Source organism: Novosphingobium percolationis (assembly GCF_020179425.1).
Classification (GTDB): Bacteria; Pseudomonadota; Alphaproteobacteria; order Sphingomonadales; family Sphingomonadaceae; genus Novosphingobium; species Novosphingobium percolationis.
Map to the genome: position 1 here is coordinate 1 of NZ_JAILYM010000008.1, position 56,650 is coordinate 56,650.

The window sequence follows — 56,650 nt, forward strand, 5'->3', positions numbered from 1 at the left end:
AGAGAGAGGAGCCCACTCTGAGCTGCGCGCAGCCCAATGATGCGCCCTCTTACCTCAAGCGAGGAATCTCAATGCTTAATCAATCTATTACTTCAAATAATACACACCCCAGCAGGACAGAACAGCGCTTCTTCGCGCAATTGCTCCTTTCCCTCAAACTGCCCAGCCTGCTTCCCGCGATCGAGGCGGCGCTCGCCGCGGACCATGCCGTCGTCGTTCAGCTCGTCTCGACCTCCGAAGCCATGCTCGATCGGCGGCTCGCCGACTTGTCCGATGCCGAGCGGGAGGCGCTCGAGATCGACCTGTCACCGCGCGAGGCGGTTGTGCTGTACCTTGAGAAGAGCTTCCCGGTCCGGCTGATGGCGGTGTTCACCGACGAGAACGGCAATCCCCGATCCGAGCCGATGATCGACGAACAGGGCAACCCCGTGCTTTGCCGGGCAGCGGTCGCGGCGCGCGACCGGATGATCGAGCAACTTTGCGCCCTTCCGCCGATCGCGCCGGCGCTCGATGCCATCATCGAGCGATTCGGCGTCGATGCTATCGCCGAAGTGACCGGGCGCAGCAGGCGGCTGATTGTCGGCGCTGATGGGCGGCAAAAGCTCCAGTCGCGCAGTCCGCGCGCCAACCTTGTCGAGACGAAGGCTTTCATGGACGGTGACAAGCGTATCCTGGTCTTTTCCGACGCCGGCGGCACGGGCCGAAGCTACCACGCCGACCTTTCCGCGAAGAACCAGGCTCGGCGCGTGCACTTCCTGCTCGAACCTGGCTGGCGTGCCGACGCGGCGATCCAGGGGCTGGGACGAACCAATCGCACCAATCAGGCCTCGGCCCCCTTGTTCCGCCCGGTCACGACCGATGTCCGCGGCGAGCGGCGTTTCATCTCGACCATCGCCCGGCGCCTCGACAGCCTTGGCGCGCTGACGCGCGGCCAACGTCAGACCGGCGGACAGAATCTGTTCGATCCGGCAGACAACCTCGAGAGTTCCTACGCAAAGGAGGCGCTGCATCGCTGGTTCGGCCTGCTGTTCCAGGGCAAGCTCGATGCCGTGTCACTGAGGCGGTTCCAGGAGCTGACCGGTCTTTCCATCGAGAACCCGGATGGATCGCTGGCCGACGATCTCCCCCCGATCCAGCGCTGGCTCAACCGCATTCTGGCGCTGCCGATAGCCTTGCAGAACGCGATCTTTGATGAATTCCTGGGACTGGTCGAAGCGCGGGTCGATGCCGCACGGGCAGCCGGAACGCTGGACCTCGGTGTCGAAACGATCGCGGTCGAACGCTACGAGATCGTCTCGGACACACTCTTGCGCACCGATACGATTTCCGGGGCGACAACCCATCTCCTCGAGCTTGAAATCGCGCGCGCCCTCAAACCACTGACGTTCGAACGTCTGGAGGGGCTCCATGCACTCGCTGATCCGCAGCACCGCCCGGTGCGCAATGTGCGGTCGGGCCGTATCGCACTTGTCGTGCCAGCACGCAGCCTGCTGACCGACGAAGGTGCGCGCATCGCCCGGTTCGAACTGATCCGGCCGCTCAAGCGCACCTGGATGAGCGCCGACGATCTTGCCGAGAGCAACTGGGAACCGGTCGATCATGAGATCTTCCGCGAATGCTGGCGCGGCGAAATCGATGAGGCTGCGGCATCGCTCAGCGTTGAGCGGCTGCATCTCGCCACCGGCTTGCTGCTTCCGGTCTGGGACAAGTTGCCCGTAGACCATGTCCGCGTCTCGCGCATCGCGGCGCGTGACGGGCGCTCGCTGCTCGGCCGCGAGGTTCCGGCAGCGCATGTGCCCGCGCTGTACCGTGCGCTTGGGCTGGGGGAGGGGGCACCGCTAGCGCCACACGTCGTCGTTGAAGCCGTGCTTGCTACAGGTCGCGCGATGGAGGTCGCGAGTGTCGATCCGCTCACGCTCAAGCGCAGCCTCGTCAATGGTGCCCAGCGGCTTGAACTTACCGGATGGTTGGCCGCTCGGCTCGACTGGTACAAGGCGCAAGGCTGCTTTACCGAGATCATCCGTTTCCAGACCCGCCTTTTTGTACCGCTTGAAACCGCTTTGGACGTGGTTTCGGCGATCACACGCGGTTGAGCGGCTTGTCACGGTCATTTTTCTGACATAGATTTCAATTGCGTAGTCGAAACGGGCTGCGCCGAGGCCTGAGAACCTCGCTTGGAGTTCCTCTCAAGTTTCTGCCGCGAGTTCGTGGCCGGATTGCCGGTTCGTATGTCCAAGTCCTTCGGGACCAAAGGGGCCGGCGCATGCACTCCAAGCATGTTCTCAGCTTCCGGCCATTTCGCCGGAGCGCCTCGCAATGAGGGCATAGGTTTTCCTATGGTGCGGCATTCGAAGGGGCGAGAGGTCGCAAGACCCGGCTGGCGTGCGGGCCGATGAGCGAGCCGGGCTTTCCCGCGCTCGTGCCGCTCGATGCCTTGTCGGCGAGCCTGCTCGACGAGATGTACCGGGCCGAGCGTCCTTCGCTGCTGCGCAGACTGGCGCGAAAGACCGGGCTCGACCAGGCCGAGGACGTCGTTCACCAGGTCTTCGTTCGTCTGGCGGGACGGGGACAGGCGCTTGCCGAGATCGAGACGCCGTCGAGCTTCATTGCCGAGGCAGCCCGCAATGCCGAGCGCGACAACGCGCGCGCGGCGTACAGGCGCGCCGAAGAACGGCACGTGCCCTTTGAAGAGGTGGATCTTGCCGGGGCCGATCCGATTGCCTGTTTGGAAGCGCGGGACCGGCTCGTTCGGCTCGAACGTGCGCTTGACCGACTCAAACCGTTGGCCCGGAATGTGTTTCTCGCGCGCCGTCTCGACGGCTATAGCTATGCCGAGATCGCAAGGCAGACGGGGTTGAGCGTGCGCGGCGTTGAAAAGCAGATGAGCCGGGCTCTCCAGCAACTCGCCAGGCATTTGCGCGAACCATGAGCGACATCGTTGGCGATTCGATCCCGGAGACGATCCGCGCAGAAGCGGCGCATTGGCTGGCGCGCCGTGAAGGCAATGACGGCAACACCGCAATCGAGGCCGAATTTGCGGTCTGGCTCGAGCGGGATCTGCGCCATCGCCTTGCCTATGCCGAGGTCGAGCGGACCTGGCGGGAAAGCCGGCTGCTGGCGAACACCGATATCGGACGTTCGCGCAGCCTTGTGCGCGCACCGTTCCATATGCGGCGCAGCACCCATGTCGTGGCGGTGACGCTGGCCGTGATGGTCACGGTGGGTTTGCTGTCGGTTCGCTTCGTCGGGGTGGGGCCCATGCTCGAAATCGGCGGCGCGGTCGAAGCACGATCCTATCAGACCGTGTCCGGCGAGATGCGCACCTGGCAGCTTGAGGACGGCAGCGCTTTGACGTTGGACGGCGCGAGCCGAGCGCAGGTGCAGATCGGTTCGGCCTTGCGCCGCATCGAACTGCAGGCCGGGCATGCGAGCATCCACGCAGGCCGCAACGATGTCCGGCCACTGGAAATCCATGTGCGGGACGTGTCGGTCCGAACGGACGATGCCGTGCTCGACGTGACCGTTGCCGGCGACGACGGCAGGATCGAGGTCGTGTCCGGTGCCGCCGAAGCGACCTTGCCTGGCGGAGAGACACGTCATCTATCCGCGGGGCGGACCGTAACCACGCAAGCTGCAGTGGTACGGACGACGGCCGTGGCGGAGCCTGTCCGATCGACGCTGTTGCCCGCCAGCGATCTGACTGTGGGTCAGGCGGTCGCGCAGCTCAATCGCCAGAACGCCATGCAAATTCGCCTGGCGACACGCGACATCGCGGACATGCGGCTGTCGGGCGGTTTCAGGGGTGATGATCCTGAAGCCTTTGCGCGAACGGTTGCAGCGGTGAACGGACTTGCGGTCGTGCGGGTCGGGCAAGCGATTGACCTGCGTCCGCATTCCTGAATTCCGTGGGTGTCACGCATACGCCTTCCAATCTTGTCGTAGCAAATTTGGTGGCATATATTGGGGCAAGGAGTGCACCCATGCTTGCAGCGTTTCTTGATGATATCCGTGACGGCGACCTGATCGCCCCCAAGCGCATGGCGGACCGGCTGCGTCTTCCGCTGACGCGGCTTTCGAAGCTGGCGCATCTCAATCGCAATGTGATGACGAGCCGCCCGGAAAGCCCGGCTGTTCAGGAAAAGTTGGGGCAGATTGCCCGCATCATCGCCCGGGCAGCAGACTTGTCGGGTGAAGAAGGTCGCGCAATCATCTGGTTCAAGTACCAGCCGATTCCTGGATGGGGTAAGACTGCCGAGGAGCTGGTTGAGGAAGGTCATGCTGATGCGGTGCTCGAAGACCTCGAGCGCATGGCCGAAGGCGTCTATTCATGAAATTGTGGCTGCCTGTCTCACAACGAGGGACCATTCTTGCTGAGGAAAGCTGCGGCTAACTTTCCTTCATGAGCTATCCGATCTGCCATCTTTCTGTTCCGCTATGGCGCATGCTGCCGATACCCCACCAACGCACGCCGTTATCGGGTGAGGGCGCAAGGCTCTATGGTGGGCGTTGGAATCCGCGCGGAACTCCTGCGCTCTATCTGGCGACCGATCACGCAACGGCCGTGGCCGAATTCTATCAGGGCCTGCCCAAACCTGGTACTCTTGCACCTTACCACGTCAACGCATCGCGCATCGCCGATCTTACTGACGGCCGGGGTGGCCCCTTCGATTCAGAGGTTGCTCAAGCGCTGGAAACGTCATGGAAGGCGCTGGCACAAACATCTCGTAATCCTCCGCCAAGTTGGCAGCTTGCTGTTGAACTCATCGCCGACGGTATGGAAGGAGCGCTCGTGCCATCTGTGCAGAACCGTGGCGGGTGCAGTCTGGTACTTTGGCGTTGGCACGATGCTGCTCTCGGCTCCGGCGAAGGGGCCGCGCTTATCCTTCTAGATCCCGAGCGCTCGCTGAGTTGAGCCTGTTCTTCGAGCGGATTGCACAGTCTCGGCAAGACATTCTCTGGGCCAGAACTTCGGATATTTCCCGCTATGACCTACCAGAAGAGGGGAGGGGGCGAGGGAAGAGGTGCGAGGTGAACGGACCCGGTTGTTCAGCATAGAGCTCCGGCTCGGCTGACGGGGTCAGCACCCCGCGCTCCGCTACGGCGAGCGTGATCGCGCCCATCAAAAATTTCTGTCGGGTGATTGCGACCGCCGGCGTCTCCACCGCCATGAGCGCTCATTCGGGCGCCAGGGAGGCAAGACCATGACGTCCATGACCCATACCCGTTCGATCGTCGCCACGCTGATGGCGGCTACTGTGCTCGTTGCACCGCATGGTGCGCAGGCGCGCGATACCCGACGACTGCTCCTCGATCTGCCTGCGCAGCCGCTGGCCGATGCCCTGCGCAGCCTTGCGCAAGCATCCGGGCGGACCGTGCTGGCAGATGCCGATGTCGTGGGCAGGCGCAGTGCCCCGGCGGTGCGCGGCACCTTCACGGTCGGCGAGGCCCTGTCGCTTCTGCTGGTAGGGTCTGGACTGCAGAGCGTCGAGGTCGGCGATTCTTACGCGGTCAGGCTCGCAACTGCGCGTCTGCCGGGGGAGGGGGTGATTGCCGACACCCCCGAAATCCTGGTCACAGGCACCCGCATTCGCGGGTCTGCGCCGGCCGGCGCGCAGGTGATCGCGATCGACCGCAAGGACATTGAGCAAAGTGGCCTTGCCACGACCCAGGAGGTCATGGCCGCGATCCCGCAGAACTTCGGCGGCGGCGCCAATGAGGGCACGGTCGGCTTCACCACGCGCAACAATGCCGGCGGCAACATCGGCTACGGCGCGAGCGTCAACCTCCGCGGCCTCGGGACGACTTCGACGCTGACGCTCGTGGAAGGCAACCGGCTCGCGCTGGGCGGGGGAGGGGGCACCTTCGTCGATCTCTCGCTGATCCCGACGAGCGCGATCGAGCGGATCGAAGTGCTCGCTGACGGGGCCTCTGCAATTTACGGCTCGGACGCGGTTGCCGGCGTGGTCAATGTCAGGCTCCGCCGTAATTTCGAGGGCGCTGAAACCAGCCTGCGCACAGGGATCGCGGATGGCTTTACCGAATTCCAGGCGAGCCAGATCGTCGGCAAGAAGTGGTCCACAGGCCGGATCATGGGGTCTTACGAATACTACGATCGCACGCGCCTCGGTTCGGAGGACCGCGCCTATGCGACCGAAGACCTGCGCCGCTATCTTGGGCCCGACTATCGCCAGGCTTATGCCAACCCTGGCACGATCACGGCGGCTGACGGCAGCGTCTATGGTATTCCGAAGGGGCAGGATGGCACGCATCTGTCAGGGTCCGACCTGATCCCCGGCGTCACCAACCTTGGCGATGGCCGTAGCCAAACCGATCTCCTGCCCGCAACCCGCCGCCATGCCGGCGTCATTGCCTTCGAGCAGGAAATCACTCCCGCGGTCACGTTGCGCGTCCAGGGCTTTGCCGCCGATCGCCGGTCGTCTCAGCGCTACTTCGCGCTCAATTCGCCGGTCACGGTCACGTCTGCCAACCCATTCTACGTCGATCCGATCGGCACCGGTCAGCCGGTCAGCGTCACCTACGATTTCCGGAAGGATCTCGGCGCGCCGCTCAACAGGGCGCACGTCACCAACTGGGCGACCTCGGCCTCGCTCGAGGCACGGTTCGGTCAGTGGCATGGCGAAGTCTATGGCAGCTACGGCCAGCAACATGAACAGCTGGAATCACTGAACGAGGTCAACAGTGCCCGCCTGGCGGCCGCGCTTGCGGACAGCAATCCGGCAACAGCTTTCAACGTGTTCGGCGATGGCTCGCACACCAGCGTGGCGACGATCGACAAGGTGCGCGGCTCTGCGACGCAACGCGATCGCTCGCGCCAGACCACGGCAGGGTTGAAGTTCGACGGGCCACTGTTCGCGCTGCCGGGTGGTGCTCTGCGGCTTGCCGTCGGCGCCGAATACCGGGCCGAAGCCTTCGGTTCCGCCTATGTCTATGATGATTTCAGCCTCAGCCCGATCTCGGGTGGCGACACCGGCTACCCGCTCTCGCGACATGTCGTTGCGGGCTATGCCGAACTCATGGCGCCGCTGGTCGGACCGGGGCAGGGCATTTCCGGGATCCACCGGCTCGAATTCTCGGTGGCGGGCCGCATTGAGCACTATTCCGATTTCGGGACGACGACGAATCCGAAAGTTGGCGTGACGTGGGAACCCGTCGAGGGGCTGGCCCTGCGCGGCGCGTACGGCACCTCGTTCCACGCGCCGGGCTTCTTCGATGTGCGTCAGGGACCAGGACTCAGCCAGGTCGTACCTCTGCCGGTATCCGATCCGACATCGCCTGGCGGATCGAGCAATGTCGTCGCGCTGTTCGGCAACAATCCGGCGATCGGACCGGAACGAGCGCGTACGTTGACGGCCGGTATCGATCTCCGGCCGAAGGCCGTGCCCGGTCTTGCATTGAGCATGACCTGGTTCGACGTCTCGTATCGCGACCGCATCTTCAACCCGGCGGTCGATGCCTTCACGTTCCTCACCCAGCGCGACCGCTACGCCTCGCTGATCACCGCCAACCCATCGGCGGCAACGCTGGCCACTCTCTATGCCGATCCGAACTTTGCGAACCCGTTCGGCATTCCCGGCTCGGCGATTGCCTATGTGATCGATGCGCGCAACGCGAACCTTGCGCGCAACCACCTCGACGGGATCGATTTCGATCTCGGCTATCGCAAGGCTCTGACGGGCGGGTCCTTTGAAGTTGGCGCTTCGGGTACCTGGTTGTTCCACCTGACGCAGCAGTTCACCGCGACATCGCCCGTGGTCGAAGCCCTTGGCACGATCGGCAACCCGGTGCGCTATCGCGTCCGTGGTCGCGCATCGCTTCAGCTTGGTAGCGTCGGGTTTGCAGGTTTCGTCAACCACACCGCCGGCTACGCCAACACTGCGGTCAGTCCGGTCGAACATGTTGCCAGCTGGACGACCGTTGATGTCCAGTTGAGCAAGACCTTTGGCGAGGTCGATGGCCCGATGCGCGGGACACGGTTGTCGCTCAGCGTGACGAACCTGTTTGACCGCAATCCGCCCTACGTCAACAATCGCACGCCCTATTCGGCATCGGGTTTCGATCCCGAACAGGCAAGCGCGGCCGGTCGGGTCATTGCTCTCCAGCTGGTAAAGGCATGGTGATGCGCAAGGCTTCAGCTCCCCTTGCGCTCGCCCTGCTGGTTCTGGCCCCGGTTGCGGCTCATGCCGCTGCCGGGGCCGGGATTCGGGCAGAAATCGAAATGACGCGGATCGATAGCCCGTCGATTTCCCCGGATGGGCGCCTTGTCGTCTGGCGCGAAGCGCGTGCCTCGATCGACCGCAACGCATATGACATTGCCTGGTTCGTCGCGCCCGCAGACGGTTCCAAACCGCCACGGCGGTTTGCTGACGCGGGTGAACCAACCTTGCTCAATGGTACGATGCTGGCGCGCGCGCCGATCTGGACCTCGGACTCGCGCGCGATCCTGTTCCGCAAGCTTGCGAAGGGTGAAGCGCAGGTCTGGCGCGCAGAGGTCGATGGCAACGACGTGCGCCAACTGACCCACGAGGACGGGAACGTCACGGACGTGGCGGCGCTCGAGAACGGGCACAAGATTGCCGTTGCAGTCGGCCGATCACGTGCGGCCATTGCTCTTGCCGAGGAGGAAGAGAAGGACAGGGGGACCCTGATCGATGCGAGCGTTGATCCGCAGCGACCGCTTTATCGGGGCGACTGGATCGACGGGCGCTGGGCGACAGGTCGTTTGCGCGGGGCTTGGTTCGAGCAAGGGGGTATTTTGCCCAAGCAGGCGCCACACCTTGAGATCCTCGATCCCCAATCCGGCATACTGCGCGGTGCCAGCGGGCAAGAGCAGCAGCTCTACGCGCCACCGATCAAGGGCTTCGATAAGCTGGGCGGCGAATTTGTTATGGTTCGCGCAGAGTCCGGCGATGATCGCGGCAATGTCCTTCTGCTTGGCAAAGGGGAGGACTATCGCCTTGTCCTCGCCGCGCCCGAAGGGAAGGAAGTCGCGCGGTGTACCGATGCGTTGTGCAATCCGTCGAAGGTGAGATCGATCAGCTGGATCGGGCACCGCAATGAAGTGATGCTCGAGGTTCGCCAGACACCCAACAATTCCTCGCTGATCGTCTGGAATCTTGCCGACGGATCCATGCGCCAACTGGTGGCTGGCGAAGGTCTGCTTGAAGGGGGCGCAGATCTTGGTGATCCCTGCGCTGCGCACGAAGTCGTGATCGCCTGCGTTGCGGCCAGTGCGAATGTTCCGCCGCACCTCGTACTGGTCGATCCGCAAAGCGGTGCCCTGCGAACCCTTGCTTCCCCCAATCCTGAATTGCCATCGAGTGAGCCCCATTTTGCGCCGCTGAATTGGGTCGATGCCGAGGGGCGACCCTTTGCAGGGTTCATTGCTCTGCCGCCTGGGCACACCGGGCCTGTGCCCTTGTTCATCACCTACTATTCCTGCGCGGGCTATCTGCGCGGCGGGCTTGGCGACGAATTCCCGTTGAGAGCGCTCGCGGCACATGGGATCGCGGCGATGTGCATCAATCGCGCTGCTGGCTTTGTCGGTGGGGGCCGCAACACCGAGGCTTATGCGGTAGCTGAAGCCGGCATCGGAACGATCATTGACAAGCTGACCTCCGAGGGCACCATCGATCCTGCGCGCGTGGGCGTCGGCGGGGTCAGCTTCGGCGGTGAGGTGGCCGCTTGGCTTGCGATCCATACCCATCGATTGCGCGCTCTGTCCGTCGCCAACGTCATGCTGACCCCGGCCTATTATTGGTACAATGCAGTCGCTGGGCGCGATGTCGCTGGTGTGTTGCGCAGTTCATGGGGGATCGGCGATCCCGATCATGACCGCAAAGGATGGCGGCGGATATCGCCGGCGTTCAACGCGGACCGGATCTCGGCGCCATTTCTCATGCAGGTGCCCGAGCAGGAATATCGGTCCAATGTCGAGCTGCTGTCCCGACTGCAGCGCGCCGGCAAGCCCGCCGAACTCTGGGCATTCCCCCAGGAAATGCACATCAAATGGCAGCCTCGCCACCAGCTTGCTGTCAATGAACGCAACCTCGACTGGTTCCGATTCTGGCTGGCCGGCGAGGTGGATCCCGATCCGGCTAAAGCGGACCAATATGCTCGCTGGCGCGGGATGTCCGGGGTGGCGGGATCCCGGGAACGCTGAGGCATGCGGGGATGAAGGTTTCACCAGTGCGGACGATCGGGCTGCAGCCGCTGGAAGAGCCGACAGCTTGCCTGGTCACCTCCAGCGGCTAAACGGGGGAGTATGACTGCCTCAGACCTTGAACAACTGCTCATCGCCCACCTCGTTCGCGTGAGAGGCGGCAGTTCGCAGACATGGCGGCGGGCGATTGGAAAGGTCATCGTGCGCGACCCGGCAACGCACGCGCACTGCAACTGGGACATTAAGCCGAGCGGCACTGCTGCGCAGCGTGTCGCGATCGAGGGACTACTGGACGAAATGCGACTGAAGTACTCGATCGTGACCGTGGACTGAGGCGCCAAAGCCCAAATTCCAGTCATTCCGGCCCTTGAATCAGCGGATCGAAACCTGCCCTACCCTCATACAGAAGGCGTGGCTGGGAGTGACGAGGGTTGGGACAAAGCGGTCATCTCCGGATGAATATGTGAACTCCGGCTGTCGGCAAGAGCGGACGCTCCAGCCTCCGACGGATTGCGCTCGTCAAGCGACTGACGTTTGGCTAGGAGCGGACTGGTAGCTTCTGTCGGCCTACGCGATAGTGAGCGGCAGGGGGCGACTGGTACGCCCATCCCGATGGCGAATTTGCCAGGGTATATGCTCTGCGGAAGTGGCGGCGCAACCGACACCTCAATCATAATCAGGATCCGCAGAATCGAACGCGGCAACGAGGGCATGCGCGCGCACCGCCAGCGAGCCTCCGCGAGCGCCCAGCGCCGCAGTCCGCTCGCGAGCCTTGTCGAAGTCCACGAAACTTTCAAGGTGGTTACGCTTCAGGACCGAGTACCTTCCCCGATCGCTGCTCGTGACATAGGTGGTCAGCTTTTCCAGCGTATCGATCAGCCCTTCATCATCTGCAATGCAGCCTGCGATGAGTTTTTTCGGGCCGTCTGCGTCACCGCCCTGTGACCATGCAAACAGGACGTCGAGCGGATCAATCAACGCAAACAGGTCATTCTTCTTGAGAGTTTGATAACGGCGGAGCATAATGGCCGTGACCAGATCCAATTCCGCGTCACTCAAAATCCAATCTTGTTCCGGTTTCCTGCGGTCGCCAAAGCGCCCGTGTCTGAACGTCTCCCTGCGGAACAGCTTGGACAGCCAACTGATGGCCTTTCCTTGCTCGAACATCCCGGCGATCGTCGCCTGGCGTTGCTCGGGACTGAGCTTTCCGAAAAGTGTCGGAACTAAACGCTCTGCTCGATCCCATAGTGTACTCATCCACACAATGTCGAACGGTCGGGCGCGGTAGGCATCATCGAGAACGTTGGAAAATGCCAGTAGCAAATGCTGGCTCTGGTTGGACGACAGCCCTTCATGTGCGGTTTTAAAGCGCTCAAGCAGAACGTCGGCCTGTCCCATGGCGCTCGTGCCGATGCGCTGCTTGTGCAGCTCGACAAGAATACGACCGATCTCGGCGCTACTCGCTTCAGCCGCCGCAGCAATTTCATCTGCACTGAAGCCGGTTACGGTATGGGCTGGGGCCGACAAAGCAAAATAGAGTCGGTAATGATCGGGGCTGGCAAGACGGCGGTGCCGGATGGCCGCTGCCCGGACGTCCTCGCCGTCCCGCTGAAAAAGTTCAAACGTGCCATTCTCGTCAATGTCAGCCTCCATTCCCGGGAGATGCTCCGAGAAGTAGAAACGATAGGTGGAATCCGCGAAGAAACCGTCGTCAACCGAACCCAGCAACTTGGTGAGTTGCTGGGTCTTCTCACCATCGCTTATGGTCCCCGTACCAAGCGCAAGAATGGTCGCCTCAGCCGAATAGTTTTCGATCCAACGATAAAGCGCAGGCTTTCCGTCTTTGATGAGTTGCAGCCAAACCAGATCAGCAAGGTCGCCGCCCGCTTCGCGTAGGGACGGCCAAAAGAAACGAATGGAATCAAGTGCACGCACCACGGCGCGGGGCGTCTTGAGCAGACGACCGCCTTCGCAGTCGATCACGGACCTCAGCCGTGAGAGCTCATCCTCGCTCTTGGGTGTTGCAATCGCATGCAAGTCATCCGTGAACCACTGGCGCAACTCGAACGCTTCGGGTGTCGGCACCATGACGGTGAGCTGGACGATCTTCTCCAGATAGGCCTGTCCGCTCTTAACTTTGGCCGCCTTCTTGATGCTATGAGCGAGAATCTCGCTGTCATAGCAGAGCAGATAGATGACGTTCGGGAAGTCTGCGACCGAGCGGACGAGGCGCAACACCTCGATCACTTCGGACGGCTCAAGGCGATCCACGTCGTCGATCGTGATGATGAAGCGGTGACCGAGATCCTCTAGCGCCCGAACGAGTTTGTCCTTCAATTCCGACAACGGTCGAGCTTCGGATTTTTTGCCTATTCCTTTGATGGCTTTTAGCCCTTTGCCAGCCCACGTTGCCCAAACAAACCCACTTGCGTCACCGGCAAACTCGACAAAGGAGCCGACCCTGCTCAGTCCCTCAGTGAACATACGCAGGGCGTCGGCAGCGGCCTTTGCCTTCTCCAACGATACGCCTGTCGCATTTCCAGCTTCGGCGGCGACTTTGTTGATCTGAGTGGAGAGTGTGCTGAACAAACTTGCCAGCAGGGTGTTGCGCTGACCCACAAGCCACGGACGGAAATTGATGACCGTAGGGCGCTGATTAGCGTCGAGCTTGCTCAGCTCATCCTCAATGAGGAAGAGAAGGCTCGATTTCCCCGTGCCCCATGCACCGTCGATGCCGATGACGAGGCCGCCATCCGATGCGTGGTCAACCAGCGATGTGGCGATACGCGCCGCAATCTGCCTGAAACCCAGACGATCTTCGTCGCCCGCCTGTAGCGCGCGATCCCCTTTGATTCCACTGTGCTGGCTCTGACTCATATTAGAGTTGCCGAATGGATGGGCCGCCTTCGACATGACCCGGCACGTCGAAGGCCAGTACCGTCAGCTTGAGCTTGCGGCTCACGTCATCGGCGCGCGCAAACGTGAACGCAAACTCGCTTTCGCCGCGCTTCCCGTCGAAGCTGGTACACTGCGGATGCTTCTCCATGGTCGGGCGGATCTTCGCCAGCACATCCGAGAAGGAACGGTTGCGGTTGAATAGCAGGATCGCCGCCTTGGTATCCCGCCAGCTGAGATAGCCAAGCACCTGATCGATGGCTTCGGACAAGGCTTTCTCGCCTTTCCAGATTTTGCATTCGCCGATGAAGATATTGCGCCCCTGCGAGGTAATCAGGATGTCGGTTTTGCCGCCATAATTGAAGGCCTCGCCGCGTGCCTCGCCATCGAATTTCGCATTGAGAGGCACAAGGAACTGAAACCGCAGCGTTTCCTCATCCATGTCGGCATAGGCATGGGGACTACGTTCCATGACTTCCGCCATCTGCTGCAGGGTATCGAGGATATCGCGATAGATGGCATCGCTCAGTGCAGGCTCAGGGGGCGCGGCCGGTTTTGCCGGCGGCAGTTGCGGGGCGATTTTCTTGCGGGCCGCAACCGGTGCTGCGAAGGTGGCAGCGCGATCATTACGCTGCTTGAGGGCGAATTTGAGTCCGGACGCAACGGCCCCGGCCTGGTCGGCGCGCGCGCGCCGAGCCTGTACATGACTACCGACGACCGCAGCGATGGACTCGTTCCAGCGCACCACGTCGGGATGCAACCAGCCCAGATGCTCGTCGAGGTCCTTCAGAAACCGCTCAAACGTGGCGTTGATCTGGTCAGCGGTGGGCTGTCGCTCCACCATTGTTGTTGCGATGACGCTGTCTCTGACAGTCCCACGCGGTGGGTTCATGTTGAAGGTGGAACCCCGGCAGAAGAACAAGTCCTTGTCGCCGGTGAAAGGTACTTCGAGCGTGTAGCGCTGAGCGTCCACCGACACAGAGCCGCCGTCATCGTAGCCACTGTGGAAACCACCATACCGTCCGACTTGCATTTTCGTGCGGCCTTCATCGACGCTCGGCTCGCCTAGCTCGATCATTTCCAGCTGATATTTCTGCTGCGTGTAACTCTGAAGTGCTGCCAGATCGGTATTGAGCAAACGGCTGTCCGCCATGGCATCGAGCTCTTTCAGCAGCTCCGCCCGCTGGTTCTCGATCACTCGCGACAAGTCGTACTTATGAAACAGCAGTTCGTCGGCCATCACCTATTACCCCCTACTTGGGCAATATCAGAACATATGGAAAACACAAAATGCATGGACGGAGCTGGCGCCTATCCCAATGTAAGGGGCCGCATGCAACCGAACGGCGGGTTTTGGTTCAAGCGGAAGATAGGCCAGATCCGCTGAATGGCGGGGGTTAGTCGTCCGCTGCCGTTGCGGCGTGGTGGCGGAAGCCGCCAACAACCCGGACGTTCGCGGCTCGATCTAGCGTGATCGATTCCCGCCTTTCGTTCAGCCCGCTTCAGCAACGGCGGAAAGACTTGGTCTGGGACATAACTGCCATTCATAGATAGTTTGCCGAACGGCAGTGCTGGTCCAGAGCCGATCTCCGACGTCCGTTTGGCGGTGCCGCGAATGAGCAAGATCTGGCCTAAATAGATCAGGCACCTTGATCGTTTCCGCGCAATTAATCGGCGCCATCCTCCCGTAGTCGAACGAGTCTGGTCGAATGCGAGCAGGCGGGCAAAGATGTCCTCGTCATCGATCCGTTCAGCGCGCCAATCTCCGCCCCAGTCTCCCCACTCCGTTGCGTGGAGGCGTTGTTTGGCTATGTTCCCTTGAGAAAGGGCGGGATATGCGCATCGATTTCGTTGAGGTTGCCAATTTCAGGAAGCTGATTTCGACACGAATCGGACTCTCGCCTGAAAAGACAGTGTTCGTTGGGGCGAACAACAGCGGAAAAACCTCTGCTATCACCGCGCTTCGTTACTTCCTTGTCGATTGGGAGCGCTCGAGCTTCTGCTTCAACGACTTCACCCTTTCGCACTGGCCAGCCATCAGCGCGATGGGCCAGAGCTGGGAGGATGCGCATGTCGCGGAAGCAGCGCTGCCGTCGCCAGCCTGGGACGAAGTCCTGCCATCGCTGGATGTCTGGCTCCACGTCGAGGAGCATGAGGTTCACTACGTCCAGAAGATCCTGCCCACCCTCGATTGGGCGGGCGGGCGCCTGGGTGTCAGGTTGCGCTATGAGCCAAAGGACGGGGAGCAGCTTCAGAAAGACTATCTAAGCGCCCGCAGCGACGCGCGTAAGCTGCAAGCCGCCGGAGCGGCACTCGCGCAGGAGAAGGGCGAAGCACCGGAAAACTTCCAGGTCGCGATCTGGCCCCAGTCTCTGGTCGAGTTCCTACAGCGTCGCGTATCGAGCTATTTCGGGGTCAAGACCTATGTTCTCGACCCGGCGGCATGCATCGAACCCGAACACGGGCTGGCCCGACCTCAGCAACTCCTGGGTGCCGACCCCATCGACGGTGATCCCTTCAAGGGCCTGATCCGGATTCACGAGATCAGCGCGCAACGAGGTTTTGGGCACGCTGGCGAGCAGGTGAGCGCGGAGGGCGAGGCGAGCGCGAGCAGCGCGACCTCGCGGCGGCTCTCGGCGCAGCTACGGCAATATTACTCGCGTCATCTCGACCCGTATGAGAACCCGGATGCTCAGGATCTTTTGGCGCTGAGAGCGATCGAGGAAGCGCAAAAGGCTTTCAACCTGCGCCTGACCGACGGATTCAAGAATCCGCTCACCGAGATGGACACTCTCGGATATCCGGGGGTCACCGATCCGAAGCTCAGCATCTCGACGCGGATCCGGCCCGTCGAGGGTTTGAACCATGATGCAGCGGTACAGTTTGTAGTTCCGATGCAGGATGGCGACAATTCGGTCGATCTGTTTCTACCAGAGGACTCGAACGGCCTCGGCTACCAGAACCTGATTTCGATGGTCTTCAGGCTGATGGCGTTCCGCGACAGCTGGATGCGGGTCGGCAAGGCCCAGCACAAGGCCGCCGAAGACGACATCATCGCCCCGTTGCACCTGGTCCTGATCGAAGAACCCGAGGTGCATCTGCACACGCAGGTCCAGCAGGTCTTCATCCGTCAGGCGTACAAGATCCTGCGCAACCACGAGCTGTTGCGCGCAAATCCGAACTTCGTGACCCAGATGGTCGTGAGCACGCACTCAAGCCACATCGCGCATGAATGCAATTTCGAGTCGCTCCGGTATTTCCGCCGGCTGCCCGGCGGGCAAAAGACGATCCCGACCTCCTGCGTCATCAATCTGGAAAATGCGTTCGGCGGTGACCTGGATACCAAGCGGTTCGTCACGCGCTATCTGAAGGTCACCCATTGCGACCTGTTCTTCGCTGACGCCGCGGTGTTGATCGAGGGACCAGCTGAGCGCATCCTCGTGCCTAGTTTCGTGAATTCCCATGCCGAGTTCGCGAAGCTGTCGGAGAGCTATATCACCTGGCTGGAAATCGGCGGCAGCCATGCGCATAAGCTGCGCAGCCTGATCGAGAAGATCGGGCTTACTACGCTGGTGATCACCGATATCGATTCCAAGGATGCTGATGGCAACACAGCAGCGCCCGTTCGAGGTGCCGCGCACACGTCCGGCAACTACACTCTGCGCAACTGGTGGCCGGCGATCAGCGAGCTAGACGCCCTTCTCGACAAGCCCGAAGCCGACAAGGAAAAGGCTTATGATGCCGAGCGCTTCAAGCTCCGGATCGCCTACCAATGCCCGGTCGAAGTCGAGTTCAAGGGAGCGACGACCGAGGCGCTTGCCTACACCCTCGAGGATGCCATCGTGGTTGGCAATCTCGACCTGTTCGCCGACCTTCCCGGGGCCGGGCTCATTGCAAAGTTTCGGGGAGCGATCGCCGACAGCGCCGATTTTGCCGCGCTCAGCACGGCGATGAAGCTGGCGCTGAAGAGCGGGAACAAGGCCGAATTCGCGCTGGATTTGCTAGAGATCGAGAACCCCAGCGACCTGAAGCCGCCGCACTATATTCGCGAAGGGCTCCTCTGGCTCGGTACGCAGCTCGAACGGAAAAAGGCCGAACTGGGCCTCGCCCAAATCCTCGCGCTAGATCCCCCGCCAAATGAGGCGCCGGCACTCGAGACGCCAGTATGACCCAAGGCCCCGCCTTTTCGAACGTCACTCTTGATGATGATGTCGAGAGCCAGCTCGCGACGTATCTCGACCTGGAGCGCCCGCGGAGCTTTTTCATGTTCGCTGGCGCGGGCTCGGGGAAGACACGTTCCCTCGTCAACGCGCTTCGCCATGTCGCGGACAAGTATCGCGACGTCCTGCGGTTGCGGGCGCGTCATGTTGCGGTGATCACTTATACTAACGCGGCTTGCGATGAGATCACCCGCCGGCTCGAATATGATCCGCTGTTCGTAGTGCGCACTATCCACAGCTTCGCATGGATGCAGATCCAGAACTTCAATGCCGACATCCGCGTGTGGCTTCGAGCCAATTTGCAGGCTGAGATCGAAGCCCTCACGATCGAGGAAGGGAAGGGCCGTCCCGGCACGAAGGCGTCTGCCGCGCGCCAGATCCAGATCGAATCGAAGCAGCGCCGGATTGGCCGTTTGGACGAGATCAAGGTCTTCACCTACAATCCGAGCGGCGACAATCGTGAGCGAAACGCGCTGAACCATGCTGAGGTCATCAAGATTTTCTCGGCATTCCTGCTCGAAAAGTCGCTAATGCAGCGCATGTTCGTGGAGAAATATCCGTTCCTGCTGATCGATGAGAGCCAAGATACGAGCAAGACGTTGATCGATGCGCTGTTCGCAGTCCAGCAAGCGCACGCTGACCGCTTTTGCCTCGGGCTCATCGGCGACACCATGCAGCGCATCTATCTCGACGGTAAGGAACAGATCGAGCGAGATATTCCGGAAGGCTGGGCGTTTCCGGAAAAGCGCCTCAATCACCGCAGTCCGCATCGCATCGTCCGCCTCATCAACGACATCCGCGACGGCGCCGATAGCCACAAGCAGGAGCCGCGCGACGATGCCGGTGAAGGCTGGGCAAGGCTGTTCGTCTTCTCCAGCGACCTCGCGGACAAGCCTGCCGCCGAGGACCGGGTCCGCGCCTATATGGCGGTGCTGACCAGTGACGACGCGTGGAATGACCCGACGAAATGCAAGGTTTTGACCCTTGAACATCACATGGCCGCCAAGCGGATGGGGTTCGAGCCGCTGTTCGAGGCGCTGGCTTCGGTCGACGAGTTTCGTACCAGCTTTCTGGACGGCAGCTTTCCGGCCACACGGTTTTTCACGCACTATGTGCTGCCGCTGGTGTCTGCTCATCAGCGCAACGACAAATTCGCTATCGCGAAACTCGTTCGGGATGCCTCGCCACTGCTGAGCAAGGATAATCTGAAGCGATCGGCAAAGCCGCTCGACCAGCTTCGACTGGCGCAGTCCGCGATCGACAGTCTTTTGGCGCTCTGGACACCGGGAGAGCCTAGCTGTGCGGCCGTGCTCGAAAATGTCGCCAGTACCGGCTTGTTCCAGGTTCCGGAAAGTCTGAAGGCCGCGCTCGCCGCGCAGCGCGCAGACGAGATCGTGGCCCCCGAGGATGAGGCTGCCGATCCAGTCGGCCGGAACCTCAAAGCGATACTGAATTTCCTCGACTGCCCCTTTTCGGTCATTCCGCCCTATGCGGCCTATGTCGTCAAGGAAGCAGCGTTCGACACGCATCAAGGGGTGAAGGGCCTGGAGTTTGATCGGGTCATGGTCCTCATGGACGATGGCGACGCCCGAGGATTTCTCTTTGGATATGAGAAGCTGCTGGGCGCTAAGGCGCCCAGCGCGACCGATCTAAAAAATGCCGAAGAAGGGCGTGATTCGGCGATCGATCGGACGCGACGGCTATTTTACGTGACCTGTAGTCGCGCCAAATCTAGCCTCGCACTGGTTACCTACTCGGCCGATCCAGCCGCCGTGAAAGCGCATGTTGTCGCGGCTGGCTGGTTTCATGACGATGAGGTTGTTGTGGCGTTGCCCGAGAATCCGCATTGATCGCGACCAACGTTCATCGAGGATAGAGTGAAGGACCGGCCTTCTGCATCTGACTTTTCGGACCTCTTGTCCGCGCTTCCCGCAAGCTTGCGAGATACTGGATGGTTCACGGCAAAGGTTGAAGATGTCGACCAGCAGATCGTCAACGCAGTTGAACAAATCTGCATTAAGCTCGGCACGGCCGTTCACGGTCGAGGCGGTGTTGAGTTAGAGACCTTAGCCCCATCACCACGGGAACTCGCTCACCCACGGTCGCTCAGTGCAGTACACGGCTTGGGGATGTTCCCACTGCATGTCGAACTCAGCCATCGGACACGTCCGTGCCGCTATGTAGTGTTGGCATGTTTGAACCCTGGAATTCCATCCGTGGCTACGGCCCTGCTTCACCGTGATCAGCTCGCGTTCCCTGCCAAACCTCGAATTCGAAGCCCATCTGTTCGCTCGCCGGCAGCCGTGTAATGATGGCATCGATCCGGGTCCTAAGCTCGCTGCGGCGGCGCTCAATCGCCTGCAATCGCATGGTCCGTCGCGACAGAGCGGCGAGATATTCCTCGGATACCCGGTACTCGACCGCCGAGATTGAAGTCAGGAGTCCTTCGTTGACGAGGTGGTCCAAGAACACTTCGACTGCTTCGGTCGGGAGCTTTCTATCCGGCCACGCCGCCTCAAGCTTGGCTCGCACTGGCTGCGAGATCGGCGAACGAAACCCTGCGATGATATGGTCTTCGATGTGGCGCAGCGCCTGCTCGACCTTGAATTCGCCGCCCCAACCGTAATCGTGTGCCCGTGGATCCGTGAGATATTCCAGGACGAGCTCTGCTTGCCAAACACAGTCACGGACAGCGAAGCCGACGCTGCGCGTGTCGGACCAAGGGATGTCTTGGCGGGCCTCCATCAAGTTTTCGGCGAAGTCCGGGATTTCGCGTGTAAATCGCTTGCAGGTACGGACGGCGGAAATAAGGGTTTGTGCCCGTTGCTCCACGTCTCGCTGAAGTCGCATTGCACGCTGCTCTTCCGCCCGTGCTGCACGTCGCGCCCGTTCCTGCGCCTCGCTCGCTTCCCGTTCGGCTTTCGCCACAAGCCAGTTGCGAAACTGCTCGTCAAACTTTTCCTGCTTGGCATTGTTGAGCCATTCCCTCGGCGCACCTGACAGAAGAGCGCACTCGATCTCCTGTCGGTCGGCAGACGTGCGATAACGCCGCAAGTCGATTTCGATCGCCGAGAGGCCCTCCTGCTCGAGCTTTGCAAGCTTTGCTTCATCGCAGGCGTGAGTGACGCGCACTTCAACGATCAACTGAGTCCCGTCCGCCATGAGGAGAATGACGTCCGGCACCATTGTGCCGAGCCGCTTCTCAAGCCGGGCCTCCACGAAATCGTAAACCTGCGCTTTCTTGACGCCCCTTGACTGGCCATCGTGCTCAGCACGGGTTTCTGGAACCAGTAGCCGCTTGACGCGCGCTAAGACATCCTTCGCCCAAATATGTGCATTCGTTTCTGCGACGTGGGCGCAAGCAACACCTGCGGAGTGGTGGGCAAAATGGTGGAGTTGGATATTGCCTTTCTTGGCGACGAGCACTTGATCACACGCCGGGCAGCGGCAAACGCAGCGCAGGCCGCTTTCGACCTGCGAGATGTGTTTTGTAGTACCATCGGCCGAGAGGCATAGACCAGCTCATCGGAAAGCCCCGAAAATGGACGATGGTCGTTGTGACCGAACGGATTGCCTTCATGCATGAGGGCGACGTCATCTTGATGGCAACAGGGGCCTCAATGATAATGAGGAAGCGTGTTTCATCAATTCCGAATAGCATTCACGCAAAGGTTTCGCGCATCTTATTTGCCGTTACCGCATACCCGAGCAGGGTAAATTGGTCGGTAGCTACCGTTGGCGTCTGCTTCCGAATGGCGGCTAATCCGTGATCGTGGCTTTGAGGCTGCCCTTCCGGATCGTCCCCGACCTGCGCACGCGGGGGCCCATTTCCAGCCGTGTGAACGAATGGCAGCTCGGGCCAATTCACTCACCGGAAGAGACTTTCCGGTTCGTCCAACCTTGCTGACACGACACAAGACGCTTCCGCCTAGGTCTCGGACGATCTCCGGAACGGGACGGCTACCACTCGGCGGGAGGATTGAAACTACGGAACGCCAAGCCAGCCTCGCGCCCATCCTTCCAGATCGACGAGGGGAAATAGCCGATATATCGCAGGATCGTCGCGCCGCGCAGATCGTGACAGGCAGGCCTCGACGGCTTTCCGGTCGATGATCCCACGATGGGCGAGGTGTCCTTCCAGCAGGAAGGGGCGGAGTTGGCCCCGATGCGCTTCCGCGATCGCAATGCAGTAGGCATCGAGCCCGCCCTTGACGCGTCGATCGAGCACCCGCTGAGGCAGGAAACCATGATAGGCATTGCGCGCAATAGCGCGATCCTGGCCACGGCTGGTCCAGAGCCACGACGGGATGCGCAACGTCGTCTCCACGACCGGTTGGCTCAGCAAGGGAAATCGGGACGGCGCGATGTCGTGTCGACGGTAGTCAGCAACATGTGCAAGCGCGCCAAGAATGGTTCGCACATGGCTGCGCTTGCCAGGCAGGATGTCGCTCGGTGGATTGAACCAAGGGTGATCGGGGACCACGCGAGGCACGAGGTCGGGCACCAGAAATCCCGGCGTGATCGGCCAGCGGTCGTGGAGCGGTGGCCGCCGCGATTGTCGCCATGCCATGCGGGCGACCTCCCAGAAGCTCGCGTAATGGATCCGGGCAAGCTCCTCGATTGTCTGCCGGGATTGGCGCAGGCCAAGCCGGATCATCACATCTGCGGCAGGCGCCGCAGAGACGGGGGAGCAGAACACGCAGTCTCCACCTGCGCCGCTGACGAACGCGGTGACACCCCGCTCGCGACCCAGTTCTGCAAGAACCTGATCGGCCGCGGACAGCAGCCCCGGCATGCCGGGCCGTGCCGAGCGCAGTCGCTCCAACGTGGTTGGTCGCACATCTGATGACACTTCGATCTCGGTGAGTGGCAGCCCGGTCGCCAGCGCTGTCGCGCGGGCATATTCGCGTTCGTCGCTTTCGGTGCCGGGCGTTCGCAACGTGACTGCCTGCGCGGCGATCCTGCCGATCGCGAGCGCTGCGGCAAGGACCGAGGAATCGAGACCGCCGGACAGTTCGAGCAGACAGGGTTCCTTGGCAGGAAGCAGGTTTGCAACCGCGCCGTTGACGGCGGTGCGCAGCGCCTCGGCGGCTTTGGCAGGATCGTCGATTACCCGGTCGCTTTGGGTCCATGCCCACGGCGTCCATACCGCCTCGCGCCGCCATGACATGTCGGATTGTCGTGAAAGGCATTCGCCGGGCAGCAATTCGTCGATACCTCGAAGACCTGTTCGGGCTATCACGAGGTGCGCGAATGCAAGATGCTCGATGGCAAAGTCCCAGTCGATCTCGGGGCTTTGCCCAAACGCGCTCAGCAGGAGGTCCGGATGCGAGGCGAAGGCCATGCAATCGCCCGCGCACATCCTGTAAGCCGGCAGATGACCCAGCGGTGCCCGCAGGATCCAGTCCGGTTTGCCGCCAGCGTTCATTCCGATCGCGAGGTAGTTCCCCCAGCATCGCGCAATGATCTCGTCGGGCCTGACGCTAGCGCGCATCGCTGCGCCAGTGTCGCCGAACATGCCGCCCACCACGACGCACTCCGGGCCTTGCAGGACGGACAAGCCTTGCGCGGCAAGGATACGTATCTCCGGGGAGATGTCGTATCGGACCAGCGTCCGGTCGCTTACTCGCGCAGCCAGTGCATCCCAGGCCAGTTCGTTGTCGCCGGTGCGAACGATCGCGATGTAGCGTTCCGGGTTCATATCGCCAGCACCGGCTTGAAGCGCAGGACGCGCTCGAGTGGATCGGTCAGGACGGTGCTTTCATGCTGCGCCCAGCAATGCGCCTCGAAGGGATGAATCTTGACGCCGAAAACGAGGTGCACCGCATTTCCTGCGCGCCGCATCCGCCGCACAAAGGCGAGGGCATCGGGAAGGCAGCGAGGCTTGGCCGGCGCAAACCGGCGCGCCCGATCAAACCGGGCGGCTTCAGCTTCCAGATCCGTTGCTGGTGCACAAGCCTGTTCCCCAGGAAGCGATGTCAGGACAGAAATCAGCGGGCGGCGGGCAAGGTCGCGACGCGCGTGCATACAGTCCACAACTGTGACAAGATCGCGCCGCGAGAGCGCCAATGCGCCTTCACGACCATCGAGCGGACTGGCGGTTGGTGCTGCGATGCCAGCCGGGTGCAGCCAGGGACCAGGGTCCGAGCGGCGATTGGTAATAAGGCCCTCGTCGTGCAAGCGCTGCATCGCAGAGGCGTTGGAACTCACGAGTTCTCCGCGACCAAGCATAGCCAGAAGCATGCCCGTGGTCCGATCGAGCCGAAAATAGCGATCCGCGCGGACGTCGAGCACGATCGCCTGATTTTCGAAGAGCGCGAACCCCACACCGGGGGCAAGCCATACCGGACCGGATGCGGGCGATGTCATGGCGGCGTCCTTCGTTGCAGATTTGGCAAAACAGGCGCGCATCGCATGCGATGCGCGCCTGCGAAAGGCTCACTCGGCCTCGATACCGGCCACGCGGCCCTGAATGCCGAACTCGTTCTGAACGCCAGGCAGGCCGAGCGTTTCGACGCTGGCGGTGCCGAGGTCTTCGATCTGTTCGTCGTGATTGCGTTCCATGGCTGTCACTCCTTCATCCGGCCGCATGATTGCGACCAAGTTCAGGCTATGCGCCGCCATCGGCGATCCGAATTTTATACGGCGATGATATCGCGAAAGTTGGGCCGACTAGCTGTCAACGCGCCCGGTAAACCGCCCGGACAAGCCTTGCAGAGGCGAGAATGCAGCGATGGTGGTAATGCTGGAGCAGTTTGCGCAAGGCGGCGGCATCGGCAATTTCACGAGCGTACTCGAGATGGGCGAGGTCGCCCCACGCGCCGTCGATCACGTCCATCTCCAGCGTTCGTACCGCGTGCAGGCGTGCGCCAAGACGCCGGAGGGCCCGCGCGTGCTCGACATTGTGCGAAGTAGCAGCGATGCCGAGCATCACCGCATCAAGCCGATCGGCATATGAGGCCTTCGGACGCATTGCAGGAACCTCGACCGGCTCCAGGTGCCCCGTCTTGAGCGCGAGGCGCAGGATCTGGGCTTCCCACATGTACATGTCCTGGAGCGCCGGTTCGTCCAGCGACGGCAGGAAGAAGCCACCGGCCTTGCGGGTCTCGACCAGTCCTTCGCCCGTCAGCATGTTGAGCGCATCGCGCACAGGGGTCACGCTCGAAGCGAGCTTCTCGGCGAGATAAGTCGCATCGAGGCGATCCCCAGGCCGAAAACCATGATTGACGATCAGGTGGCGCAGGCTGTCGTAAACGCGCCCGGCGGTGGCTCCGGCATTCATGCAGCGTCTTGCCTCTCCGACGTGAAAGCGGTGGCTGCAGCCATCTGGTCTGGTCTCAGCGCATCAATCGCTCCGAGGGGCTCGCCATTATAGTTGCCGAGCAGGACCGAGGGACATTGCCCCTCGAAATTCCCGAGGTTGGGGCGATGCTGGCAATAGCCGATCAGCGCGGCGAGGTCGGGATCGAACCTGCGCGCAACTTCGGGCGGGTATGCAAGCCACTGGTTCTCGTACGCCTTGAGCCAGCCCAGGCTGTATCCGACGACGATCCCGCGCCGGACCATGTCGGTCATGTTGGCGCCCGCGCCGTGCAGGGTGGAGCCGAGGAAGAGCAGCGCCGCACCCGGCGCCATTTCGCCAATGACCGCATCGCTTTCGGGAGCAGCATTGCGTTCCTGCACGCCATGGCTTTCCGGCCAGAGCAGCGTCGCGCCGTTCTCGCGGGTGAACTCGGTCAGCGGCCACATCACGTTGACGAGGTATTCCATCTCGCCAACGGGACCGCGCCACATGTCCTGATCGCGATGCGGAAACTGCGCGGGCGCGCCCGGATGCACCGCGATCGCCTGCGTGGTGTTGAGCTGGATCCTATCGCACCATGGCGACAGCACCCGCTCGACGATTGCGCGGATCAGCCGATTGCACACGAGCGCGCGGGCATGGTCCGAGCGGATCAACAGCCGGCCAAATCGCTTGGTCGTCGTCCCGTAGAAGTTGCCGGTGCCGAACGGGGTGTGTTCGAAAGGCCCCGCAAGATCGTCGTCGAGGTCCGCGATCGTCTGCGGCGGCAAGGCACCCCGCACGATCGTGAAGCCGATGGTGAGCAGCTGGTTTACATGACGATCGACCATGGCGGCCGCGAGATCGGGATGAAATGCGTTCATGATGGCCTCCCTCGTTCAGGCGGCAAGCTTGCCGGACACGCTCGGCAGCCCGGTGGCGCGAATGCCTGCGGCGGCGAGAAGGGCAGGGGTGTTCGGTTCAATCACGATGCGCACCGCGGCGAGGTGCTCGCCGTGCACATCCACAACTGCCCCCAATCGCTCGCATTGCCAGCCAAAGGTCTGGATCTGGCGCAGCCAGCTGTTTTCGGCGACGGCGCAATAGCCGGCAATCGCGTTGGCCAGCGCATAGTCGGCCAGAGCCACAACCAGGGCGTCGCGCACGAGCCGGCGCTCGGTCGCCCTCAGCCGGCGATCGAGGCAGAACCGCGTGATTTCGAAGATATCGGCAGCGGCTGGCGGCGGACCGTCGCACAACATCGGGAACAGGCCCGAGAGGATGCACTCGCGCGTCGTCGGCAGGAGCCGGGTCGAGGCGAGATGAGCACCCTCATCATCGGTCAGTACGAGGTAGCGGGCATGGACATTGTCGAACTGGTCGACTTCGTACTGGCCGGCGAGGACGGGCACGTCCCATCCCAAGAGGTCGACGAAGACCGATTTGCGAGCGGCGAACATGGCGCGCATGATCGCAGCGTCCGGCTCGATGCCCGGCGAAATGATGTTCAGCATGTGAGAAGTGCTCCTTGACCTCAAGTGGTCGGGCCAAGGATCACCTCATCGGGGGCAGTCGGCCTATTCCGGAAAAGGGGTATGGAACGAGAAGCCGATATCGCTCAGCGTGATCGTTCCGTCTGTCATGGCATAGACGATCACGGACAACCGCTTGTTCACACCGTATTTGTCGCAGGCCATGCGGATGTGCCGGGCGACGGTTTCCTCGGAAATGCCGAGAATTCTGGAAATCTCCCAGTCGGTCTTGCCACGCGCGGCCCAGAGCAGGCAGTCACGTTGCCTGTCGGTGAGGACTGGACGGCGTATCTGATCGATCACCCCTCGCGGCAGCCAAAGCCTGCGGGCCTTCTCGAAAGCCACCGCGCCGACCAGTTGGGCAAAGGGGAGATCGTCCAATGGCAGTGGCCGCCCCAGATCATTGGCGAACGAGCAGGAGCCACAAGCTTCGCCCGGCACATTGACCGGGACGGTATAGCCATCACCGATGCCTTGGTTCTGGCCCTGGGCGAGGATGACCCGGTCGCCCCGGCTCAAGGGAATGAGGAACGGGATTTGCGCCCACTGGAAGCCGATGGCCGTGACATGGCTTGCCCGGTGGACCGGGTCGCTCAGCGACAGCGCCTGTCTGTCGTAATGGTCGGCCCATTGCCCGGGATAGTTGTGGAGCCGGATTGCGCCACCACCGACCTTGAGCAGGTCGACGTGGTGCGTGAGGGCAAAATACTGGAAACCCAGCGCCTTGGTGACCTCGCTCATCGCAAGGCTCAATTCGTCCCGACTTCCTACACCTTCAACAAGACCGAGCAGTGTTTTTGCTGATGCCTGCATGGCGACCTGGCCGTGCCGCGATGGAAGGGGGCATCTCCAATTGCCATGATCCGCCCATCGCCCTTTCGCTGTCCAGATTGGACGGGCCGCAGTTTCTCAGCCCCTCGGACCGTCCAAAAGTTGCTGGATTATTTCTACCATCTTGGTGTTATGTTGCAATGCAAGATGTCGCTGATTTGGCGTAAGTTTTCTTCCTATTAAGATTGGTGGGACCGTGGTGCGTGCCATGCCCCCGGAAGACGGGCGTTCCGAAGGGCGGCGACACCTGCCGTGCATTTTTGCTTGGCATGACCGGTCAAACCGGCGAGTCTGGCTTCCATGAAATCCGCCATCGACCATCTGCCTGAAGGCAAGGCCAGGGAACTGGCGCATGTCGTCGATGTCGTTCGTCGCGGGTTCGAGGCGGCGCTGTCACGCCGAACGCAGGCACGCCTGCGCGATGGCAAGCTACTCAAGATCATTCTCTTCGGCAGCTATGCGCGCGGGGATTGGATCGAAGATCCGGTCGGGCGCTACTTTTCCGACTACGATTTGCTGGTTGTGGTCGATCGGGACGAACTCACCGATGTCGCCGAATTCTGGGAAAAGACCGAGACCCGGCTGCTGGCCGATCTCTCGGCCGGGACCGTGCTGCGTACGCCTGTCAGCCTAATCTACCACAGCCTCGAGGACGTAAACGAGAAGCTTGGGTTCGGGCGCTACTTCTTCATGGACATCCTGAAGGATGGCATTGTCCTGTTCGAGGAGCCGGGGTTTCCGTTCGTTGAGCCTCTACCACTGTCACGCGAAGACGCTCTGCGGGAAACACGAGAGTATTTCGAAGACTGGTTCCAAAGCGCATCTGATTTTGAAGAAGGCGCAAGAGACGCAATCGCGCGTGGTAAGGTGAAGCTGGCAGCTTTTCTGCTGCATCAAGCGACAGAGCGGTTCTACCACTGCCTGTTTCTCGTGCGCACATTGTGGAGCCCCAAATCTCATAACCTCAATCGCTTACGCGATATGGCCGAAGAACTCGAACCTGCCCTCAAATCGGTCTGGCCACGGAAGACCCGCTTCGAGAGGCGGTGTTATTCGCTGTTGCGCGACGCCTATGTGAAGGCGCGCTATTCGTCCGCGTACCGGGTCACCGACGAGGAACTCGACTGGATCGCCGCGCGCGTCGCCGATTTGCAGGAGGCGGTGCGGGTTGCGTGCCATGCCCGGATCGACGATCTGGCGCAGGCTGCCTAGCCCGACCTGGCATCGCTGGCGGGATCTGTGACCGGCGGCGCCCCATAGGCAAAAGAAAAGGCCGATCAGAAGACCGGCCTTGAAAGTTTGGGAGAGGATGCCTGAAAGGCACTCCCTCACTGAACCTCACGCGTCGATGCTGCAAATGCGAAGGACGCAAGTGCCGTTGCAGTTTGCGCAAGTGCACCTTCGCGCCGGCGCTGCGCGGCCGCGCCCATACCCCTCACTCCCTGACATTAGGAGACCCTCATGGTTGACCGTGTATCTGCATCGATCACGCTCGGCGGCACGCTGTCGTCCCAAGACTTTGCCCATTTGCTCAAGCTGATCGCGGATGAAGACCTGTCATCTGAATGGGATGGTGAAGCCTTCGATCCGACCCACCGCATCCCCGGACAGTCTTTGACGCTCCATGCGCACGAGGTCGCGTGGGGACGTTTCGAAGCCCTGGAGCGATGGTGCATTTCCCGGCAGGTGCCGTTTGCCCGCTGGTCTGGCGCATGTTCTGGCGAATGCGGCGGCGAGCGCGTCGTGTTCGAACGTGGCACTGAACCGGAATATTACGCGGCTGACGAGGTCGATGAAATCGTCATCACGCGGCGCATGGTCGAGAAGCTCGGCTCGATCGAGGCCATCCTGGCCTATTTCGATGCCGCCGACGTCACCATCCCGCCACTGGTCGTCGATGGCGACGACACCGGCGTATCGGGTGCCAACCAGTCCTGAGTTGCCGGCTGGCCTTGCGGCAGAGGGAACGATAGAAGCGGCCTATGTCCTTGTTTTCCTTCCTTGTGCTTGGGGCTGCCAGCACGTTGTGCCCATCGGTGTCGGTACACGATGGCGACACGATCCGGTGCGGATCCGAACGCATCCGCATCGCCGACATCGACGCCCCAGAACTCCCGGATTCGCCGAAGTGCCAGGACTATCGCGCTCGCTATGCCTGGTGCGATTTCGAGAAGGGCTATGCGTCCCGTGACGCACTTCGTGCCTTTCTTGCCAGAGGGCGGGTGGTTGTCGCGCGCCAGGGCGTTGATCGCTACGGTCGCACGCTCGCGCTGATCCGGGTCAATGGCGTTGATGCCGGAGACTGGCTGGTTAGTCGGGGCCTTGCCCGGCGCTGGAACTGATGCTCGTTGCGTTCAGGTGCCGCGCGACCTGACCCAGGGTTCGGCAGTCCGCTCTACCGAGAGCGGATAGAGGCACGGGCGGCAGAGCGCGAAGGCTTCGTCCGGCTCGGCTGCAAGCCAGCGCGACCAGTCGTCCGGTGCGAGCACGACCGGCATCCGGTCATGGACATCGGCCATCTGCGCGCAGCCATCGACCATGACCATGCTGTAGGCATCGCCCCACTCGTGGGTCGGTCGCCAGATGCCGGCGACCGCGAAAAGTTCGGCACCCGCCAACGAATACCACGTGCGGGTCATCCGTCCTTTCTGGCCTTCGGCTTCCGCCCAGGCCGTGACGGGGATCAGGCACCGCCGCTTGACGAAGCTGTCACGCCAAAATGGCATCGCCAGCTTGTCCTCTCGGGCCTTGTTGACGGCCTTGGGCTTGAGCGGCTGTCCCTGCTTGCCTTTGAGCGTCAGCGGAAAGCCCCAGGTCATCGTCCGGGCTGTTCCTTCCGCCACGACGAGGCCGGGATAGCCGGGATAGACTTCTTCGCCAAAGTTGGCGCCGACATCCGCGCGGGCACTAAAAAGCTGCCCGACTTCGGCGACGTTGGCCCGCATCTTGTAAAGGTTACACACGCGCGGAGTTCATCTTGGCTCGGCCGGGAAGTCAATCAGAGAGGACGCGCCTGATGCTCTGTCTTGCGTCAATGTTCCTCATATGTTCCAGTATACGTCATGCGAATCGACCATGACACCATAGCCCAGGCCATACTTGCCGCGCCCGGTTGGGCGCGTGTCGGCATAACCGCCCCTGATGAACGGATGCGCGAAGATGCGGCGCAAGAACTCGCGTCGGTCATTCTGAGCGACAAACGCCGTGACACTGGCGGCGATGACCAGCTTGCTTTCGCGCTGTGACCAGTGCGCTGGACGGCCGATGGAACGCACCAGGCCACGTGCATTTTTGAGGCCGCCTGCTTCCACCAGGCGATCAAACCCGTCTGCCGGTGCGGCCATGCTTCGACCTTCAATCCGCATGGCCTGTGGTGGCTGTTCCAGCAGCGACACTGGGACGACCGTTTCGCCGAGGCCCGATTACACTTCTGGTGCAGGGTCTGCGGGATCCGGACCCGTAGAAAGATCATGTCCGTCAGGATCGAGACGGCCAAGCCATCGGCTGTCGATGTGATCCTGCCATGGCCCGACGAGCGGGAATGGAAGCGCGCCGTTCGGCGTTTTCGGGCCTGACGGGCTCAGTTGTCGGTCACGCGACCCAGCATATCCATGAAATCGCGCGCTGCGTTCCGGTCGTTTGCCTCCTTGAAGGCGACGTCGAGATCCGGGGCGTTGCCGAGAATGTGCATCAGCGCCCACATCGCAAACCTGCGGCCACGATCCTGTTCGAGTCCGAAATCGACGGCCAGTCGCTCCTTGCCGGCTTCGAGCGCCGCCGGACTGACCGCGCCAAGGTCGGTCGCCCCGAAATAGCGCTGCATCTGGTCGTCGAAATCCATCTCTCGTCCATCTACCCGAAGAAGGCAGGGCGTCCGGCCGGACCGGACGCCCGATCAATCAGGCGTTGATCTTGTCCTTCACCGCCTTGGCGGGCGCGAAGGTCAGCTTGCGCGCAGCAGCGATCTGGATCGTCGCGCCGGTCGACGGGTTACGACCCTCACGCGCCGGCGTGTCCTTGATCTTGAACTTGCCAAAAGCATTCAGCGAAATTTCGTCGCCCTTGGCGGCGGCATCCGCGATCGCCTCGAAGACGGCGTCGACGATCTTGCGTGCATCGGTCTTGGTCAGACCGTGGCCGTTGGCAACGGCTTCGGCGAGGTCGGCAGTGTTCATCGTGATTGGCCCTCCAGAATTCGCGGGAATGACTACCCCGCAAGCGGCGCATCGTCCAGCCACGCCTATTTGCATGGCGATGCATGGGCGACTGCGGGCCGCAGGACCTTCGAAGCCGGGAGGGAAGGGGGGAGCGGGGCTTTGAGCCTGGCGGGCCGATGGTCGGTGCACGGAGGCTCGCAAGTCAGGAGCCAGTTCATGATTTCAGGAATTCCCCTCAACAAGCTCGCGCCGTCGCCGCGCAATGTGCGCAAGCATTCGGACGCTGCAGCCGATGCCGAACTCAAGGCCAGCATCGCGGCCGTGGGCCTTTTGCAGAACCTTGTCGTGCGCGCTGCCCCAAAGGGGCGCTACACCGTCGAAGCCGGCGAACGCCGTCGCCAGGCGCTGACGGCGCTGGCCGATGACAAGATTCTGCCGCGCGATCATCCGGTTGCCTGTCTGGTGCTCGATGCCGATGATGCGAACGCGGTGGAATCGAGCCTCACCGAGAACTTCCAGCGGTTGAACATGAACCCGGCGGACGAGGCGCAGGCTTTCGCGACGCTGGTCGCTGAAGGCGCGCGCGCCGAGGACGTCGCCCGGCGCTTCGGGCTCACAGTGCGCTTCGTCGAAGGTCGACTGCGGCTCGCAAACCTGGCACCGGTCGTGTTCGAGGCTCTGGCTGCTGGCGAAATCACGCTCGATCTTGCCAAGGCGTTCGGGGCGACCTCGGATCGGGAGATCCAGGCGCGCGTGTTCGGCCAGATGTCCACGTCCTACTATGCGCTCAATGCCGCCAGTATCCGGCGCATGGTTCTGTCCGAGACCGTGCGCGGCAACGATCCGCGCGCGCGGCTTGTGGGCCGCGAAGCCTATGCAGCCGCTGGCGGCCGCATCGAGCGCGAACTCTTTGATGATGAAGACAGCGAAGCCTGGCTCGATGTCGCCCTTCTTGAGCAGCTCGCGACCGCGCGCATGGAAGCCGAGGCCCGCGCCCTGGCCGAACAGCACGGTCTTGCCTGGGTGCGCCCGACACTCGACAACTACGCCAGCCATGAACTGACCACGGGCCTGACGCGGCTCGTCAGCGAACCGGCCCCCCTGTCCGACGATGATGTCGCGCGACTTGAAGTCCTTGATGCCGCTTACGACGAGCAGGCGGCGATCCTGGAAGACGAAGACAGCGACGACGACGCGATCGCTGCTGCCGAAACCGAAATCGAGCGGATCGACCATGAAAGCCGCACCATTCGCGATCGCCCACAGGTCATTGCGCCTGAGCTGCGGCCACAGGCGGGCATGATCCTGACGCTCGGTCGCGACGGCACGCCCGTGCTGCAGCCGGTATTCTACGGAGAAGGCGCCCCTCGGCCCGACGGTGACGACGACGATGGCGTCGAGGCCGTCACGGAAAAGGGTGCAGCCGGTCCGCGCCGATCGGTGCTTTCGAAGCGGCTTGTCGATGAGCTCGCCATGCAGCGGCGCGATGTGCTGTCGCTCCATGTGGCGTCCGATCCCTCGCTCGCCCTCGACGTGCTTGTCTTCATGCTTGCCGATGCAGACACGACCGATTGGAAGAACAAGGCCGCCTCGACCTTGCGCGGTGGCGTGCCGAACGGGCCGATCCTCGGTTTTGAACCCGCTGATGCTCCGGCTAGTGCAGGCTTGGCCGAGTTTCGGGCCAGTCTCGATGAAAGCTGGCGCGTCGGTGACGATCCCGCTGCTCGGTTCGACCTCTTCCGCAATCTCGACGACGAAGCCCGCGCAAGCTGGCTGGGCTTCCTGGTCGGCCGTACGCTCGAAGCCAGCCTCAACCTCGACGGTGACCGGCGCATTGGCTTCATCGACCACCTTGGCGGTATTGTCGGCATCGACATGGCGCGTTGGTGGCGACCGACGGCCGCGAACTACTTCGACAGGGTGTCGAAGCAGGTGATCCTCGATGCCCTGGGCGACGTTGGCGGGCCTGAACTGTCGAGCCGGTTCGCGTCGGTCAAGAAGCGTGACCTCGCCATGAGCGCCGAAAGGGTCTTTGCAGGGGCCACCATTACCGAAGTCGATGTCCGCGACCGGGCGCTCGCCTGGGTGCCTGAGGTGATGCGCTTTGGTGAGCAGGACACCGCAGATTCCGCGGATACCCCCACGGATGCGGTCGATGACAATGGCGACGAAGCCATCGACGCAGCTTCCGCTGTCGGCCTCGATCCCGTTCCGGAAGCCCGAGCGGCCTGAACTCTCCTGACAGGTCAGCAGGGCATGGGCGAAGCGGCTTCTTCCTGTCCGGGAAGAGGCCGCTACTGTCACACCAATTCCCATTTTGGGAATTTCCAGTTGATTCCCATTTTGGGAATTGCTAGGTGCTGTGGATGAGACTTATCGCCCGTTCGAATCTGGTGGCGTTCTGGGAAGCGCACCCTGAAACCAGGGCATCTCTGGCCCATTGGATAACGGTCGTTTCCAACGCTAGCTGGCAGAATACCGGCGAAGTGCAGGCATCGTTCTCAAAGGCAAAGGTGCTGAATGCTGAACGCGTACGTTTCGAGGTCGCCGGGGGCAATTATCGGTTGATCGTGGCGTTCAAATTCGAGGCGCAGATCGCCTTTGTGAAGTTCATAGGCACGCACAAGCAGTACGATGCCATCGACGCGCTTACGATCAGCGTGTTTTGAGGAGGTACGACATGGATATCTTTCCCATCAGGTCGGATGCGGATCACCGCAAGGCCGTACAGGAAATCGAGCGTCTGTGGGATGCCAGGGAGGGGACCGAGGAGTTCAACCGCCTCGATATACTTGCGACTCTGGTCGATGCCTACGAAGCCAAGCGCTGGCCGGTGGAGGATCTAGATCCTGTCGACACCATCAAGGCGGATATGGAACTGAACGGTCGCTCCTTGAGCGATCTGACCAAGGTCATTGGCAAAAGCCGGGCTAGCGAGATTCTGAAGCGTCGTCGGCCATTGACCTTGGGGATGATCAGGAAGCTGCATCATAGCTGGCATATTCCAGCGGACCGCCTGGTCGGAGAATACGAACTTTCGCACTGAGCAGCCCGGCGGGATCTTCCGGAAACCAAAGTGGTGGGCCCGGCAGGACTCGAACCCGCAACCTAGCCGTTATGAGCGGCCAGCTCTAACCGTTGAGCTACAGGCCCCACCTTGGTGCGGACGGCGGGACTCGAACCCGCACGGGCAAAGCCCAGAGGATTTTAAGTCCCCGACGTCTACCGGTTCCGTCACGTCCGCCCGAAGCGCTGCGTTTGCGGCAGGGGCGATTCCAATGCAAGCCTTGGTACCGCATGGGCGTTGGTACCGTTGAGACTATCCCGTACACTGAGGGCGTTCCGTTCGGAGATGATCCATGTCGCGAAGCACGGCTCCCAATCCGAGAGTCAATGGCCCAATTGACAATTGCGAGGCCTTTGTGCGCTTGCGAGCGGAGCAGACCGCGGCCTTCGCTGCACCTGATGCAGACTATGTTCCGCTGACTGCAAATGAACTTATCGCACGCAACCGTGGGTGGCTTTTACACAACCTGCCGATCGACCACACTGAGCGATCGCGATATCTGGCTGCGCGCGACGCTCTGGAGGCTCGTTTCAAACATCGGGTTCTTTCCGTCGACGACGTGGTCGTGCGCCGATGGGGGGCGATATCGGGAACCGTGAAGCGAGACACCGGAGTGGCGCCTGGCGTCATCGATACACTGCTTGCCGCGACCGCGATCGAGAACCGCATGTTTCTGGTGACCTGCAATGTGAAGGATGTTCAGCACAGCGGTGCGGCGGTATTTAATCCTTGGGAGGATGACCCTTCAGGATTTGTTCTGGCCTGAACCGGGCCGGAGTTCAGCGCCGCGTCAGACTGGTCGAGAAGGCAAGATGGAAGAAGAAATTCGAAATGCGGACGGCACCGGCAGCACAGGCCCTATCGACGTCTCCAATCTGCCAGCGGAGACCTTCGAGGTCTTCAAGAAGGCAATTGCTGTTTCGGGCAAAAAGGTACCCGCGCTCGCCAGGGCTGCGGAGGCCACGCAAGGCCTTCTCAAGGACGCTGGCTGAAAATCGCAGAGTTGGTCGATGGCACAGCCTAATCCCTTTCGCTTCGCGCCATCCAATCGCCGTCGATTGAGTGCGCCGGGAATGCGTACCTTCCTGGCAATTGCTGATCTTTGGGGTTTGCACGACATGCAGCGCCGACTGGTCCTCGGCTATCCATCACAATCCACCTATCATGGCTGGTGCAAGTGCGCGCGTGAGCATGGCGCCTTCACGCTGGACGTCGATGTCCTCATGCGAATTTCGGCGGTTCTGGGCATCCATCAAGCCTTGGCCGTGCTTTTTGACGATGAGCATGATGGCGTGGCATGGCTTCGCCGGCAAAATGATGCGCCTGCTTTCGGAGGGCATCCACCACTCAATCTGATAATAAGCGGTACGCAGGATGGCCTGATGACTGTGCGGCGATTTCTCGATGCGGTGCAGGGTGAGCTCTATATGCTGCCGAGCGCTACCCATGCGAACCAGATGCAATATTGGCCTTGATTGAAACGCCATACCTTCTGGCGGCGGCAATGTGGTACGGTCGCCAAGGTGATTGAACCAATTCAGGCAACACTGCCTGATTTGGCTGTTTCGGTGGACTTAGAGACGGCGGATGCGCGATGTTGTGTTTTGCCGGGAGAAATGTCCGGTCAGTGCAAAGTGCTATCGACATTCTGATAGCTGGCCCAAGCGGCCACGTGCTGAATCTTGGGCGCACTTTGATCCGACGAGCGGGTTAACCTGTGCCGGCTTCTGGGCGGTCAAGGAGTTCGACAGTGAACGGCGTGTACCATCACGCAATGCCTGATCCCGCCGCTCGCCATCTCCATTTTGCCCGCCAGAGCTGCGCTTCCACCCACGTTGCTCGCTCTATTCGATCGCACGGGTCTGTCGTAAGCCCAGTGGCATGAATTGAGAGGAAAGGGGGCTTTGCCTTCGGCGAGCCAGACGGCGTTTGTGCCTGTCGGCTTGTCAGGATACCCCCCATGTCGAAATTTGCTTCGCGCCCGACTCAAGAGAGCCCGGCGGCGCGCATCACGCGCGAGATCATTGCCCGGCTCGAAGCCGGCACCAGGCCCTGGATTCGTCCCTGGCGCGGCACGGCCACCACGCGCCCTTTGCGCGCCTGCGGCATCCCCTATCGCGGGCTGAATGTATTCTGGCTCTGGATGATCGCCGATTTCTGCGGTTTTACGTCCCCCTACTGGATGACGTATCGCCAGGCTACGCTGCTCGGAGGGCAGGTGCGCAAGGGCGAGAAATCCACGATCGCCATCTTCTACAAGAGCTACGCCAAGGAGGTCGAAGCGCCGGACACGGGCGAACGCACCAGCGAAGCGCGCCGCGTGCTCAAGGCCTATGCCGTATTCAGCGCAGACCAGGTCGATGGCCTCCCCGAACGGTTCCATCCGACGCCTGTTACCGGCCCGGTTGAACCGGAGGGCCGGGAGGCCGAGCTCGATGCCTTCTTCGCAGCGCTCCCGATCCATCTGCGACACCAGGGCGATGAGGCCTACTATGAGCCCGTGGCTGATCGGATCACGATGCCTTCGCCGACGCTCTTCTCAGGGTTCGATCAGTATTACGCCACGCTCGGCCACGAATGCTCGCATTGGTCAGGGCATAAGTCCCGCCTGGATCGTGATCTGAAGGGGCGGTTCGGGAGTGATGCTTACGCGATGGAAGAATTGGTTGCCAAGCTATCAAGTGCAATGCTTGGCGCTGAATTGGGATTACCGGTTGCCCATCTCGATCATCACGCGAGCTATATAGATCATTGGCTTGAGGTTCTCAAGCGGGATGACCGCGCAATCCTCACCGCTGCCGCCAAGGCCGAGGAAGCGGCAAGCCTGCTGCTGCGGCTCGGTGGCCGTGCGACCGGGGAGGGATCGGACGATGCCGACGGCGGCAATCCCGACGCGGCATCCGACATCGCGCTCGCGGCCTGACGGAGGGAATCATGGGACGCTCCGTCAGCTATCCGTCTGGTGCGCTGGTCGCCTTTCAGGGGCTCGCAATTGACGATGAAGACGACTGGGAAATCGCCCTCGAATGGCTGCGCGACGATCTGATCGCGCAAGCCCGCCGGGCATTTCCCTCGCTGGAACCGCACGATGGCTGGCGTGGGCGCGAGGACCGCATCCTCCTGCGCAACGGCTACGCCGACTTTGGGCTGTCGATCTACGGCGGCCTTGCCGCGGTATGGATCGTCGAGCGCGACGACACTTCGTATCACGAGGCCGAGTTGCGCCGTCCTCTGCACGCGCTGGCGCAGCACTGGCTTAACAGCGTTGCCGGACGCTTTGACGATCTGTTCGGTGAATACGTGTGCCTTGGTCACATGTCGAATGGCGAAGGTGTCTATCGCAAGCGGCATTGACGTGCCGACCACTGCCCAGTTTCCGGAAGGGGAGGGGGCAAGGGTGTGTGAACCCATCGGGAGATCACACATGTCCAGCAATCCTCTTCCTCCAGCGGACCCCGAGCAGGTCCAGCGCGAACGTACTGAGCAGATCGCGCGCCTCAACGACGAAACCCGTCAGGGCAAAGGGCAGCGCTCGCGCATCCTGTTCACGCGCGGCGTCGTCGAACTGCTCACCGAAGGCCAGACCGAGGAGCCCGCGCGCACGGCGCGGGTCATGATCAACCAGGATAGGCTCATGCGGCAGATCGCCGACGCGTCGATCGATCCGGGTGACGATCCCTACGGCGAACGCGATTTCGGGGTCGTCACCTTCCTCGGCGAACGCCTGTATTGGAAGATCGACGCTTACGTCGACGACGGCAGCTTCTCGTTCGGATCGGACGCCCCTTGGGATGCCTCGGTCACGATCCGGGTCCTGACCATCCTGCAACCGTGCGAATACTGAACGCGCCTGCGCTTTGCGCGCGCGAGGAGATCCCAACATGACCCGCACCATCGATCTTTCGGGAACGCCGTTCGATGAACCTTGCGCGCAAGTGGGCCGCGATCCCGATGCGCCGGCGCGCAGCCGTCAGGAGGCCCTTGCCTATCGCGCCGCGCTTGTCGCGGTGCTGGGCGTTCCGCCCGAGGACTATGCCCTCGAAGTCGTCGGCAACCCCCACGATTTCGGGACCTATTATACTGTCCGGCTGCGGTGCCCTTCGGACGCCGCACTCCACGACGATGCCTATGAGGCGATGGTCGAACATGGCCTGGCGCACTGGATCGATGCGATGATGCCGGCGCCCTACGCCTATGCGCCCGATGGCACGTGGACGGCGATCTGTCCGCACTCGCCCTCGCGCGAAGCGATCGAGCGCGCCCTCATCACGAGCCGCCCGGCCGCCGACGGCACCTTTGCCCTCGACCTGTTCGCGCGCGTGCATGCCAACCTGCGCGCCGGATATCCCGACCACGCGGCGCGGGCGGACTTGCGCATCGCCTGCATCCACGAACAGTCCGGCGCCACCGTGCATTGAGGGCCCGCCCGGTACCCCAGCGGCCGGAGGGAAGCGGGAGAGGAGCGGTTGGCCGGGGCAGGGATGCCCCAGGCCATCACCCCACGACCCCCGAGCAGCAAGACGGGGTCTTTGCCAAGGAGCACCAGGCAATGAACATCGGCACCATCCAAAGCAACGCGCAGGGTCATCTGAGCGGCTCGCTTGCGACCGTCATGGTCGCCATGACTTTCGCGCTGCGCGAGGTCGAATCCCGCAACGATAAGGCCCCCCGCTTCGAAATCCTCACCCGCAACACCGGCGGCGCTTTCGTGCAGGTCGGCGCCTTGTGGGAGAAGGCCGCGCTCGAGACCGGCGAATGCTATCTGCAGGGACGCATCGATGATCCTTCGCTGACGCGGCCGCTGCCGATCAGCGCGTTCAAGCAGGACGATGGCAGCTACAACGTCGTCTGGTCGCGGCCGCGCGCCCGGCGGCGGGCCGATGCGTTCCCGCCTGTCGGCAACGCCTGATACGGCTCATCCCCGAACCACCCTGCGCCCCGGCCACCACATGGTGGCCGGGGCGTTTCCTTGAAGGGAAGCACACATGCTGACCGATTCCGAACGGTTCGCTTTCTGCACGCACCGCGCGCATGTCCTCAATACGACGGGCAATGCCTACGACGCCTGCCAGGTCGATGAAGCCATCGCCAAAGGCCACACGTTGATCGTCCTCGGTGAAGGCGTGGTCGGCCTTGCCTGGGCCTGGCCGGTGGCGCTCACGGCCGAAGCGGGCCACCTCCACAAGATTGCCGATGCCGGCGCCGCGACGCTGACCGACCTCGTGGCACCGCTCGGCTTTGACGAGGATGACGTGCGCATCGCCATCTCGCTGGCCCGAGCCTTGGGCCTTGCCATCGATCCCGCGTTCGATCGGGTCTGCCCGGCCGAGTGACCGCCTCTGCAACGGCTTTGCAAGCCGCTGCGACTTTCCGTCGCTTTCACCGACGCACCATGCGCACGTCCGCGGGCGCGTGATCACCGAAGGACATCCGTCCATGCCCCTTCCTGCGACATTGCGTGCCCGGGTTTCGCCCGAGGCGATCACCAAAGTTTCCCGTATCTTCAACGGAACGCTCGGCGACATCTTCAACGAGCTGTTCCAGAACGCGCGCCGTGCCGGCGCGACCACGGTTGCCGTGACCGCCGAGCACCTCGACGAAGCCTGCATCGTCACGGTTACCGACGATGGCGCGGGTATCGCCGATCCGGCCGATCTCGTCTCGCTCGGCCAGTCGGACTGGTCCGAGGCTTGCCGCGGGCGCGAGGATCCCGCTGGCATGGGCTTCTTCAGCCTTGCCGGGCTCGACACGCTCGTGCGTTCGGTCAGCGCGCACGCGTCCTTCGCCCTCGCCATCGCCGGGGATGCCTGGACCGGCGAAGCCGATATCGCGGTGCTGCCCTGGGACGGACCTCGCGGGACCAGCATCGCGTTCCATGTCCCACCACAGCGCGACGGCAAGCTCGAGCGCTGTCTCGAAAGCGCGGCCCGGCATTTTCCGCTGCCCGTCACGTTCAACGGCGAGGAACTGAAGCGGGTCGATTTCCTCGCAGGCGCGCACAAGATCGTCGAGCGCGAAGGGTATCGCCTCGGCGTCTATCGCAACCGCACGTCGTCTGCCGGCGACACCGTCAATTTCCACGGTGTGACGCTCCGGCACGTCTTGCCGCAGGTGAAGGAAATCCACCACGCGCAGTTCTGTGGAGAATCGATTAGCTCATATGAGCGTGGCGGTTTGACGGGGCATGGCGTCGATACCGAGAACCATAAACTTCATATGCAGAATCGGTTCTCGATTCCTCGACAGCGTTCCAGAATCGATAAGCGATTCCGCGCCTGATTATTCGATGCTGTAGCCGAGCGCGCGATATCCGATCTGTCGCTTCCCGGCCATGCGCGAGAGGAGGGGCACCGCGTCATCGACATAATCATAGACCAGCACGTCGGTTTTGCCGGCATGGCGGCGATGCAGCCGCCCAACATATTGGGCGAGCGTTCCTTTCCAGGAAATCGGCATGGTCAGGAACAGAGTATCGAGGCGATCATCGTCGAACCCCTCGCCGATATATCTGCCCGTCGCGAGGATGAGGCGTTCCTCGCCATGGGGCACCTGCAACGCATCCTCCGACGCCTTGCGCTCCGCGGCACTCATGCCGCCGCGCAGCACCGCCAGATTTCGTACGAACCGGGACAGCCGGCCCTGTAGATATTCGAGATGATCCCTGCGTTCGGTCAGGATCACCGGTGACCGCTTCGCGTCCAGCGCGCGGAGCACATCGTCGAAGATCATATCGTTGCGGGCTTCATCGTCGGCGATTGCCGCATAGACTGCGGGCATCGGCGGCCTCTCCATGATGGCAAGCGGCTGTGGCAACTGGAACGTTGTGCGCCGTGGCCGCACGCGATGGGCAATGCCCCGGCGGGCTGCCTGCGTTCGCGCATCGACCCGATGACGGATCGGGCCGCATTGCATGAAGATGATTGGCTGATGCCCATCCTTGCGCGCCACCGTGGCTGACAGCCCGAGAATGAACCGCGCCTTGGCCCGTCTCGCCACAAGTTCGAAGCTCGCTGCGGACAGATGGTGGCACTCGTCGACGATGAGGTGGCCATAGTCACCAACCAGGTCCGCGACCTCGCCACGTCTTACGAGGCTCTGGATCAGGGCCACGTCAATTACACCGGTGGGCTTGCGCTTCCCGCCCCCGATCGTCCCGATCAGCTTCGGGTCGATGTCGAGGAACGTCCGCAGCCGCTCGACCCATTGCTTGACCAGTTCCTTGCGATGGACGAGTACCAACGCATTGACGCGGCGCTTTGCGATCAGGTGTGCGGCAACCACCGTCTTGCCGAACGCCGTGGTCGCCGCCAGAACGCCGTCGTCATGGGCCCCAAGGGCTTTTGCCGCACGGATCTGAGGCTCTTCAAGATCGCCCTGGAAGGACACGCCATCGGGGAGCGCCGTCCCGGCCATCCGCTGGTCGTCGATCGCGACCGCGCTCCCATGCACCGACAACAGCGCGACAAGCTCGTCCAGGCATCCCCGCGGCAACCCGATATGCTTCTGGTGAAGCTCGGCACAGGAGACGATGCGCGGTTTGCCAAACGTTGGCAGGCGCATTGCCTGCGCCTTGTAGAATTCGGGATTTTGGAACGCCGCGAGCCGGATGATCTGCGCGGCCAGCCAAGCGGGTAAGCCCGTTCGGTCGATGTAGACCTGATCGCCCAGCACGATGTCGAGCCTCTCCGGCACCGGCTCGGTTGCCGGCGCCGGCGAAGGCCGCCGCGACGGCGTCATCTTCCACGGCTCGGCCGCATGCTCGTCTTCGACGGGCATGCGCACGCCCAGCACCCGCCCGCGTTTTTCCGCGTCGGCCACCATGCGCGAGGCATCATGAGCATCCATCAAGGGAAGCGACGAGAGGAACGCCCATTGGTCATCATAGGGACGGAGCCGCGCATCCACGAACAGGCTGTTTCCTCGCCGGCGGGCGCGGCCCTGCAAGGGCAGCGCGATCAGATTGCCGAACCCGCCGAGCGGCATGGTGTCCTGGCTTGGAAAGAAGCGGTCATAGGAGCCGAACCCGATCTCGGGACGCCGCTCCATCGTTTCTGTCAGAAGCGACGCGCCCAGCGCGCGGGCGGTTCGCGCCGCTACCGCGTCGGCAAAGAAGATCCAGACATGGCCGCCATTGCCCGATCGGGACCGTTCCAGAGCCGCCGGCACGCCGCGCAGGCGGCAGGTTTCCATCATGGCGAGGGCATCTTCGGCCCAACTCGCCTTGTCGAAGTCGGCCGCGAGGAACCGGCAGCTCTCATCGGCCAGCAGCGGATAGACGCCCGCAACATAGTCAGCCGCGTCGGATCGGGAGGACGCGCCGCCGCGCAAATGCCGATCGATGACGTCGTCGGTCACGGGCAGAAAGGCTTGATGCGCGCATTCGCTGCATTTGATCTGCGGCTTGCCACAAAGACCGCGCTTCCATTCATTGCCGCAGGCAGGGGCATAGCCGCCGCGCCCGGTTTTGCGATTATCCCAGCGGAGCGGGAACACATCCTCGCGCCCGGCGAACAGTCTGCGGAACAGCGCGATCTTGTCGCCCGTCGACGAAGTCGCCGTCACTGGCGCCTCGGGGAACAACGGAACGCGGTCCGCCTTCCGCGCTTCGTTCATCCGTCGGGCTTCCAGGGCTTCAAGCGCCGCGATCACTTCAGCGCGTTGTTCATCAAGGGTCCTGAGCCGCGCGCGTAGTCGTGAAGCCGCATCCATGTCGGGATCGCCGCTCACGTTTTGACTTCTATCGGCCGCATGCGATCGTGGTACATAGGTCGTGTTGCGGTTTCGTCATACGCCCTCGCTAGTGAATGGCCGAACCGCTTGCGCGCCGTTCCGGCTTGGTCGGGTGGTCCGGCTCAGGCTCCGCGGCTAGATAACGGCGCTGTCCGCTAGGCGTCGGGATCAAAAGTAGATCACTGATCTTGCTTTCTGCAATCTCCCGATCATAGAGCGGCTGCGTATGCCGTCCGCCAGTGATGGCCGGCGTCACGCCAGCTTTCTTCAGGTATCCATCCACGCTCGCGGTGCGGGCTGCCTTCGGCAGAAGGCGCGCCAGTTCCGAGGCCGACACGAAGCGTTTGCCGAACGCTTCGATTTCGGTCAGCCGCAAAGTCTGCGCCGTGCCGTACCAGGTCGGCTTACTTTCTACCGCGAACCATCCCAACCGCACGAGCCTGACTACCGTCGGTACTGCGACGCTCAGTTGGCGCGCGGCTTCCAACATCGGCATGAGCGCGGGATCATCATTACTTTGGAGTGCGGCGATCACGGCGTCGGTATCGACCAGTATCTGGGCGATGCCGCGTTCGCCGCGCAATCGCCCTGCTGCCTTGATCTGGCCATGCAGCAGCCCATCAATCATCTCGTCTGACGAGCGGTGGCAGATATACACAGCCCTCATAATCGTCGCGCTTCCCCGTGGCGGCTTGTTCACGAACGGAGCTACTCCGTGCAATGCTTCGAGGAACTGATCCAGGTCGGCAAAACGATACCATAGACCTCCGAGCCGATAGCCGCGTGGAAAATAGTTTCGGCCGCTCAACACCTTGAACAACACGGATGTCGTGCCGAGATGATGACACGCTTCTGCTCGGGAGCATATTTCACCTAAGAAGGCGGCCAAGGGTTTCTCGAATGATTTTGGAACGATGGTTCCGTCGCAGGGTCGTGAAGAAGGTAGGATCATTCCGAGAACAGATGCCGCTCTTACAACGCCCTTCGTTGATACCCCCAACAGCTTTGCCAACGCGCCCAGCGTGGTCAACTCTCCCATCGGCACCGGATTGCGGAACAGCTTCGTTCCGGCTGTTATCGGGAGGTGCTTCACGACGTGATCGCGGACGATATCACGGATTGGGTCGAGCGCCGGGTGTGTGGCGACGCCAAGCCATATTTGCATGTCTCCATAGACACCGTGGGGGGTCAGTCGTTTGCATGGGCATACGGCTATCATGGCGTCGAGCATCTCTTGCAGCCGACCGGGGAAGTCCTGGCAGACGGCATAACCGGCTGTCATTGTGCAAGCGCGTTCCGCCATATCCTGGTGACGCCAAGCAAGGATCGACCTGCCCCAGCGCGCTGCCCCGCCCAGCCATTGCATGACCTCGGTGGCTTCCACGAACTCGAGACCATCGAGGAAGCTGTGCGCAATGCGAGGACCGCCGCCAAGCCTTCCAACAAGATAGGCGTCGCCGATCCTGCTCTCTGGCGCAACAGGTTCGGTCCGGTCTTCCAGAACATGGTGTCCGCATATGCAATGCGCCGGCGACAAATCGGAACGGCGGAAGATTCGACCACAGGCGGGACAACTCGCCATCAGCACCCGGCCATGCCGCGGGCAACTCGATATTTTCGCGAGATCCCACCACGACCGACGCCAAGGCCGACAGGTGATCGGTCCGTCACGCTCCTCGACATCAGCGCGCAGGCAATCCGGGCAGATGCGGGCAAAGTTACAGGTCATAGCCATGTTGCCGCTGCGGCTCACCAGTTCGCCGGCGAGAACGCTCCCATCGTCGGTATGGGTGATCGAGTTCCGAACCAATGTTTCCAGCGGGAATCCAGTCAACCGCGCGATATCAGGCTGATTTCTCCCACACTCCAGGTCGCGAATGAGGTGGCGACGATCAGTAAACGAAACTTGTCGTGCAAATTCAGAGCGGCTTTCACAGCCGTGGCGCAGAGCAAGACGATTGAACAATGCCCACGTGGGTTCGAACGGCGCCGGCCGCACGCGTAGCGCAATCGGCGGCAGTTCTGTCATAGTCCGTCCCGGACGAACGGACGTAGCGGTTGTGCGCCTTTCCCGCGCAACCGGGTCACCCGGCTCGTGTTCGTGGAGCGTCGAGGAGCGGTATCGCGTAGCCAGATTTCGCGAAGCCGTTCGCCCGAGCAGAGGAAGGGGTTGTCGGGACTCGCCAGAGATTCGCTGATAGACGCCTGCGCGTCATCGAGGATCGCGTCGAAGTCCAGCATGTCCTTGGCTTCATGCTCGTAAGAAGGATGCCAGTCCGCATGGACCTTGCCCAGCAGGTCAAGATCGATCAATCGGCGGCCGCTTGCCAGGGCGATGCTCAGGGCCTGGCTGAGATATTTGGAGACGATCCCGATCTCGCCGCCCGTGGCCACATAGATACGCTTTGCCATCTCGTGCTTCGCAAGGCCCGACGGGTCCGGCAGGCCCAGCATCTTCTCCATGACACCGAGCACACCCGAGAACATCGTGCGACCACTTCGTGTTGCCCAGTCGTAAGGCTTGAGAATGACCGTGGGTTGCAGGCGACGGCGCAGTTGCATCGTTCGTTCGCCGGCTACGGCGATGTCGAGCAAACGGGGGAGCCCCGCGATCACGACCTGAACCTTCACCCGATTGAGCAGCGACTTGATGAACTCGGTCACCTCGGCCGTCATGTCGGGCTTGTTCTCGTTGACCATGTGATGACCCTCGTCGATGAAGATCATCTCCGTGCCCGTCTCCTCTGCGTAAAAGGCGATCTTCTCGATCACCTCGCTGGTGTTCCAGTGCTCGCGCGCGCGATAGCCGTAGGCGCCAAGGATTGCCCCCACCAACGCTCGTCGCGTCGTCCGCTCGGGCGCTTCGACGTAGACGATGCGGCGGATATCACCGTCCTCCATCGCGCGGTCCGGGTAATCGACCATATAATCCTCGAGCGCCGTCGTCTTGCCCGAGCCTGCGGCGCCCACGATGAGCAATGCCCGCGCCTTGAAGCGCCGGGTCTCCTCTCGGGGGCGATATCGACCGTGCAGTTCGCGTATCGCCGCCTTCGCTTCGACATGCAGGGTGTGGGGGATGATCGTCGTCTCGAACGCAAGCACCGCATCGGGCAGGGTCGGCCGTGTCATGTCGGCCACGGCGTGGTGCCGGGTCATCGCGTCGGTTCCGACCATTGCGCGACCAGCGCTGCGATATCCGCATCCAGATCGATAGCGGGCGGTGGTGTTGGTGCGACATCCTCCTTCTGTGGCGCGTTTTCAACCGCCGGAGCCTGGGGCTCGCGGACGGGCATCGGGGGCTGGCCTTCGAGCGGCGTGAAGTAGCACCCGTCGGCCTCGTAGCGTGCAGCCCGGACCGCACTTCGAACCTTGCTCTTCGTGGTTTGCAATTCGCCCGCCGTCTGCTCGGCAAGCGCACGCGACGCTTCAAGATCGGCGATCGTCACCGCCGCATCCTTTGGCAAGCTCCGCTTCGCAAGGGCCCGATGGATCTTGTGCTGATATTTCGAGACCCCGCGCGACACACTCTGGTCGACGCAGGGGATCATCAGCCACTCGCCGCGCTCATCATCGAGCAGCCAGATTTCGCCCAGATCATAAGGATCGTAGCGGATTTCCCAGTCCCTCTCTATTCCGCCACGACGCGCCAGCAATGACTCAAGCTTCTCCCGGTCGGCGTAAAGCAGCCCTTCAAACTGGATGCCGATGTTGGAGATGCGCCGGAAGAAGGTCTCTCCCGTCAGCCGGACGATATGGTCGAAGTTGGGAACCGGGCGGACCGGATAGAGCGCGGTCAACTCTCGCCAGCGCTCATAGGGCGTACATTTCAGCGTATCGTGAACATTGTGATGGTAATCGTCGACGATCCATTTCAGGATCCGCTGCCGCACGTCCTCCAATGACAGGCGCGCCCGCGAGACGGGATCATAAAGATCGAGGGTTCGCGAGAGGGTCGTGCCTTCCTCATGGCTGAACACCTGCACACCGATGGTCTGGAAGACCCGCTCGATCGCCCCTTTCAGCCAGGGCATCTTTACCGGGAGGTTGACGATACCGATGTCGAGCATCCTCCCGGACGTCTGTAGCGATTGCGACCGGAACTCCTTGCCGTTGTCGCAGATCAGCCACTCGGGGACACCATGGCAGGGCCAGTCTCGGTCGATGCCGTCAATGCCCGAGAGATCCTTTTTCCATATCGCGTGGCCCAAAGCCCTCTGAAGGGAGGCGTAGGATGGGGCCTCGAAGCTCAGATGCGCGCCGACAATCATGCGTGTGGCGCGATCGATGAGCGCCGTCAGCCAGGGCCGACCCAGGGCGCGACCGCTCTGCGCATGCACGACCACCAGATCGATCAGGCAGTGATCGACCTCGACCTCTTCAAGCGGCCGATCGGGCAGATTTCGCCGTTCGAAGATCCCGAACTTGAGCCAGGCGGCGCGCCTTCCGAAGCGGCGTTCATATTCCTGTCGCTCGGTATAGTTGTCGCGGATGAACACCCGGAAGGTGCGATCGCTGACGGCGGGCACGCCTTGCTCGGCGCATAGATCGACATAGCGGCGATAGGCATAATTCTTCCGTCGCCGCGGCATGCCCAGATACCAGGCTTCAACCGCCTGCCGCATCAGCTTGTAGGTGTCGGGACGATCGCCGTCCTCGCGTGCATAGCGAGCCTGGCGCGCACCGCGCCGATGATAATGCGGGATCAGCAGCCGGATATCGCGGCCGTGCCGACTCCACACGCCGTACCAGGCCCGCACCGTATAGGGATTGGGGCGGTGGAGAACTTTGGAACGGCGTGATGCGCTGTTCGTGCTTCTTCGCCGCTCGACATCGAGCCGGGCTGCGAACTCGGTATCCTCGCGTCGCCATTGATCGTGATGCGCGTCGAACACCGTTTCGGCTGCGGCGGTATAGGCGCCCATCAGAGTGGGATGCTGATTGCGAATAGCATCGACCATACGAACATAGGTCTCCCGGCGCTCGGCCTCGCGCCGAACCTCCTCGGGCCAGAACTCCCAGGTTTTCTCCAGCGCTTCGGCAATGGCTTTGGGCAGGCCCTCCGCATTGCAGGGATGGTGCGTCAGCCGGCGGGCACTATAGACGGTGTCGATTTCATCATCGCTCCAGGTTCGTGCATCGCCGCCACCCTGAGGTTGCAGCAGATAGCCGCGGCGTTTTCGATCGATCACTGACCAAAGCGCCACCTGGCCCTGTTCATTCCGGATCGAGAGGGTGTCCCCCTGCTGGAAGCGCAGCGGCGTCGTGGTCATCTTCCATCTCCTGGCATCAGGACAGCATTTTCATCGAGGGGGTGATCGAGGTCTGCAATCAGATCCCCGATCGCCACCAACCCGAGGACGACATTGATATGCACAGCCTGGCCGCCGAGTGCCTCGGCAGCCACTCCCAAGGTCGATGGGAAGGGGAGGAGGGTTAAGATGGTGCGGATTGCATTGAGGTTTTCGGCCGCCAGCACCGCCACTGCTGCCCGCAGGCGGCGGACGTTCGACAGGCGAGGTTGCCGACGGATATCGGTGTCGAGCCACATTTCATGCCGGGCACCACGCGCGGCGCATTCCGCTTCGATTGCCGGCAACCGTCCGCCCAGGGTCGGGTCAGCCGCCAATCGTGTGGCCAGCTTGACCTGACGGTAGATAACCGCGCCGTCCGCCATCTCCAGTCGGATGTCGGGCGTGTAACGCCGCTGTCGGCCCGCTTCCGTCCAGACGAAGGTTTCCGGCTGCACGGAGAGATCTGCAACATCCGGATCGAAATCGAGAAGCAGCAGCGCGTCGCGCTCGAGCAGGCTCTCGTAAGGTAGTCCATCGCCGATCTTGATCGACTGATACCAACCCGTGCACGATTTTCGTCCCGGCCGCTTTGCCGGATTTCGGGCGAACCGCACCGTTGCGTCGGAACGCAAACGGGCTGATTTGTCGGTCACGCCGGCATTCGCTATTCTCCTTACGGGAACGACTCGAATTGCCGGTTGAGTATAACCGCTTCCGCAAAGGGCGGTAATTGGTTCCGCTCAGAGCAGTGGAGCGTGCATGTCGACGTCGTCGATGCGCGCGATCTCGTTCTGGTCCTGCCCGCGCGCAAGGAAATCTACCACAACGCCGCGCTGACACGGCTCAAGACCCTGTGCCGGGAGGCCATGTATCAGACGATCCGGGCCGAGCCCTTCCACCGTCTCAGCCATGCCTCCTGGCTCGAGGCCCGTCTGTTCTGCGACGCCTTTCCCGAGGCGATTGCCCAGTTGCCGCCGTGGACGCCGTCTCTGGCGCGTGACAGCTACCGCGATCTTCCCGGCTTCACGGCCATTGCTGCGAACGCAGCCCTCTATGACGACATGGATGCACTCGATTCCGTGACATTCGGCCGCGCCCTTGCGTTCTCGCGGAACGGCCAGCCTGGAGAAATGCATCACCTTGATGGGTCTACGTCGCTCACGTTCTATTCGCCGATCGAGCATTTCATCGGCTACAGCTGGTATGAACGCCTGAAATGCTACGTGCGCACAGGCGAGCGCTTCTGCGAGGCCGATGGCAGCGATACCCCGCTGGGGCGCGATCCCTGCACCTTGCGACCCGAGACCATCACGCTGCAACTCGGCGATCAGTTCGGCGGTGGCCTCGACCTGCCGACCGATCTTGCGCTCCTCGAAGGCGTCGACAGCTGGACGGACGTCGACACGGTGCAGATCGCGCTCACGAAACGTTCGCGGCTCGATCCCGGCGAACTCACGGATTACATCATCGACGCCGTCTTCAGTCCGTCTGACGATTCCGATGCGGACAGCTACGATACCCAGGAAACGCGGTTCCGCTACGAGGCCGCCGCGCGCGTCCATGCCATGCTCGAAGATGACGATGCAGCAACGCTCGCGGTGATCCGCATGGTCTTTGCCGATCGCATCGCCTGGCGCATTCCCGCTGGACGGATCTTGCGCCTTTCCTGGTCGATGTCCCGCAAGGAGCTTGCCCTCCTGCCCGAGGCGGACGTCCCGACGTCCGACACGACTGCACCTGGCGCAATCGCAGGCTGAACCCTTCTTCGCGTCTCCGGCCCCGCAGCCGGTCCCTTTCCTCCCAACACAGGAGATCCCGATGGGATGGCTCTCGATGACCTTGCGCGGCATGGCGCCCCATGCCACGCCCAAGGCCTATCTCGACGACCAGTGCACCTATCCGCCTGACGCGGCGGCGGGTCGAACCGAAGGCTTGCGCATCCTCAAGTCCACGGTCCGTTCCGGCGCCTACTACGCGGCGTGCCAGAACTATGGGCCGGAGGGCGAGCGCCCGCCCTTTGCCATCATCTGCCTTATCCGCTGGAACCCGCGCGCGCGCGACGGATACGTGTTCGCCTACAAGGACAGTGCGCCGTTGTGGCGCTGAAAGGAGTATCAGCAATGATGAGGTAAGTTGAGGAAGCCTCTGCCCACCAAGCTAACCTCGGGTTCGAAAAACCTGAAATCCGGAAACGGACGGGGGACAATAGCATGCTTGGAGTAAGGCCGAATGCGTCCCAGTCGTAAAGGGGCGATGCCGGTCAGGGCAAGACGCGCATGGTGAAGGCTACACTGCTTAAATCCCAGTCTGCAGCGTTTTATATAGCGGAAATTGGCGAAAGCGACTGATACGCCATTCCGGACGATGGCAAGGGTCTCATGTCTTGGCCCTTCGCTCCTCAGCCCGTCCGGCGCGCCTCTCGTCGAGGGGTTCAGTGGATGAACGGGACACCTAAACGCGTCGTATCTCCGATCAGTGTAACTACGGGATGCCCTAAACAGGCGGCCTCGGCTGACCTGCATGGGTACGGAGCCGCCATAGTATTCAAATGCCCGGGGTAATGCCCGGGACAGATCCTCCACCGGAGGAGACGGTGCATCCGTATAAGGAACGGGCGACCGGGCCGAAAACGGTGACCACCGGGAGAAGGGCGGCAGTTGCGATACTTCAACCGGTAATCATGGGGTGTGCTGATGCTACCTGAAACTGTGATGGCCCGGTTGGAGGCCATTCCGACGCTGGCAGCGTCGGGCAAACGAGTGAATGGGCTGCATCGTCTGATGGGGTCCCGGCTTCTCTGGGAGCAGGGGCTCAGCAAGATCGCCTCCAACAGGGGTGCGATGACGCCGGGTATCGATGGCGAGACATTCGCGGATTTCAGTCCCGAGGACCTCGATCCGTTGATCACCAGCGTGACGACCGGGGCCTATAAGCCGAAACCAGTGCGTCGGGTGTTCATCCCGAAAGGCAAGGGGAAGCGGCGTCCGCTGGGTATCCCCTCGCGTGACGACCGTCTCGTCCAGGAAGTGGCGCGCCAACTTCTCGAAAAGATCTATGAGCCGGTGTTCTCGAACGCCTCACATGGATTCCGACCGGGGAGATCGTGTCACACGGCACTTGAACATATAAAAGCCGTCTGGACGGGCGTGAAGTGGCTTGTTGACGTGGATGTCACTGGGTTCTTCGATAACATCGACCATGATGTCTTGCTCACGCTGTTGCGGAAACGGATCGACGACGAAAAGTTCGTAGGCCTGATCGGCGACATGCTGAAGGCGGGGGTCATGGAGGGGCGGACGCATAATCCGACCTACAGCGGCACTCCACAGGGTGGGATTGTCTCCCCGATCTTGGCGAACATCTACCTGCACGAGCTCGATGAGTTCGTCGCAGTGAAGATCGCTGCCTTTGAAAAGGGTAAGACCCGCGCCACCAACCCGGAATATGCGAGGGTGGCAGCGCGCATCGCAAAGCAGCGAACGCGACTCAAAAGTCTACAAGCCCGCGACAACGCTGACGAGGCGACGGTCAAAGCTGTACTGGCCAAGATCGACGTCCTGTCTAAACAGATGCGTACCTTGCCGTCGCGAGACGGTATGGACGCCGGATATCGCCGACTTCGCTACTGCCGCTATGCCGATGACTTCCTCATCGGTGTGATCGGTAGCAAGGACGACGCGCGACAGGTCTTCGCCGAGGTCAGGGCTTTCCTGACCAACGCGTTGGCGCTGAGCGTGTCCGAGGAGAAAAGCGGTATCCGCAAGGCGAGCAATGGCGCCGCCTTCTTGGGCTACGAAGTGCGAACCTACACAGGTCGTCAGTGGACGGTGCGGAGCCAGCGTGGCTCCCAACACTTCAGCCGCCGACCTCCTTCGGAGGTGATGCAACTCAATGTGCCTTGGGAGAAGGTGTTCGGGTTCGCCGCGAGGAAGGGGTACGGAGATATGGCCGTGTTGAAGGCCAGGCACCGCAACGCCCTTCTGAACTGTAGCGATGTCGAGATCGTCCTTGCCTATAACGCCGAACTACGGGGGTTCGCGAACTACTACGCTCTTGCGAGGGACGTGAAATTCAAGCTCAATCGCCTTGAGTTCATCCAGCGTTGGAGCATGTTCAAGACCTTGGCGAGCAAGCACAAAAGTAGCGTGCGTGTCGTTGCCGCCCGTATGAGGTCGGGGCAGGAATACAGCGTCGGCTATGTCGCCGATGGCCAGCCTCGGTCGGTCAAAGTCTGGAAGCTGATGGATCTAAAACGTGAGCGGATTGATCCGGTCAAGGTGGATATCCCGCCTTGGACGCAAATCTATTCGCACTCGCGGACCGACTGGGTGGATCGCCAGAACGCCAAGCAATGCGCGGCGTGCGGGCGAACGGACCGGCCGTGTCATGTTCATCACGTTGAAGGGCTTGCCGATGTTTCGCACCGCGGTTTTGTCACGATGATGAAGGCAGCACGGGAGCGGAGGACGAAAGTCTTATGCGATCTGTGTCACGCCGACACCCATCGAGGACGCCTGCCCGACAGCCGGAGTATGGATGGTATTGTCGCAGCGGAGAGCCGCATGCAGTGAAAGCTGCACGTGCGGTTCGGCGGGGGGATCAGGGCTGACTCTCTGAGCAGCACCAATCCTACCCGACTGACGGAAACGGCGGGGCCCTACTACTTCGATTGTCCGGCCTCGATCCTCGACCTGCTGGGGCCGCCGATCAATGACCATGCCGCTGAATGGCGTGCCAAATGTCGCCAGCGTCTCGCGCTGACCTCACGTCGCAAGCCGCGACCAGGCGACACCCTGGTGCTCCCCGAACCGCTGACATTTTCCGACGGGATCAGCGAGCAGACGTTCCAGGTTGGCTCCTGGGGCACCAGGACTGTTCTCCTGCGCGCGGGCGACGGGGCTGGTGTGCGGATCTCACGGCTGATGAGCAGGGCCTGGACCCTTGTCGCGCCCGAGGCGGCGGCATCAGCCGCCTCGGGCGCGGGGTGATCGGCGCGGCCGGCGCGCAGCCGGTCTGACCCCTCGGAGGTTCACCAATTCTGGCGCGGCCGGGACCGCTGCTACGCAAACTCTCGACAAGAAGGAATTGGCCCATGTCCAATTGCTATACGCATACCTGCTTCGCGTTCCGCGTGACGCCTGACGAGCACGCGCTTCTCGCCGAGGCGATCGCGCTTGCGGCATTCCTCGAAGGAGAACCGCTCCCGGACGAGATCGCAACGCGCTGGGCGCAAGCTGACGCCAGCTTTCGCGCGCTGTTCCCGGCTATTGACGAAAATCCGGTGTCAGGGTTCCTTGCGATCTTCAACGATCCCGATTTCCCGACCTTCGGCACGCAATTCGTGTTCGGCGACCAAAATCCGGCCTCGATCTCGGTGTTCGGGCAAGCCGACCAGTTCGAGCCGGACGCGGTTGCGGCCTTGTTCCAGCGGATCCTCACGCGATCGTGGCCGCTGATCGTCACCTGGGGCTACGACAGCGATCGATACCAGCCCGACGCTTTCGGCGGTGGCGGCTTCCGGATCGATGCCGATGGCATCCACTGGATCGAGACCAGCCACCTCAATGACAACGCGAGGTTCGCCCCGAAACTGGTCCTTGCCATGCGGGATGATGAGGAGGGGTTGCTGTTCTGGAACAAGACCGCCGGTTTCGGATCCCTCGAGACGGCGGACGTCTTCACCGAGGAGCAGGCGCGGGACCTCCCGATCGCCCATGACCAGCCCAAGTGGATCGCCTTGCCGCGCGGCTTGAGGAACTGAGCGGCACGAGCCTGCCCGGAACGGCGCCGTGGGCGGGTCCGGCGCGATAGCCTGGGCTCCCCTTGCTCCGACCCTTTCGCTTCCTGTCCGACCATCCGGTCTTCGACCGGGCTTCTCCGGCGATGCCGGACCTGGCCGTGTGCCCGGGGGCGGGACTCTCGCTTCGGCCGCTGCCTCCGTGTCCGGCTCTGGCGGCGGGATCAGAGAGAAGGGGGTGAGGAGGAAGGTGTGGCGGGAATGGACCCGTTCACGAACCCGTACCGGCCCCCGAGCAGCAAGACGGGGCGGCATTTGAAGGAGAATACGGCAATGAACATCGGTCAACTCAAGAAGAATGCCTCCGGCAACTTCATCGGCAAGATCCAGACGGCGACGATCGACCTCGTCATCGGCCTGCGCCCGGTCACCTCGACCAATCCCGACGCGCCGCGTTTCGATGTCATGGTGCGCACGCGCAATGGCACCTTCATCCCGGCCGGTGGCCTGTGGGAGAAGATGGCGGCCAACGGCACCGGCGCCTTCCTCCAGGGCCAGATCGACGATCCGAGCTTCGAGGCGCCGCTGTCGATCGCGCTGTTCACCCAGCAGGACGGCGCGCTCAACGTGGTCTGGTCGCGTCCGCGCCGCCGCATGACCAATCCCTTCGACGAGGGTGCACCCACCAGCGCCGATGGCGACACCACCTTCAGCCCGCGCAGCGAAACCTTCGCCGCCCCCAGCGAAGATCCCTTTGCCTCTGCGACGGGCGATTACGTCGGCGCTGAAGCCTGAACCCCCCAGGCTTCCCCGACCAACCTTGCGGTCCGACCTCCCCCGCGGTCGGACCGCATTTTTTTGTAGGCGGGGACAGAGGCACGCGCGGCGGTTGCCAGTTGGGAGGGCAGTCCGCGCACCGCTCCCCGGAGCAACGGGCGCCCTATGGGCGCCGCCCAATGCGGTGATCACGGTCGCCCGCCAACGACGAATACGGTGATATGCAGGTACTCCGTGCCTCGCCCGGAGGCGGGATCGTGGCCGCCCGAACTGCGGCTGTCGCCACGCCGTCGTTGTGTCCATGCGCTGGCGCCAAGGCCGATGCGTCGACCGTGCGGAGCGCCTCGCGAGGCCTGGTTGCGCCTTCGTCTCACTGGTCCTCATCCGTCCCTGATGGGCGTGCAGGTCGGGGCCCTGCATGACAGCACCGCCCGCCACCGGCACCGAAACGCGATTTCCCGTCAGCCGCATCGCGGCGCGAGAGAAACGGTCATGTCCATGACGGGCCACACCTTCAGCACCATCGGTTGGCCATCCGCCAGACGGGATGAAACTCTTCGCCCGTGCACGACCTTTGCAACCGCCGACCTCAAGCGGCCGTGTTGTCGGCCTGACGGCCTCCGCCCGCACCACCCGCTTGGGATCAGCGGTTCCCCTCGCCGGACGGCACGCCGCCCGCTCGGTGCAAAGCCCGCTCATGCCCGGGCTTCGCCTTTGTTCATCCCGGCGGGATTGGCCCGCCGATGACACCGAAGGAATGGCGCATGAACAAGGTTTTTCTCTCCGGTCGCATCACCGCAGACGTTTCGCGCTTCGGCACCGACAGCAAGGGCGGCGTGATGTTCACGCTGGTGACCAGCAAGCCGGTCATCAAGGACGGCAAGGTCCAGAAGGACGAGAACGGCTACACCGAGACCTACGACCAGTTCCACACGGTCAAGGCCTTCGGCGGCCTCGGCAAGGCGATCGCCAACAACAAGCACAAGGGCGACAAGCTGCTCGTGACCGGCGAGATCCGCTACTCGCGCAACGAGCGCGACTGCAAGACCTACTACAACACCGAGATCGTCGCCGACGAGATCGAGTTCATCTGACCACCGTGAGCGGGCGGCCCCACTAGGCCGCCCACTTTCGCGTGTTCGCGGGGTCAGCCCCCGTGCGCGATCGTCATCATCATCGTCGCGATTGTGAGGGTCGGCGCGGACGCGCCGGCCCTTTTGTCGTGTTTCCTCTCCCCTGGCGGATGCCCGCCCGGGGAGAGGAAGGAGCTGTAATACCCAACCCTTTCTGTGTCCTCCCAGTGTGGCAACCCGGCCTGGCGCCCCGTCAAGGATGCACGGTTCCCCCAATTTTGCCGCCGGCGGCCTTGCGGCCCCCGTCCCCAAAATCGGCTCCCCCATGCCCCGCTTCGCGGCGTCAACCGGGGTCCGGGCCGCTGTCCGCGCCCCGGCTTCCCGGTCAACGTCCCTGACGGGGCTGGGCACGGCTTGCCGGATGAGGGGCGTCATCAAGCCGATGACGAAACGCAGGAGCTGAACCCATGCAAACCTTCTCGAACTTCGCCGATCTCGCGAGCTTCATCGCCGAGGAAACCGGATCGACCGACCAGGCCTCGACCTACGCGCATGCCTTCATCGAGCACGACGAACGCGCCAAGCTGTCCATCGTCGATGAGGCGGAAGTCTGCTTCATGCCCGATCCCGACCAAGCCCGCGCCGCTGTCGAAATGGTCATGACCACGCTGTTCGATGTGCTGCGCGATACGCGGCTCGAACCCTTCGCCGCCGATCTCGCCTGGGGCTTTGCCAACAGCTTCCACGTTGTCGCCAAGCGCATCGAGGGCCGCGAGGACGATGCCGCCAGGGAACTCGGAGAACTGGTGCGCATCTCCGATCCGTCTGAAATCCACGCCACGCAGGTCGAGGACACCCGCCTGCTGTGCGAGACGCTC

General features: G+C 62.3%; 54 protein-coding genes and 2 tRNA genes (1 of these 56 cut by a window edge). 36 read left to right on the forward strand and 20 right to left on the reverse strand.

Translation table 11 applies throughout. The features are described 5' to 3' along the window. The first annotated feature begins 140 nt into the window (after positions 1–140). The 8 genes from K3A84_RS17715 (at position 141) to K3A84_RS17750 (ending at position 10,513) form a co-directional block, all read left to right on the forward strand. A complete protein-coding gene (locus tag K3A84_RS17715) occupies positions 141–2,093 on the forward strand; it encodes a strawberry notch C-terminal domain-containing protein (RefSeq protein ID WP_318248330.1) in 1,953 nt (650 codons plus the stop codon). Between the two features lie 299 nt (positions 2,094–2,392). Then, positions 2,393–2,929, forward strand: a complete 537-nt coding sequence (locus tag K3A84_RS17720; RefSeq protein WP_225010822.1) for an RNA polymerase sigma factor — start codon at positions 2,393–2,395, stop codon at positions 2,927–2,929. Beyond that, on the forward strand, positions 2,926–3,900 hold the full coding sequence (locus tag K3A84_RS17725; RefSeq protein WP_225010823.1) for a FecR domain-containing protein: 975 nt from the start codon (positions 2,926–2,928) through the stop codon (positions 3,898–3,900). Before K3A84_RS17720 ends, K3A84_RS17725 begins: the two co-directional genes overlap by 4 nt. A gap of 80 nt (positions 3,901–3,980) precedes the next feature. Continuing rightward, positions 3,981–4,331 carry a hypothetical protein gene (locus K3A84_RS17730; RefSeq protein ID WP_169495129.1) on the forward strand — a complete coding sequence of 117 codons (351 nt, stop codon included), beginning with the start codon at positions 3,981–3,983 and terminating at the stop codon, positions 4,329–4,331. A gap of 68 nt (positions 4,332–4,399) precedes the next feature. Next, a complete protein-coding gene (locus K3A84_RS17735) occupies positions 4,400–4,912 on the forward strand; it encodes an RES family NAD+ phosphorylase (RefSeq protein WP_225010824.1) in 513 nt (170 codons plus the stop codon). A 289-nt stretch (positions 4,913–5,201) separates the two neighbouring features. Then, positions 5,202–8,138: a TonB-dependent receptor plug domain-containing protein gene (locus K3A84_RS17740; RefSeq protein WP_225010825.1), complete on the forward strand. Its 2,937-nt coding sequence runs from the start codon at positions 5,202–5,204 to the stop codon at positions 8,136–8,138. Then, positions 8,132–10,180: an Atxe2 family lasso peptide isopeptidase gene (locus K3A84_RS17745; RefSeq protein WP_225010826.1), complete on the forward strand. Its 2,049-nt coding sequence runs from the start codon at positions 8,132–8,134 to the stop codon at positions 10,178–10,180. Before K3A84_RS17740 ends, K3A84_RS17745 begins: the two co-directional genes overlap by 7 nt. A gap of 102 nt (positions 10,181–10,282) precedes the next feature. Then, positions 10,283–10,513: a hypothetical protein gene (locus tag K3A84_RS17750; protein WP_225010827.1), complete on the forward strand. Its 231-nt coding sequence runs from the start codon at positions 10,283–10,285 to the stop codon at positions 10,511–10,513. 333 nt (positions 10,514–10,846) lie between these two features. Here K3A84_RS17750 and K3A84_RS17755 read toward each other — a convergent pair whose 3' ends face one another. Both K3A84_RS17755 and K3A84_RS17760 read right to left on the reverse strand, forming a co-directional pair. Beyond that, complete coding sequence (locus K3A84_RS17755) at positions 10,847–13,057, reverse strand: KAP family P-loop NTPase fold protein (RefSeq protein ID WP_225010828.1); 2,211 nt, start codon at positions 13,055–13,057, stop codon at positions 10,847–10,849. 1 nt (position 13,058) lies between these two features. Next, complete coding sequence (locus K3A84_RS17760) at positions 13,059–14,315, reverse strand: hypothetical protein (protein ID WP_225010829.1); 1,257 nt, start codon at positions 14,313–14,315, stop codon at positions 13,059–13,061. Between the two features lie 595 nt (positions 14,316–14,910). Here K3A84_RS17760 and K3A84_RS17765 point away from each other — a divergent pair. Then, entirely contained in the window at positions 14,911–17,244 is a 2,334-nt protein-coding gene (locus K3A84_RS17765) for an AAA family ATPase (protein WP_225010830.1), read from the forward strand. Beyond that, positions 17,241–19,145: a UvrD-helicase domain-containing protein gene (locus tag K3A84_RS17770; protein ID WP_225010831.1), complete on the forward strand. Its 1,905-nt coding sequence runs from the start codon at positions 17,241–17,243 to the stop codon at positions 19,143–19,145. Before K3A84_RS17765 ends, K3A84_RS17770 begins: the two co-directional genes overlap by 4 nt. Positions 19,146–19,515: 370 nt before the next feature. On the opposite strand, the gene K3A84_RS17775 is transcribed toward K3A84_RS17770, so the two are convergent. The 8 genes from K3A84_RS17775 to K3A84_RS17810 form a co-directional block, all read right to left on the reverse strand. Beyond that, positions 19,516–20,721: a hypothetical protein gene (locus K3A84_RS17775; RefSeq protein ID WP_225010832.1), complete on the reverse strand. Its 1,206-nt coding sequence runs from the start codon at positions 20,719–20,721 to the stop codon at positions 19,516–19,518. A gap of 559 nt (positions 20,722–21,280) precedes the next feature. Continuing rightward, positions 21,281–22,996: an asparagine synthase-related protein gene (locus K3A84_RS17780; RefSeq protein ID WP_225010833.1), complete on the reverse strand. Its 1,716-nt coding sequence runs from the start codon at positions 22,994–22,996 to the stop codon at positions 21,281–21,283. Then, positions 22,993–23,664 carry a lasso peptide biosynthesis B2 protein gene (locus K3A84_RS17785; protein WP_225010834.1) on the reverse strand — a complete coding sequence of 224 codons (672 nt, stop codon included), beginning with the start codon at positions 23,662–23,664 and terminating at the stop codon, positions 22,993–22,995. The genes K3A84_RS17780 and K3A84_RS17785 overlap by 4 nt, the downstream gene beginning before the upstream one ends. A 69-nt stretch (positions 23,665–23,733) precedes the next feature. Continuing rightward, complete coding sequence (locus K3A84_RS17790; protein ID WP_225010835.1) at positions 23,734–23,859, reverse strand: benenodin family lasso peptide; 126 nt, start codon at positions 23,857–23,859, stop codon at positions 23,734–23,736. A gap of 115 nt (positions 23,860–23,974) precedes the next feature. Then, on the reverse strand, positions 23,975–24,577 hold the full coding sequence (locus K3A84_RS17795; RefSeq protein ID WP_225010836.1) for a GntR family transcriptional regulator: 603 nt from the start codon (positions 24,575–24,577) through the stop codon (positions 23,975–23,977). Beyond that, on the reverse strand, positions 24,574–25,461 hold the full coding sequence (locus tag K3A84_RS17800; RefSeq protein WP_225010837.1) for a phytanoyl-CoA dioxygenase family protein: 888 nt from the start codon (positions 25,459–25,461) through the stop codon (positions 24,574–24,576). The genes K3A84_RS17795 and K3A84_RS17800 overlap by 4 nt, the downstream gene beginning before the upstream one ends. A 15-nt stretch (positions 25,462–25,476) precedes the next feature. Continuing rightward, positions 25,477–26,091 carry an acyl-homoserine-lactone synthase gene (locus K3A84_RS17805; protein WP_225010838.1) on the reverse strand — a complete coding sequence of 205 codons (615 nt, stop codon included), beginning with the start codon at positions 26,089–26,091 and terminating at the stop codon, positions 25,477–25,479. 63 nt (positions 26,092–26,154) lie between these two features. Continuing rightward, a complete protein-coding gene (locus K3A84_RS17810) occupies positions 26,155–26,922 on the reverse strand; it encodes a helix-turn-helix transcriptional regulator (RefSeq protein ID WP_225010839.1) in 768 nt (255 codons plus the stop codon). Positions 26,923–27,240: 318 nt separating this feature from the next. On the opposite strand from K3A84_RS17810, the gene K3A84_RS17815 reads away from it, so the two are divergent. From K3A84_RS17815 to K3A84_RS17825, 3 genes are all read left to right on the forward strand, one after another. Further along, positions 27,241–28,152 (forward strand): HEPN domain-containing protein, encoded by a 912-nt coding sequence (locus K3A84_RS17815; protein ID WP_225010840.1) that lies wholly within the window; start codon positions 27,241–27,243, stop codon positions 28,150–28,152. A 249-nt stretch (positions 28,153–28,401) separates the two neighbouring features. After that, positions 28,402–28,878 (forward strand): hypothetical protein, encoded by a 477-nt coding sequence (locus K3A84_RS17820; RefSeq protein ID WP_225010841.1) that lies wholly within the window; start codon positions 28,402–28,404, stop codon positions 28,876–28,878. Positions 28,879–28,922: 44 nt separating this feature from the next. Beyond that, the gene (locus K3A84_RS17825; protein ID WP_225010842.1) at positions 28,923–29,282 is read left to right on the forward strand and encodes a thermonuclease family protein; all 360 of its coding nucleotides are present in this window, start codon (positions 28,923–28,925) and stop codon (positions 29,280–29,282) included. A 12-nt stretch (positions 29,283–29,294) separates the two neighbouring features. On the opposite strand, the gene K3A84_RS17830 is transcribed toward K3A84_RS17825, so the two are convergent. After that, on the reverse strand, positions 29,295–29,903 hold the full coding sequence (locus K3A84_RS17830) for an SOS response-associated peptidase (protein ID WP_225010843.1): 609 nt from the start codon (positions 29,901–29,903) through the stop codon (positions 29,295–29,297). 99 nt (positions 29,904–30,002) lie between these two features. Between K3A84_RS17830 and K3A84_RS20570 the strand changes: the two genes are divergently transcribed. Then, complete coding sequence (locus K3A84_RS20570) at positions 30,003–30,185, forward strand: DUF6771 family protein (RefSeq protein WP_318248331.1); 183 nt, start codon at positions 30,003–30,005, stop codon at positions 30,183–30,185. A 3-nt stretch (positions 30,186–30,188) separates the two neighbouring features. Continuing rightward, positions 30,189–30,515 carry a hypothetical protein gene (locus K3A84_RS20575; protein ID WP_318248332.1) on the forward strand — a complete coding sequence of 109 codons (327 nt, stop codon included), beginning with the start codon at positions 30,189–30,191 and terminating at the stop codon, positions 30,513–30,515. A gap of 5 nt (positions 30,516–30,520) precedes the next feature. Here K3A84_RS20575 and K3A84_RS17840 read toward each other — a convergent pair whose 3' ends face one another. Next, positions 30,521–30,781 carry a hypothetical protein gene (locus K3A84_RS17840; protein ID WP_225010845.1) on the reverse strand — a complete coding sequence of 87 codons (261 nt, stop codon included), beginning with the start codon at positions 30,779–30,781 and terminating at the stop codon, positions 30,521–30,523. A 58-nt stretch (positions 30,782–30,839) separates the two neighbouring features. Next, positions 30,840–31,115 (reverse strand): HU family DNA-binding protein, encoded by a 276-nt coding sequence (locus K3A84_RS17845; RefSeq protein WP_169495323.1) that lies wholly within the window; start codon positions 31,113–31,115, stop codon positions 30,840–30,842. 198 nt (positions 31,116–31,313) lie between these two features. On the opposite strand from K3A84_RS17845, the gene K3A84_RS17850 reads away from it, so the two are divergent. The 3 genes from K3A84_RS17850 (at position 31,314) to K3A84_RS17860 (ending at position 34,143) form a co-directional block, all read left to right on the forward strand. After that, the gene (locus K3A84_RS17850; RefSeq protein ID WP_225010846.1) at positions 31,314–33,329 is read left to right on the forward strand and encodes a ParB/RepB/Spo0J family partition protein; all 2,016 of its coding nucleotides are present in this window, start codon (positions 31,314–31,316) and stop codon (positions 33,327–33,329) included. 134 nt (positions 33,330–33,463) lie between these two features. Beyond that, a complete protein-coding gene (locus tag K3A84_RS17855; RefSeq protein ID WP_225010847.1) occupies positions 33,464–33,766 on the forward strand; it encodes a type II toxin-antitoxin system HigB family toxin in 303 nt (100 codons plus the stop codon). A gap of 11 nt (positions 33,767–33,777) precedes the next feature. After that, positions 33,778–34,143, forward strand: a complete 366-nt coding sequence (locus K3A84_RS17860) for a helix-turn-helix domain-containing protein (protein WP_225010848.1) — start codon at positions 33,778–33,780, stop codon at positions 34,141–34,143. Between the two features lie 31 nt (positions 34,144–34,174). Here K3A84_RS17860 and K3A84_RS17865 read toward each other — a convergent pair. Both K3A84_RS17865 and K3A84_RS17870 read right to left on the reverse strand, forming a co-directional pair. Further along, a tRNA-Ile gene (locus tag K3A84_RS17865) sits at positions 34,175–34,250 on the reverse strand. Positions 34,251–34,255: 5 nt separating this feature from the next. Then, positions 34,256–34,341 (reverse strand) — tRNA-Leu (locus tag K3A84_RS17870). 115 nt (positions 34,342–34,456) lie between these two features. Here K3A84_RS17870 and K3A84_RS17875 point away from each other — a divergent pair. The 10 genes from K3A84_RS17875 to K3A84_RS17920 all read left to right on the forward strand — a co-directional run bounded on the left by K3A84_RS17875 (position 34,457) and on the right by K3A84_RS17920 (position 40,443). Continuing rightward, positions 34,457–34,930, forward strand: coding sequence for a PIN domain-containing protein (locus K3A84_RS17875; RefSeq protein ID WP_225010849.1), 474 nt, complete (start codon positions 34,457–34,459; stop codon positions 34,928–34,930). Positions 34,931–34,976: 46 nt separating this feature from the next. Beyond that, the gene (locus K3A84_RS17880) at positions 34,977–35,156 is read left to right on the forward strand and encodes a hypothetical protein (protein WP_225010850.1); all 180 of its coding nucleotides are present in this window, start codon (positions 34,977–34,979) and stop codon (positions 35,154–35,156) included. A gap of 81 nt (positions 35,157–35,237) precedes the next feature. Further along, positions 35,238–35,639, forward strand: coding sequence for an MbcA/ParS/Xre antitoxin family protein (locus tag K3A84_RS17885; protein WP_225010851.1), 402 nt, complete (start codon positions 35,238–35,240; stop codon positions 35,637–35,639). 485 nt (positions 35,640–36,124) lie between these two features. Then, positions 36,125–37,087, forward strand: coding sequence for an ArdC family protein (locus K3A84_RS17890; RefSeq protein ID WP_225010852.1), 963 nt, complete (start codon positions 36,125–36,127; stop codon positions 37,085–37,087). Positions 37,088–37,098: 11 nt separating this feature from the next. Beyond that, on the forward strand, positions 37,099–37,518 hold the full coding sequence (locus K3A84_RS17895) for a hypothetical protein (RefSeq protein ID WP_225010853.1): 420 nt from the start codon (positions 37,099–37,101) through the stop codon (positions 37,516–37,518). Between the two features lie 70 nt (positions 37,519–37,588). Beyond that, positions 37,589–38,008 carry a DUF3768 domain-containing protein gene (locus K3A84_RS17900; protein ID WP_225010854.1) on the forward strand — a complete coding sequence of 140 codons (420 nt, stop codon included), beginning with the start codon at positions 37,589–37,591 and terminating at the stop codon, positions 38,006–38,008. A gap of 37 nt (positions 38,009–38,045) precedes the next feature. Beyond that, the gene (locus K3A84_RS17905; protein ID WP_225010855.1) at positions 38,046–38,582 is read left to right on the forward strand and encodes a hypothetical protein; all 537 of its coding nucleotides are present in this window, start codon (positions 38,046–38,048) and stop codon (positions 38,580–38,582) included. Positions 38,583–38,713: 131 nt separating this feature from the next. Then, a complete protein-coding gene (locus K3A84_RS17910) occupies positions 38,714–39,073 on the forward strand; it encodes a DUF736 domain-containing protein (RefSeq protein ID WP_225010856.1) in 360 nt (119 codons plus the stop codon). Positions 39,074–39,149: 76 nt separating this feature from the next. Next, positions 39,150–39,497, forward strand: a complete 348-nt coding sequence (locus tag K3A84_RS17915; RefSeq protein ID WP_225010857.1) for a hypothetical protein — start codon at positions 39,150–39,152, stop codon at positions 39,495–39,497. Positions 39,498–39,576: 79 nt separating this feature from the next. Then, positions 39,577–40,443 (forward strand): ATP-binding protein, encoded by an 867-nt coding sequence (locus K3A84_RS17920; protein ID WP_225010858.1) that lies wholly within the window; start codon positions 39,577–39,579, stop codon positions 40,441–40,443. Here K3A84_RS17920 and K3A84_RS20580 read toward each other — a convergent pair whose 3' ends face one another. The 5 genes from K3A84_RS20580 to K3A84_RS17945 form a co-directional block, all read right to left on the reverse strand. After that, on the reverse strand, positions 40,444–42,891 hold the full coding sequence (locus tag K3A84_RS20580; protein ID WP_225010859.1) for a TOTE conflict system archaeo-eukaryotic primase domain-containing protein: 2,448 nt from the start codon (positions 42,889–42,891) through the stop codon (positions 40,444–40,446). A gap of 70 nt (positions 42,892–42,961) precedes the next feature. Next, positions 42,962–44,923 (reverse strand): TniQ family protein, encoded by a 1,962-nt coding sequence (locus K3A84_RS17930; RefSeq protein ID WP_225010860.1) that lies wholly within the window; start codon positions 44,921–44,923, stop codon positions 42,962–42,964. Next, a complete protein-coding gene (locus K3A84_RS17935) occupies positions 44,920–46,068 on the reverse strand; it encodes a TniB family NTP-binding protein (protein WP_225010861.1) in 1,149 nt (382 codons plus the stop codon). Before K3A84_RS17935 ends, K3A84_RS17930 begins: the two co-directional genes overlap by 4 nt. Then, a complete protein-coding gene (locus K3A84_RS17940) occupies positions 46,047–48,164 on the reverse strand; it encodes a Mu transposase C-terminal domain-containing protein (protein WP_225010862.1) in 2,118 nt (705 codons plus the stop codon). The genes K3A84_RS17935 and K3A84_RS17940 overlap by 22 nt, the downstream gene beginning before the upstream one ends. Continuing rightward, positions 48,161–48,838 carry a hypothetical protein gene (locus K3A84_RS17945; RefSeq protein ID WP_225010863.1) on the reverse strand — a complete coding sequence of 226 codons (678 nt, stop codon included), beginning with the start codon at positions 48,836–48,838 and terminating at the stop codon, positions 48,161–48,163. The genes K3A84_RS17940 and K3A84_RS17945 overlap by 4 nt, the downstream gene beginning before the upstream one ends. Positions 48,839–48,940: 102 nt before the next feature. Here K3A84_RS17945 and K3A84_RS17950 point away from each other — a divergent pair, with 102 nt between their 5' ends. The 8 genes from K3A84_RS17950 to K3A84_RS17985 all read left to right on the forward strand — a co-directional run. Next, a complete protein-coding gene (locus K3A84_RS17950; protein WP_225010864.1) occupies positions 48,941–49,942 on the forward strand; it encodes a hypothetical protein in 1,002 nt (333 codons plus the stop codon). Between the two features lie 61 nt (positions 49,943–50,003). Then, positions 50,004–50,291, forward strand: coding sequence for a hypothetical protein (locus K3A84_RS17955; protein ID WP_225010865.1), 288 nt, complete (start codon positions 50,004–50,006; stop codon positions 50,289–50,291). A 587-nt stretch (positions 50,292–50,878) separates the two neighbouring features. Beyond that, a complete protein-coding gene (locus tag K3A84_RS17960; RefSeq protein ID WP_225010866.1) occupies positions 50,879–52,756 on the forward strand; it encodes a reverse transcriptase domain-containing protein in 1,878 nt (625 codons plus the stop codon). A gap of 9 nt (positions 52,757–52,765) precedes the next feature. Continuing rightward, positions 52,766–53,173, forward strand: coding sequence for a DUF6927 domain-containing protein (locus tag K3A84_RS17965; RefSeq protein ID WP_225010867.1), 408 nt, complete (start codon positions 52,766–52,768; stop codon positions 53,171–53,173). A 104-nt stretch (positions 53,174–53,277) separates the two neighbouring features. Beyond that, positions 53,278–53,946, forward strand: a complete 669-nt coding sequence (locus K3A84_RS17970) for a hypothetical protein (protein WP_225010868.1) — start codon at positions 53,278–53,280, stop codon at positions 53,944–53,946. Positions 53,947–54,255: 309 nt separating this feature from the next. Further along, the gene (locus K3A84_RS17975; protein WP_225010869.1) at positions 54,256–54,717 is read left to right on the forward strand and encodes a DUF736 domain-containing protein; all 462 of its coding nucleotides are present in this window, start codon (positions 54,256–54,258) and stop codon (positions 54,715–54,717) included. Positions 54,718–55,463: 746 nt separating this feature from the next. Next, positions 55,464–55,793: a single-stranded DNA-binding protein gene (locus K3A84_RS17980; protein WP_225010870.1), complete on the forward strand. Its 330-nt coding sequence runs from the start codon at positions 55,464–55,466 to the stop codon at positions 55,791–55,793. 446 nt (positions 55,794–56,239) lie between these two features. After that, positions 56,240–56,650, forward strand: the start of a protein-coding gene (locus tag K3A84_RS17985) for a DUF2493 domain-containing protein (protein ID WP_225010871.1). 618 nt of this gene lie beyond the right edge of the window; 411 of the gene's 1,029 nt are visible here — the first part of the coding sequence; it begins with the start codon at positions 56,240–56,242; its stop codon lies beyond the right edge, outside the window.

Coding starts and splice junctions, on each gene's coding strand:
- K3A84_RS17845 (WP_169495323.1), bottom strand. CDS start 31,115: ATGAACACTGCCGACCTCGCCGAAGCCGTTGCCAACGGCCACGGTCTG.
- K3A84_RS17810 (WP_225010839.1), bottom strand. CDS start 26,922: ATGCAGGCATCAGCAAAAACACTGCTCGGTCTTGTTGAAGGTGTAGGA.
- K3A84_RS17740 (WP_225010825.1), top strand. CDS start 5,202: ATGACGTCCATGACCCATACCCGTTCGATCGTCGCCACGCTGATGGCG.
- K3A84_RS20570 (WP_318248331.1), top strand. CDS start 30,003: ATGCGAATCGACCATGACACCATAGCCCAGGCCATACTTGCCGCGCCC.
- K3A84_RS17755 (WP_225010828.1), bottom strand. CDS start 13,057: ATGAGTCAGAGCCAGCACAGTGGAATCAAAGGGGATCGCGCGCTACAG.
- K3A84_RS17735 (WP_225010824.1), top strand. CDS start 4,400: ATGAGCTATCCGATCTGCCATCTTTCTGTTCCGCTATGGCGCATGCTG.
- K3A84_RS17840 (WP_225010845.1), bottom strand. CDS start 30,781: ATGGATTTCGACGACCAGATGCAGCGCTATTTCGGGGCGACCGACCTT.
- K3A84_RS17960 (WP_225010866.1), top strand. CDS start 50,879: ATGCTACCTGAAACTGTGATGGCCCGGTTGGAGGCCATTCCGACGCTG.
- K3A84_RS17720 (WP_225010822.1), top strand. CDS start 2,393: ATGAGCGAGCCGGGCTTTCCCGCGCTCGTGCCGCTCGATGCCTTGTCG.
- K3A84_RS17850 (WP_225010846.1), top strand. CDS start 31,314: ATGATTTCAGGAATTCCCCTCAACAAGCTCGCGCCGTCGCCGCGCAAT.
- K3A84_RS17815 (WP_225010840.1), top strand. CDS start 27,241: ATGAAATCCGCCATCGACCATCTGCCTGAAGGCAAGGCCAGGGAACTG.
- K3A84_RS17895 (WP_225010853.1), top strand. CDS start 37,099: ATGGGACGCTCCGTCAGCTATCCGTCTGGTGCGCTGGTCGCCTTTCAG.
- K3A84_RS17780 (WP_225010833.1), bottom strand. CDS start 22,996: ATGAACCCGGAACGCTACATCGCGATCGTTCGCACCGGCGACAACGAA.
- K3A84_RS17885 (WP_225010851.1), top strand. CDS start 35,238: ATGCGTACCTTCCTGGCAATTGCTGATCTTTGGGGTTTGCACGACATG.
- K3A84_RS17940 (WP_225010862.1), bottom strand. CDS start 48,164: ATGACCACGACGCCGCTGCGCTTCCAGCAGGGGGACACCCTCTCGATC.
- K3A84_RS17730 (WP_169495129.1), top strand. CDS start 3,981: ATGCTTGCAGCGTTTCTTGATGATATCCGTGACGGCGACCTGATCGCC.
- K3A84_RS17820 (WP_225010841.1), top strand. CDS start 28,402: ATGGTTGACCGTGTATCTGCATCGATCACGCTCGGCGGCACGCTGTCG.
- K3A84_RS17905 (WP_225010855.1), top strand. CDS start 38,046: ATGACCCGCACCATCGATCTTTCGGGAACGCCGTTCGATGAACCTTGC.
- K3A84_RS17875 (WP_225010849.1), top strand. CDS start 34,457: ATGTCGCGAAGCACGGCTCCCAATCCGAGAGTCAATGGCCCAATTGAC.
- K3A84_RS17860 (WP_225010848.1), top strand. CDS start 33,778: ATGGATATCTTTCCCATCAGGTCGGATGCGGATCACCGCAAGGCCGTA.
- K3A84_RS17725 (WP_225010823.1), top strand. CDS start 2,926: ATGAGCGACATCGTTGGCGATTCGATCCCGGAGACGATCCGCGCAGAA.
- K3A84_RS17795 (WP_225010836.1), bottom strand. CDS start 24,577: ATGAATGCCGGAGCCACCGCCGGGCGCGTTTACGACAGCCTGCGCCAC.
- K3A84_RS17805 (WP_225010838.1), bottom strand. CDS start 26,091: ATGCTGAACATCATTTCGCCGGGCATCGAGCCGGACGCTGCGATCATG.
- K3A84_RS17825 (WP_225010842.1), top strand. CDS start 28,923: ATGTCCTTGTTTTCCTTCCTTGTGCTTGGGGCTGCCAGCACGTTGTGC.
- K3A84_RS17745 (WP_225010826.1), top strand. CDS start 8,132: ATGGTGATGCGCAAGGCTTCAGCTCCCCTTGCGCTCGCCCTGCTGGTT.
- K3A84_RS17900 (WP_225010854.1), top strand. CDS start 37,589: ATGTCCAGCAATCCTCTTCCTCCAGCGGACCCCGAGCAGGTCCAGCGC.
- K3A84_RS17760 (WP_225010829.1), bottom strand. CDS start 14,315: ATGGCCGACGAACTGCTGTTTCATAAGTACGACTTGTCGCGAGTGATC.
- K3A84_RS17915 (WP_225010857.1), top strand. CDS start 39,150: ATGCTGACCGATTCCGAACGGTTCGCTTTCTGCACGCACCGCGCGCAT.
- K3A84_RS17855 (WP_225010847.1), top strand. CDS start 33,464: ATGAGACTTATCGCCCGTTCGAATCTGGTGGCGTTCTGGGAAGCGCAC.
- K3A84_RS17890 (WP_225010852.1), top strand. CDS start 36,125: ATGTCGAAATTTGCTTCGCGCCCGACTCAAGAGAGCCCGGCGGCGCGC.
- K3A84_RS17880 (WP_225010850.1), top strand. CDS start 34,977: ATGGAAGAAGAAATTCGAAATGCGGACGGCACCGGCAGCACAGGCCCT.
- K3A84_RS17930 (WP_225010860.1), bottom strand. CDS start 44,923: ATGACAGAACTGCCGCCGATTGCGCTACGCGTGCGGCCGGCGCCGTTC.
- K3A84_RS17975 (WP_225010869.1), top strand. CDS start 54,256: ATGAACATCGGTCAACTCAAGAAGAATGCCTCCGGCAACTTCATCGGC.
- K3A84_RS17790 (WP_225010835.1), bottom strand. CDS start 23,859: ATGGAACGCAATCACGACGAACAGATCGAAGACCTCGGCACCGCCAGC.
- K3A84_RS17770 (WP_225010831.1), top strand. CDS start 17,241: ATGACCCAAGGCCCCGCCTTTTCGAACGTCACTCTTGATGATGATGTC.
- K3A84_RS17750 (WP_225010827.1), top strand. CDS start 10,283: ATGACTGCCTCAGACCTTGAACAACTGCTCATCGCCCACCTCGTTCGC.
- K3A84_RS17765 (WP_225010830.1), top strand. CDS start 14,911: ATGCGCATCGATTTCGTTGAGGTTGCCAATTTCAGGAAGCTGATTTCG.
- K3A84_RS17800 (WP_225010837.1), bottom strand. CDS start 25,461: ATGAACGCATTTCATCCCGATCTCGCGGCCGCCATGGTCGATCGTCAT.
- K3A84_RS17910 (WP_225010856.1), top strand. CDS start 38,714: ATGAACATCGGCACCATCCAAAGCAACGCGCAGGGTCATCTGAGCGGC.
- K3A84_RS17955 (WP_225010865.1), top strand. CDS start 50,004: ATGGGATGGCTCTCGATGACCTTGCGCGGCATGGCGCCCCATGCCACG.
- K3A84_RS17980 (WP_225010870.1), top strand. CDS start 55,464: ATGAACAAGGTTTTTCTCTCCGGTCGCATCACCGCAGACGTTTCGCGC.
- K3A84_RS17935 (WP_225010861.1), bottom strand. CDS start 46,068: ATGGTCGGAACCGACGCGATGACCCGGCACCACGCCGTGGCCGACATG.
- K3A84_RS17970 (WP_225010868.1), top strand. CDS start 53,278: ATGTCCAATTGCTATACGCATACCTGCTTCGCGTTCCGCGTGACGCCT.
- K3A84_RS17785 (WP_225010834.1), bottom strand. CDS start 23,664: ATGACATCGCCCGCATCCGGTCCGGTATGGCTTGCCCCCGGTGTGGGG.